Annotated in this window: 36 protein-coding genes and 1 pseudogene (1 of these 37 running past the window's edge); 19 read left to right on the top strand and 18 right to left on the bottom strand. The window is 71.8% G+C overall.

Annotated features, from left to right (window positions below):
* Positions 1–383: the 5' portion of a PAS domain S-box protein gene (locus AB0G04_RS31980; RefSeq protein ID WP_360990304.1), read on the bottom strand. Its footprint begins 2446 nt before the window's first position; only the first 383 of its 2829 coding nucleotides appear in the window; it begins with the start codon at positions 381–383; the stop codon falls past the left edge of the window.
* A 116-nt stretch (positions 384–499) separates the two neighbouring features.
* Between AB0G04_RS31980 and AB0G04_RS31975 the strand changes: the two genes are divergently transcribed.
* Genes AB0G04_RS31975 through AB0G04_RS31955 form a run of 5 tightly spaced genes read left to right on the top strand, consistent with a single transcriptional unit; the run spans position 500 to position 12684 of the window.
* Complete coding sequence (locus tag AB0G04_RS31975; protein ID WP_360990301.1) at positions 500–2530, top strand: response regulator; 2031 nt, start codon at positions 500–502, stop codon at positions 2528–2530.
* Between the two features lie 46 nt (positions 2531–2576).
* Positions 2577–4346, top strand: a complete 1770-nt coding sequence (locus tag AB0G04_RS31970) for a VanW family protein (protein WP_360990298.1) — start codon at positions 2577–2579, stop codon at positions 4344–4346.
* Positions 4347–4384: 38 nt separating this feature from the next.
* Positions 4385–5161, top strand: coding sequence for an MBL fold metallo-hydrolase (locus AB0G04_RS31965; RefSeq protein ID WP_360990295.1), 777 nt, complete (start codon positions 4385–4387; stop codon positions 5159–5161).
* 51 nt (positions 5162–5212) lie between these two features.
* A complete protein-coding gene (locus tag AB0G04_RS31960; protein WP_360990293.1) occupies positions 5213–7543 on the top strand; it encodes a bifunctional diguanylate cyclase/phosphodiesterase in 2331 nt (776 codons plus the stop codon).
* The gene (locus AB0G04_RS31955) at positions 7540–12684 is read left to right on the top strand and encodes a diguanylate cyclase (RefSeq protein ID WP_360990290.1); all 5145 of its coding nucleotides are present in this window, start codon (positions 7540–7542) and stop codon (positions 12682–12684) included. Before AB0G04_RS31960 ends, AB0G04_RS31955 begins: the two co-directional genes overlap by 4 nt.
* Positions 12685–12760: 76 nt before the next feature.
* On the opposite strand, the gene AB0G04_RS31950 is transcribed toward AB0G04_RS31955, so the two are convergent.
* Together AB0G04_RS31950 and AB0G04_RS31945 are read right to left on the bottom strand one after the other, a co-directional pair.
* On the bottom strand, positions 12761–13537 hold the full coding sequence (locus AB0G04_RS31950; RefSeq protein ID WP_360990287.1) for a M15 family metallopeptidase: 777 nt from the start codon (positions 13535–13537) through the stop codon (positions 12761–12763).
* A 58-nt stretch (positions 13538–13595) separates the two neighbouring features.
* Positions 13596–14411: a hypothetical protein gene (locus AB0G04_RS31945; RefSeq protein ID WP_360990284.1), complete on the bottom strand. Its 816-nt coding sequence runs from the start codon at positions 14409–14411 to the stop codon at positions 13596–13598.
* A gap of 89 nt (positions 14412–14500) precedes the next feature.
* Here AB0G04_RS31945 and AB0G04_RS31940 point away from each other — a divergent pair, with 89 nt between their 5' ends.
* The gene (locus tag AB0G04_RS31940) at positions 14501–14884 is read left to right on the top strand and encodes an HPF/RaiA family ribosome-associated protein (RefSeq protein WP_360990281.1); all 384 of its coding nucleotides are present in this window, start codon (positions 14501–14503) and stop codon (positions 14882–14884) included.
* Positions 14885–14951: 67 nt separating this feature from the next.
* On the opposite strand, the gene AB0G04_RS31935 is transcribed toward AB0G04_RS31940, so the two are convergent.
* From AB0G04_RS31935 to AB0G04_RS31920, 4 genes are all read right to left on the bottom strand, one after another.
* Entirely contained in the window at positions 14952–16094 is a 1143-nt protein-coding gene (locus AB0G04_RS31935; protein ID WP_360990278.1) for an AI-2E family transporter, read from the bottom strand.
* 61 nt (positions 16095–16155) lie between these two features.
* The gene (locus AB0G04_RS31930; protein WP_360990275.1) at positions 16156–17676 is read right to left on the bottom strand and encodes a heme peroxidase family protein; all 1521 of its coding nucleotides are present in this window, start codon (positions 17674–17676) and stop codon (positions 16156–16158) included.
* A 211-nt stretch (positions 17677–17887) separates the two neighbouring features.
* Positions 17888–19750 carry a hypothetical protein gene (locus AB0G04_RS31925; RefSeq protein WP_360990272.1) on the bottom strand — a complete coding sequence of 621 codons (1863 nt, stop codon included), beginning with the start codon at positions 19748–19750 and terminating at the stop codon, positions 17888–17890.
* A 143-nt stretch (positions 19751–19893) separates the two neighbouring features.
* Positions 19894–21012: a DUF3068 domain-containing protein gene (locus AB0G04_RS31920; protein WP_360990269.1), complete on the bottom strand. Its 1119-nt coding sequence runs from the start codon at positions 21010–21012 to the stop codon at positions 19894–19896.
* Positions 21013–21122: 110 nt separating this feature from the next.
* Between AB0G04_RS31920 and AB0G04_RS31915 the strand changes: the two genes are divergently transcribed.
* Entirely contained in the window at positions 21123–22322 is a 1200-nt protein-coding gene (locus AB0G04_RS31915; protein ID WP_360990267.1) for an acyltransferase, read from the top strand.
* Here the strand turns inward: AB0G04_RS31915 and AB0G04_RS31910 are convergent.
* On the bottom strand, positions 22232–26485 hold the full coding sequence (locus AB0G04_RS31910) for an alpha-(1->3)-arabinofuranosyltransferase (RefSeq protein ID WP_360990264.1): 4254 nt from the start codon (positions 26483–26485) through the stop codon (positions 22232–22234). The genes AB0G04_RS31915 and AB0G04_RS31910 overlap by 91 nt on opposite strands.
* A gap of 124 nt (positions 26486–26609) precedes the next feature.
* Here AB0G04_RS31910 and AB0G04_RS31905 point away from each other — a divergent pair, with 124 nt between their 5' ends.
* Positions 26610–27806, top strand: coding sequence for a glycosyltransferase family 4 protein (locus tag AB0G04_RS31905; RefSeq protein ID WP_360990475.1), 1197 nt, complete (start codon positions 26610–26612; stop codon positions 27804–27806).
* Here the strand turns inward: AB0G04_RS31905 and AB0G04_RS31900 are convergent.
* Together AB0G04_RS31900 and AB0G04_RS31895 are read right to left on the bottom strand one after the other, a co-directional pair.
* Positions 27791–27952 (bottom strand): hypothetical protein, encoded by a 162-nt coding sequence (locus AB0G04_RS31900; RefSeq protein ID WP_360990261.1) that lies wholly within the window; start codon positions 27950–27952, stop codon positions 27791–27793. The two genes, AB0G04_RS31905 and AB0G04_RS31900, sit on opposite strands and share 16 nt — an antisense overlap.
* Positions 27953–27996: 44 nt before the next feature.
* On the bottom strand, positions 27997–29499 hold the full coding sequence (locus tag AB0G04_RS31895) for a hypothetical protein (RefSeq protein ID WP_360990259.1): 1503 nt from the start codon (positions 29497–29499) through the stop codon (positions 27997–27999).
* 111 nt (positions 29500–29610) lie between these two features.
* Between AB0G04_RS31895 and AB0G04_RS31890 the strand changes: the two genes are divergently transcribed.
* From AB0G04_RS31890 to AB0G04_RS31880, 3 genes are all read left to right on the top strand, one after another.
* Positions 29611–30831: a polysaccharide biosynthesis protein gene (locus AB0G04_RS31890; protein WP_360990256.1), complete on the top strand. Its 1221-nt coding sequence runs from the start codon at positions 29611–29613 to the stop codon at positions 30829–30831.
* A gap of 30 nt (positions 30832–30861) precedes the next feature.
* Positions 30862–33330 carry a fibronectin type III domain-containing protein gene (locus AB0G04_RS31885; protein WP_360990254.1) on the top strand — a complete coding sequence of 823 codons (2469 nt, stop codon included), beginning with the start codon at positions 30862–30864 and terminating at the stop codon, positions 33328–33330.
* Positions 33331–33457: 127 nt separating this feature from the next.
* Positions 33458–37690: a bifunctional nitrate reductase/sulfite reductase flavoprotein subunit alpha gene (locus AB0G04_RS31880; protein ID WP_360990251.1), complete on the top strand. Its 4233-nt coding sequence runs from the start codon at positions 33458–33460 to the stop codon at positions 37688–37690.
* Positions 37691–37753: 63 nt separating this feature from the next.
* On the opposite strand, the gene AB0G04_RS31875 is transcribed toward AB0G04_RS31880, so the two are convergent.
* Positions 37754–41689 (bottom strand): hypothetical protein, encoded by a 3936-nt coding sequence (locus AB0G04_RS31875; protein ID WP_360990249.1) that lies wholly within the window; start codon positions 41687–41689, stop codon positions 37754–37756.
* 155 nt (positions 41690–41844) lie between these two features.
* On the opposite strand from AB0G04_RS31875, the gene AB0G04_RS31870 reads away from it, so the two are divergent.
* Complete coding sequence (locus AB0G04_RS31870; protein WP_360990246.1) at positions 41845–43446, top strand: amidohydrolase family protein; 1602 nt, start codon at positions 41845–41847, stop codon at positions 43444–43446.
* Here the strand turns inward: AB0G04_RS31870 and AB0G04_RS31865 are convergent.
* Entirely contained in the window at positions 43396–43953 is a 558-nt protein-coding gene (locus AB0G04_RS31865; RefSeq protein ID WP_360990244.1) for a MarR family transcriptional regulator, read from the bottom strand. The genes AB0G04_RS31870 and AB0G04_RS31865 overlap by 51 nt on opposite strands.
* Positions 43954–44003: 50 nt before the next feature.
* On the opposite strand from AB0G04_RS31865, the gene AB0G04_RS31860 reads away from it, so the two are divergent.
* From AB0G04_RS31860 to AB0G04_RS31840, 5 genes are all read left to right on the top strand, one after another.
* The gene (locus tag AB0G04_RS31860) at positions 44004–44474 is read left to right on the top strand and encodes a nitroreductase/quinone reductase family protein (protein WP_360990241.1); all 471 of its coding nucleotides are present in this window, start codon (positions 44004–44006) and stop codon (positions 44472–44474) included.
* Positions 44475–44567: 93 nt separating this feature from the next.
* Positions 44568–45353 (top strand): hypothetical protein, encoded by a 786-nt coding sequence (locus AB0G04_RS31855; protein ID WP_360990239.1) that lies wholly within the window; start codon positions 44568–44570, stop codon positions 45351–45353.
* Between the two features lie 398 nt (positions 45354–45751).
* Positions 45752–46603 carry a hypothetical protein gene (locus AB0G04_RS31850; protein ID WP_360990236.1) on the top strand — a complete coding sequence of 284 codons (852 nt, stop codon included), beginning with the start codon at positions 45752–45754 and terminating at the stop codon, positions 46601–46603.
* A gap of 255 nt (positions 46604–46858) precedes the next feature.
* Positions 46859–47500, top strand: a complete 642-nt coding sequence (locus tag AB0G04_RS31845) for a GntR family transcriptional regulator (protein WP_360990233.1) — start codon at positions 46859–46861, stop codon at positions 47498–47500.
* Positions 47497–48504: a 1-aminocyclopropane-1-carboxylate deaminase gene (locus AB0G04_RS31840; RefSeq protein ID WP_360990230.1), complete on the top strand. Its 1008-nt coding sequence runs from the start codon at positions 47497–47499 to the stop codon at positions 48502–48504. Before AB0G04_RS31845 ends, AB0G04_RS31840 begins: the two co-directional genes overlap by 4 nt.
* Positions 48505–48547: 43 nt before the next feature.
* On the opposite strand, the gene AB0G04_RS31835 is transcribed toward AB0G04_RS31840, so the two are convergent.
* From AB0G04_RS31835 to AB0G04_RS31815, 5 genes are all read right to left on the bottom strand, one after another.
* On the bottom strand, positions 48548–49198 hold the full coding sequence (locus AB0G04_RS31835; protein WP_360990228.1) for an SAM-dependent methyltransferase: 651 nt from the start codon (positions 49196–49198) through the stop codon (positions 48548–48550).
* Positions 49199–49493: 295 nt separating this feature from the next.
* A complete protein-coding gene (locus tag AB0G04_RS31830; protein WP_360990225.1) occupies positions 49494–50078 on the bottom strand; it encodes a DUF2867 domain-containing protein in 585 nt (194 codons plus the stop codon).
* Positions 50075–50494 (bottom strand): DUF6463 family protein, encoded by a 420-nt coding sequence (locus AB0G04_RS31825; protein ID WP_360990222.1) that lies wholly within the window; start codon positions 50492–50494, stop codon positions 50075–50077. Before AB0G04_RS31825 ends, AB0G04_RS31830 begins: the two co-directional genes overlap by 4 nt.
* 109 nt (positions 50495–50603) lie before the next feature.
* The gene (locus AB0G04_RS31820; RefSeq protein ID WP_360990220.1) at positions 50604–51269 is read right to left on the bottom strand and encodes a response regulator transcription factor; all 666 of its coding nucleotides are present in this window, start codon (positions 51267–51269) and stop codon (positions 50604–50606) included.
* Positions 51266–52543: a sensor histidine kinase gene (locus tag AB0G04_RS31815; RefSeq protein WP_360990217.1), complete on the bottom strand. Its 1278-nt coding sequence runs from the start codon at positions 52541–52543 to the stop codon at positions 51266–51268. The genes AB0G04_RS31820 and AB0G04_RS31815 overlap by 4 nt, the downstream gene beginning before the upstream one ends.
* A 207-nt stretch (positions 52544–52750) precedes the next feature.
* Between AB0G04_RS31815 and AB0G04_RS31810 the strand changes: the two genes are divergently transcribed.
* Positions 52751–53626 (top strand): 3,4-dioxygenase subunit beta, encoded by an 876-nt coding sequence (locus tag AB0G04_RS31810; protein ID WP_360990214.1) that lies wholly within the window; start codon positions 52751–52753, stop codon positions 53624–53626.
* On the opposite strand, the gene AB0G04_RS31805 is transcribed toward AB0G04_RS31810, so the two are convergent.
* Positions 53627–54544 carry an alpha/beta hydrolase gene (locus AB0G04_RS31805; protein WP_360990211.1) on the bottom strand — a complete coding sequence of 306 codons (918 nt, stop codon included), beginning with the start codon at positions 54542–54544 and terminating at the stop codon, positions 53627–53629.
* Between the two features lie 247 nt (positions 54545–54791).
* On the opposite strand from AB0G04_RS31805, the pseudogene AB0G04_RS31800 reads away from it, so the two are divergent.
* A pseudogene (locus AB0G04_RS31800) lies at positions 54792–57548 on the top strand (AbfB domain-containing protein); the annotation flags it as partial.
* Positions 57549–57671 lie beyond the last annotated feature (123 nt).

The raw sequence follows: 57671 nt of genomic DNA, 5'->3' as shown, positions 1-57671 counted from the left end.
ACGGTGCCGTCCTTGCGCCGGCGGCGCGTCTCGTACCGGGTGAGTGCCTGTCCGCTGCGGACCCGGGCGAGCAGTTCCTTCTCCTCGCCGAGGCGGTCCGGCGGCAGCAGCCGGGTGACGTCGCCGCCGACCATCTCGTCGGCGCGGTAGCCGTAGAGGCGTTCGGCACCCGGGTTCCAGGTCTTGATGGTGCCGTCCGGCGTCTTGCTGACGATCGCGTCCTGGGACGCCTCGACGATCGCCGCGAGCCGGGCGTTCTCCAGCGCCTCCTTGCGCCATCCGGCTTCGGCCCAGGCCACCGCCTGCCGGGAGCGGCGCGTCAGCACCACCGCGGCGACCCCCGCGGCGACTCCTGCGAGCAGGAACAGCGCCCTTCGCGGCACCCCCGACCACCCTCCAAGATCCGAATCCGATTCAGCATCAACGTACATGTGACCTTTCTCTGCTTTAGCCTTATTGCGGACATAGCACCCACCGACTCGCCGCAAGGGAGCCGCCCGTGGCGACAGTGATGGTCGTCGACGACGTGGCCGCCAACCGTGACATCGTGCGCATACTGCTCGGGTTCCGGGGCCACGACGTCATCGAGGCGCACGACGGCGCGGACGCGCTCCGGCTGGCACACACCCACCATCCCGACGTGGTGGTCTCGGACGTCCTGATGCCCGGCATCGACGGCCTGGAACTGGTCCACCGGCTGCGCGCCGACCCCGACCGCGAGGCCGCACAGGCCCCGGTGATCTTCTACACCGCCAACTACCTGGAACCCGAGACCCGCCCGATCGCCGAGGCGTGCGGCGTCAGCCAGGTGGTGCTGCGCTCGCAGGACCCGGACGCGCTGCTCGACGCGATCGACGTCGCCCTGGCGAGCGGCCCGGTCAACGTCGACCTGACCCCGGCCGAGGACTTCGCGCAGGCACACCTGCAGGCCGTCAACGCCAAGCTGATCGAGAAGGTCCGCGCCCTGCACGACACCGAGCGCCGGTTCGAGGCGATGGCCGTCGCCTCGCCGGTCGGTATCGGCATCATCGACCGGCACGGCAACGCCGAGTACGTCAACGAGCGGCTCGCCGAGATCCTCCAGATGCCGATGGACCACATCGTCGGGCGCGGCTGGCTGTCCTGCCTCGACGAACCGGCCCGGGACACCGCGCTCGCGCTGCTGCACGGCGCCGGCGACGACACCGAGATGCGGTTCACCCACCGGCTGACCCGGCCGGACGGCAGCCCCCGGTCGCTGCGCATCCACGTGCGGCAGACCCATGACGAGGACGACGGGCTGACCGGCGGGGTGCTGATGGTCGACGACGTCACCGACCTGGTCCTGGCCGAGGAGCGGCTGCGCGAGGAGACCGAGCGCCGCCAGGACGAGGCCCGGCACCGCGACGCGGAACGCCTGGACAGCCTGCGCCGGATGGCCGGCGGGACCGCGCACGACTTCAACAACATCCTGGGCGCGATCCTCGGCTACACCAACCTGGCCATCGAGACGATCAACGACGGCCGGGCCGACGGAACCCTCCCCGAGGAGACCGTGGAGGCCCTGCTCGGCGACCTGGCCCAGGTGATCAAGGGCGGCGAACGGGCCAAGACGCTGACCCAGCACATGCTCGCCTTCGGCCGCCGTGAGGTGAACCAGCCCGCCGCGGTCGATCTCAACAACCTGCTGAGCGAGTGCGCCGAGGCGCTGGGCGCATCCGCCGGCACGGGCTGCCGCCTCGAGCTCGATCTGCACCCCGGCCTGCCGGAGGTGAAGGCCGACCCGGTCCAGCTCGACCGGGCCCTGCACAACCTGGTCCGCAACAGCGGTGAGGCGATGCCGGACGGCGGCGTCGTCACGATCACCACCTCGATGACCTCCGACGGTGTGGCGATAGAGGTCCGCGACACCGGCACCGGCATGCCTCCGGACGTGCTCGACCGGGCCTGCGAACCGTTCTTCAGCACCAAATCCACCACCGGCACCGTCGGACTGGGCCTGTCCACCGTCCACGGCATCGTCAGCCAGGCCGGCGGGCGGCTCACCCTGGACTCCGAACCCGGTCACGGCGCCGCCGTCACCATCACGCTCCCGCCGGTCGCCGGAACCGTCCCGCCGCCACCGCCGCCGCCGCCGCCGCAGGAGGCCGCCGCCGACGAGCGGGGCGGCGGGGAGACTGTGCTGCTCGTCGACGACGAGGACGCCGTGCTGCAGGTGACCGCCCGGATGCTGTCCGGCGCCGGGTACCGCGTACTCACCGCGCCCGACGCGGCCGAGGCGCTGCGCCTGCTGGAACGGCACGGTGGTGAGATCGCGGCGCTGGTCACCGACGTGGTGATGCCCGGCATGGACGGCCGTCAGCTGGCCCGTATCGCCGCCGGTCGCCGGCCGGACCTGTGCATCGTGTTCGTCTCCGGGTTCGCCGAGTCGCTTTTCGACGAGCACGGCAACAACCTCGAACCGGGGTCCACCATCCTGCCCAAACCGTTCGACCGGGACAGGCTGGTCAGCACTGTACGAACGGCTCTTCTCGCGACTCAGCGCCGCTGATCGACTAGCATCCTCAGCTCGCCGCCCCTACCCCCGAGGAGGCCGGGTGACAACCGCCAGCGATCGTCAGCCGACCGTACGGCTCCCGCATCAGGCCTTGCCGACGCACGACCAGGTCGCCCTGGCGCCCCCGGCGGTCCCGGCCCCGCGCCGGCGCGGCCGTCGTGCCCTGATCGCCGGCGGCACCGTGCTGGCCCTCGCGGCCGGGGCCGGTGCCGGGGCGCGCCACGTCTTCAAGGGTGACGTCCCGCGCGGTGTCACCGTGCTCGGCGTGGATCTCGGCGGCCTGACCCGGGACCAGGCCGGCGCCGTGCTCCGCGCCCGGCTCGCCGCCGACCCGAGGACGTCCGCCGCCGTGCGGGTGCGGGTGGAGAACCGCGACGCCACCGTGAGCCCGGCCGCGATCGGCCTGGTCGTCGACGTGGACGCGACCGTGAACGCCGCGGCCGCCGGCCGCCCCGCACTCTTCGGCGGCCGGGCCGTCGCCCCGGTGATCGCCATCGACGCCGACCTGCTCGACACGGCCCTGCAGAAGGCGGCCGGCAAGGTCGGCACCCCGATGAAGGCACCGGCCGTCACCTTCGCCGGCCTCACGCCGAAGGCCGTCCACCCCCGGCCCGGCCGTGGACTGGATCCGCAGCGCTCCGCCGAGGCGGTCCGGGCCGGCTGGCTCTCCGGCGAACCGGTGACCGTCCCGATCGTCGAACTGCACGCCGTCACCACCGCCGAGGAGGTGGACCGGCTGGTCGAGACGGTCGCCCGGCCGGCGGTCGCGGCCCCGCTGAAGGTCACCTCCGAACGCGGCACACTCACCGTCCCACCGGCCGCGATCGCGAAGAGCCTGGTGATGACCGCCGACCGGACCGGCCGCATCGAGCCGCGGATCGATCCGGAGAGGTTGCGGACCGCGGTCGCGTCCCGGCTCGCCCGCATCGAGGCGCCGGCCAAGGACGCGTCGTTCACGTTCGCCGGCGGGAAGCCGAAGATCGTCGCGGGGGCCGAAGGCAGGGGACTCGACCTGGCCGCGCTCGCCCCACAGCTGCTCACCGCCGCACAGAGCCGCGACGCGCGTACCGTCGAGGCGTCCCTGACCACCACCGCGCCCGCCACCTCTGCCGCCGACCTGGAGAAGCTCGGGGTGAAGGAGAAGGTCTCGACCTTCACCACGAAGTTCACCGGTGGCCTGTCGTCGCCGCGCAGCCAGAACATCGTGACCGCCGCCAAGCAGGTCCGCGGCGCGCTCGTGCTGCCCGGGAAGACGTTCTCGCTGAACGGGCACACCGGCGAGCGGAGCTACGCGCAGGGCTACAAGGACGCGCCGGTGATCGTCGGCGGCGACCTGCAGCCCGGGGTCGGCGGCGGGGTCTCGCAGTTCACCACGACGCTGTTCAACGCCACGTACTACGCCGGGCTCGAGGACGTCGAGCACAAGCCGCACTCCTACTACTTCGACCGGTATCCCGCGGTCATCGAGTCCACGATCTTCTGGCCGGACCTGGACTTCAGGTTCCGCAACGACAGCCCGTACGGGGTACTGATCCACACCGCCCACACCAGCGACTCGATCACCGTGTCGGTGTGGAGCACCAGGGTGTGGGACAAGGTGACCACCGAGTGGAGTCCGCGCCGCAACGTCACCTTGCCGCGGACGATCACCAAGCCGGACGGGCCGGACTGCATCGCGACCAGCGGACTGATCGGTTTCACCCAGGACGCCTGGCGGCTCTTCCACTCCGGCGGCAAGGTCGTCAAGCGGGAGAAGTTCACGTGGAGGTACGACCCCGAACCACGCTTCATCTGCGGCGCCCCCGCCTGAGGGCAACGAAACCGGCCGCGATGCGCTAAGCAGGGTGGATGAGTGACCTCAGGCTCAACCGCAGACTGCTCCTCACCGCCGGCTCCGGTGTGCTCGGCGTGACCGTTCTCAACACGCTGACCGGCTGCACCGACGGCGGGGCGAGCCCACCGGCCGGCTCCGCCCCATCCGCCGTACCCCCGAGTGCCGCGCCGCAGAGCGCCGCCGCGCCCGCTGCGAGCGGGAACGTGACCGGCGACTGGCGCCGGGTGGACCTCGAATACGTCTCCGTTTACCTGCTGATCCGTGGAAAGGAGGTCGCGGTGGTCGACACCGGCAACCCCGGCTCGGGCGCGTCCGTCGAGCAGGGCCTCGCCGCGGCCGGCCTGAAGTGGGACGCGGTCAAGCACGTCATCCTCACCCACCAGCACCAGGATCATGCCGGTGGCCTCGCCGAGATCGTGCCGCGCATCCCGGCCACCCTCTACGCCGGGACCGAGGACGTCTCGTCGATCAACGCGGGCGGTAAGACCCTGAAACCGGTCAAGGACGGCGACGAGGTCTTCGGCCTGCAGATCATCGGAACGCCGGGACACACCCTCGGCCACGTGTCGATCTTCGAGCCGGGCACCGGCGTGCTGGTCGCCGGCGACGCGCTGCGCAACCTCAACGTCCTGGAGGGGGCCGCACCGCTCTACACCGCCGACCAGACCCAGGCGGACGCCTCGGTCAAGAAGCTCGCCGGCCTCGACGTACGCGCCATCCTGCCCGGCCACGGCAAGCCCCTCACGGTCGGCGCCCGGGAGGCCCTGCAGCAGCTCGCGGCGCGACTCTAGTACTCCCCGTCCGGCAACCGGATCGCACTCCACGGCGGCGATCGTGGTGGGATGGACACCTCGGAGGAACGAAATCGCGGCCGGTGGCTGCTGCTCGCCGGTGTGCTCCTGACGCTGGCGGCCCCGCTGCTCGGCGACACGGAACGGCAGTTCGTCTACGTGGTGGTCGCCGGGACAGCGCTCCTCGCCGTCCGCAACGGGGTGCGCCGCAACCACCTGACGCGCCGGCAGGCCTGGTGGCCGGTGGCCGGCGCGATGCTGTGCTGCGCGCTGGCGAACGGGGTGTGGGGCGCCGCAATGGCCGCCGGACTGCCCGCGCCGGACGGGCTGACCGTCGTCGACCTCATCTACGTGGGGATGTACCCGCTGCTGGCGGCCGGTCTGCTGGGCATGTCGGACAATCGTGGCGGCTCGGCGTGGGCCGGGCTCACCGAGGCCGGCATCATGCTGTGCACCGGGGCCGTGCTGATGTGGGTGCTGCTCTACGACCCGTTCGTGATCGAGCGCGGGTACTGGCCCGGAGCGGCGTGCGCGCTCGCGTACCCCGCCCTCGATCTTCTCGTGCTGGCCGCCGCCACCCGCATGATCGTCGCCCACGGCAGGCTCACCCGGACGGACCGGCTGCTGCTGGCCGCCGTCTCGGTGCTGACGGTCGCCGACGTGCTCTACTTCCTCGCCGCCGCGTCCGGCGGTTCGTGGGCCGGGCCGGGCTGGAGCGCTTCCGGCTGGGTGCTCGCCTTCCTGCTGATCGGGGCCGCCGCCTGGCGTCCGCAGGCGACCGGCGCCGTCCCGGAGCGCCGCGTGCACCGGTTCGCACCGGCCGGCAACGTCGTGCTCGTCATGGTCGGCCCGGCCGGTACCGGATATCTGCTGATTGCCGAGCGTGATCTGGCCGCCCTGTCGGTCCCGCTGGCCGCCACGGCACTCACCGCCCTGCTGCTGGTGCTGCGCCTGACCCACACCACGGGCCTGGCCGACCGGCGCGCCGCCAGCCTCCGCGACGCCCTGCACGAGCAGGCCGAACTGCAGCGCACGCTGTGTCATCAGGCCCGCCACGACGCACTCACCGGGCTGCTCAACCGCGTCGAGCTGGAGGACCGGCTCGCCGGCCCGGACGGCGGCGCGCTGATCCTGATGGACCTGGACGGATTCAAGGACGTCAACGAACGCTTCGGGCACCCCACCGGGGACGACCTGCTCGTGTCGGTCGCCGCCCGGATCCGCGGACTCACCACCGGCTCGCCCGGGGACGGTTCGATCACCGTACGGCTGGGCGGCGACGAGTTCGCCGTGCTGCTGCCGGATGCCGGGCCGGCCGCGGCTACCGCCGTGGCCGAGCAGGTGCTGGCCGCGATGCGCGCGCCGGTGACCGCCGGCGGGCAGCCGCTGCACGTGACGGCGAGCGTCGGGATCCGCGTCTTCGGCCCGGCCGCCGGCCCGGTGGAGGTGCTCAGCGACGCCGACCTGGCCCTCTACGCGGCGAAGGCGGCCGGCAAGGACCAGGCCGTGGTCTTCGACGTGGCCATGCGCCAGGAGCAGGCCGACCGCATCCGCCTGCTGGAACGGCTGCGTGCGGCCGTCGACGCGGCCGAGTTCGCGGTGTACTACCAGCCCATCGTCACGCTCGACGACGCCCGCCCGGTCGCGGTTGAGGCGCTGGCCCGCTGGCTGCCGCCGGGACGCTCCCCGATCGGGCCGGACCTGTTCATCCCGGCCGCCGAGGACAGCGGCCTGATCGTCGCCCTCGGCGAATGGGTGCTGCGCCGCGCCTGCGCCGACGCGGCCGTCTGGCACCGGCAGTGGGGCACCACCGTCACCGTCAACGTGTCCCCGCGTCAGCTCGCCGACCCGCACTTCACCGTCAAGACGCTTGCCGCGCTGCGGGCGAGCGGCCTGCCGGCCACCGCCCTCACCCTGGAGATCACCGAAGGCGTGCTGGTGCGTTCCGGTGCGCACGCGGCGCAGGCCCTGCTGCACCTCTCGGCACTTCGGGCGGAGGGCGTACGGGTGGCGATCGACGACTTCGGCACCGGTTACTCGTCGCTGGCCTACCTGCGTGATCTGCCGATCGACGTGCTGAAGATCGACCGTTCGTTCATGCCGGCCGACGACGCCGACACCCAGCAGGCCACCCTGGTCCGGGCGATCGTCGACCTGGCCGCCGGGCTCGGACTGATCACCGTCGCCGAGGGGGTGGAGACCCGTTACCACGCCGACCTGCTGCGCGCCCTCGGCTGCCAGCGGGCCCAGGGGTACCACTTCGCCCGCCCGATCCCGGCGCCGGAGCTGACCGATCTGCTGGCCGAGGCCGCGAACGTTCAGCTTCGCCCGATGCCGGCCGATGAACATGGTGACGCCGGACTCGGAGTGAGTGTCAAGTGACGGATGCGGGGCTGACTGGCCTGGAAGTGGCCGATGAACTCGGCCGTGGCGCGTTCACGATGGTGCACCGGGCTCGTCGCGGCGACCGCTGGTACGCGTTGAAGCGCCCGCTCGCCGACGCCAGCGCCTACCCGGAGATCCGGACCGAGTTCAGCCGTGAGGCCGCCCTGCTGGCCTGCATCGACGACCCCGGTGTGGTCCGGGTGCACGCGGTCGGCGAACTCGACGGGGTGCCCGCCCTCATCCTGGACCACCTGGCCGGCGGCTCGCTCGCCGATCAGCTCGGCGGAGGGATGCTCTCCGAGGAGTGGGTGGTCGCGATGGCCGCCCGGCTGGCCCGGGGCCTGGCCGCCGCACACCGTCTCGGGCTGGTGCACCGCGACATCAAACCGGGCAACATCATGGTCGGCCCGGACCAGCCGGCCACCCTGATCGACTTCGGCCTGGCCCAGGTCGGCGCCGAACGCGGCGACACCGACGAGGCGGTCGGCACCTTCCTGTACAGCTCGCCGGAACAGTCCGGCATGCTCAAACGGCCGGTCGACGGCCGGTCCGACCTCTACTCACTCGGCGTCGTCCTCTACGAATGCCTGGCCGGCCGGCTGCCGTTCGAGGCCGACGACGTCGGCGAACTGCTCCGTCTGCACCTTGCCGCGCCGGTGCCGGACCTCGCCGCACTGCGCCCCGGCATCGACCCGGCCCTGTTGGCCGTGGTGTCCCGGCTGCTCGCCAAGGACCCCGACGACCGCTACCCGGACGCCGCGACGCTCCTCGCCGACCTGCGTGGCTGCCCCGGAGGCGAGGCCGCCGACCAGGCGGCGGTCTCCGGCTGGCCGCTGCGCGGACGCGACGAGGAGGCCGGCCGGCTCAGCCGCCGATGGGAACTGGCGCGGGCCGGACAGGGCGGATTCGCGGTCATCCGCGGCGCTGCGGGTTCCGGCCGTACCCGCCTCGCCGCGGAGGTCGCCGCCGAGGCGTCCGCCGCCGGGCTGCCGGTGTTCTGGGCGACCTGCCGCCCCGACGAGGCCTCGCCGCTGGCCGCCGTCCGCGAGGCGGCCGCCGCCTGGCGGGCCGGGGTACGCCGGCTGACGCCCGACCAGCGCGCGGCCGTCGATCAGCACGTCGCCGAGGCGTCGGCCGCAGCCGGGCCGGGTCTGCTCGCCCGGCTCTTCGGCGACCTTCTCCCGGCCGTCTCCGGGGAGCCCGTGAGCGGCGGCGACGAGCACGTGCTCGGTGCCGGCGCGGTGTTCCTCGGCGACCTCGCCACCCGCTCCGGTGGCCTGCTTCTGGTCGTCGACGACGCCCAGCATCTCGACTCCGGAACCCGTCAGCTCATCGAGAAACTCGCCGCCGAACTGGCCGGTCTGCCGGTGCTGATCCTGTTGACCGCCCCGGACGGTGCCGCCGACCCGGCCGCCGGCCTGGACACCGCCGGCATCCTGGAGGTCACCTGCGCGCCCCTGCCGGCGCCGGCCGTCGCCGACGTGATCGCCTCCCGCCTGCCCGGCGCCGAGGTTCCCGTCGATCTGGTACGGCACGTGACCGCCCGTACCGACGGAACCCCGCTCGCGGTCGTCAGCTACCTGCTGCGGTTGCTCGACGCCGGCCTGGTCAGCCCGTTCTGGGGTGCCTGGCGGCTGGACGAGCGCGGCGCCGACGCACTGCCCCCGGCCTCCGACATACGGGACCTCATCGCGGCCCGCCTCACCGGCATCCCCGACGAGACCCTGGACTGCCTGACCGTGGCCGCCGCGGCCGGTATCCGGTTCCGGCCGGAAACCCTGTTCGTGCTCGGCGAACCGGACCGGGTCCTCAGCGCGCTCGCCGCCGCCACCGACCGGCACGTACTGGAGTCCCGGCCCGGCGGCTGGTACGCGTTCGTCCACCCGCAGCTGCGAGACGTCCTCCTCGAACGGCTCACCGAGAACGACCTGCACAAGATGCACGCCGACCTGGCCCGGGCACTGGAGCAACTGCCCGAGGACCTGCGGGACGACGGCCACGCGTACGCCGTGGCCCGCCACCATCGGCAGGCCGGTGACGCCGTCTCGCCCGAGGACCGCCGCCGCAGTGCCGCCACCGCCGGCCGCCGGGCGCTCGCCGACCAGGCCCCGGCCGAGGCGATCGACTACCTCACCGACGCCGTCGACGGCGACCCGGCACCCGACAGCCGGCTGCTGCACGTGCTGGCCCGGGCGTACCTGGCCGGTGGCCGGCTCGACGAGGCCGGCGCGGTGCTCGACCGGGCCCTCGCCGCCGAACCCGACCGGCTCCAGCGGGCGCGGCTGCTCACCACCCGCATCGAGCTATACCACACCGTGTGGGACGACAGCCGCGCCCTGGAAACGACCCGTACCGCGCTCGCCGAACTACGCCGGCCGGTGCCCGGTGCGGGACTGTTCGCCCTGATCCAGACACTGTTGATCGCGATGGCGGGCGCGTTCGTCCGGCGTACCGGACTCGGTTATGGAACCGCCCGCGGCGCGGACCGGGAGATGCAGGCCACGCTTGCCGCCGTCCTCGACGGTGGCGGCTATGCCGCTGCGATCGGCCTGCGGCTCAAGGAAGCCGGGATCTTCGCGCTGCGGGCCATGTACGCGGTGAACCGGCTCGGTCCCTGTCCGGAGTACGTGCGCGTCTACGGCGTGATCGGTTACGTGACCGCGGTGATCAAGTTGCGCGGTACCAGCGACCGGTGCCTGCGCCGGGCCGCCGGGGTCGCCGCGGAGCTCGGTGATCCCGCGCTCGGCGCCTACGTGGAGTGGTTGCAGGGTGCGGCCCAGCTGTTCAGCGGCGCCGACGACGGCACCGCCTGGGAACGGACGACGACCAGGAACGCTCGCTGGTACGTGCCCGCCCAGCTCATCCCCGGCTATGCCACCCTCGGGCTGCGCTACCTCCTGCGCGGCTATGTCGAGGAGGCCGCCCGGGAGTACGAGCGCGGCATGCAGCGCCTCAACGACCAGCAGGGTCTCCTCGGCACCTCGTTCGGCATGCTCAGCGTCATGGTCCCGGCCGGGCAGAGCCGGTTCGGGGATGCGGCCGCCGCCCTCAAACGGCTCCGCGAGGCGTTCCCGCCCGGCACCGGCACCCGGGTGCAGCGGGCCAACATGCTCACCGCCGCCGCATGCTTCCTGATCGAACAGGGCGAGGTCGGCGAACAGCTGCTCGGTGTGTTCGACGAGTTCCACGAGCTCAAGCTGCGCAAGAGCGAACTCATGCCGCAGCACCGGTGGATCTACGTCTACCAGGCGCACGCCCGGCTCATCCAGTTCCGCTACGCCTCCGACGCCGACCGGCCGGCCCGGCTCGCCGCGGCCGCCACAGCGATCAAGGCCCTGGGGCGGGTCGGCGGCACCCCGCTGCTGCGCTGCGTCCACCTCACCACCAAGGCCTCGCTGCACCTCGCGTCCGGCGACCCGCAGCGCTGCATCAAGATCGCCGACGAGGCCGAACGGCGGCTGCGCAAGGTGGACGCCCCGTTCGTCCAGTACGAGGTGTTCCGCATCCGGGCCCGTGCCCTGCGTGCCATGGGGCTGGCCAACGAGGCCGACCGGCAGGCCCGGTTCGCGCTCGGGATGGCCGCCTTCCACGGCTGGGAACAGCGGCGCCGGCAGACCCGTACCGAATTCGGTGTCGACGAAGGCGCCGGCACGCACCGCCGGACCGTCGCCGAACGCCGCCCGGCCAGCGGCCGCAACCGCCACCTCGAAGCGTTGCAGCAGGTCGGCACCGCCGCCGCCACCATCCTGGACCCGCAGCAGCTCGCCAGCGTCGCCCTCGACGAGATGCTGCGCATCCTCGGCGCCGAACGGGCCATCTTCTTCCTGCTCGACGAGAGCGGCGAACCGGTCCGCTACGCCGCCCGCGACGGCTCCGGCGACCTCGCCGACACCGGCGAGTACGGCACCAGCCTCGTCCGGCGGGTCGCCGAGACCGGCGAACCCGTCGTCATCACCGGCACCGAACAGGGCGCCGCGCTCGGCTCCCGCAGCGCCGTCGTGCACGGCCTGCGCAGCATTCTCATCGCCCCCGTCCAGTTCAAGGGCCGGATGGTCGCCGTCGTCTACCTCGACAGCCGCCTCGCCCGCGGCATCTTCACCGACGACGACGTCGCCGTCCTCACCGCCGTCAGCAGCCATGTCGCCGTGTCGCTGGAAACCGCTCGCGCCGCCCAGCTGCACTCCGCCGTCCAGGCCGCGCGCCAGCAGCAGGCACTCGCCGAGATGCTGCGGGCCAGCCTCGCCGAACTCACCGCCATCCTGGAACCCGATGTCCTGCTGCGCCACCTGTGCGGGACCCTCCGGACCCAGCTCGGCGGGACCGCGGCCTGCCTGATCAACCCCTCCGGCGACGTGCTCGAGGTGACCGGGCCGGTGCCGTCCGACGTGGTCGGCACGCAGGTGCCGTACTTCGAGGCCGACGCCCCCGAACTCCTCGACCCGGCAACCACGGCCGGCGTACGGGAAAGGCTGCTCGGCGGAACGCCGGCCGCCCTCGTCGTACCCCTGACCGGCCGCGACGGCCCGGTCGGTGTCGTCCTCGTCGGTGGCAGTGGACTCGACGACACCAGCCGGCAGGTCGCGGCGGCACTGGCCACCCAGGGCATGGCCGCCTACGAGAACGCCCGGCTCTTCAGCCGCGTCCAGGAGCTGGCCACCACCGACGAACTGACCGGCCAGCACAACCGGCGGCACTTCTACGCCATCGCCGGCGCGCTGGTGCTCGCCGCCGCCCGCAACGGCCGCCAGCTGGCGGCCCTCATGCTCGACATCGACAAGTTCAAGGCCATCAACGACACGTACGGGCACGGGGTGGGTGACGAGGTGATCCGTACCGTGGCCGCCCGTATCCGCGGTTGCCTGCGCCACTCCGACGTCCTGGGCCGATACGGTGGCGAGGAGTTCGCCGCGGTCCTGCCCGACCATGAGGGCCACGCCGCCGAACTGGCCGAACGCGTCCGGCTGGCGGTGTCGTCCGATCCGGTCCCGACCCAGGCCGGCCCGTTGCCGGTGACCATCAGCGTCGGTCTGACCAGCCTGGTTCCCGGCGACGCCACCCTGGACGAGCTGCTGGCCCGAGCCGACCACGCCCTGTACCGGGCCAAGGAGTCCGGCCGGAACCGCGTAATGATCGACTGACCAACCCGCTCCCAGCTGCCAGCCGGGTTTGGCCTTGGGGTGCATCGAGCCGGTTGTGGTCGTCCGGCGGCGGGGGTCAGAGGTCTGTGGTGCTGAAGTGCATGTAGTCCTTCAGGGTGATCCAGCGGCCACCCCAGAAGAAGCCGCGGGTCGTGAAGGCCGGGACGACCCCGTTCTCGTGCATCATCCCGGGCCAGTGCTTGTGGCGGGCCAGCCAGGTGCGGCTGTTCGGCGGGTCGAGATAGTCGCCGCGGATCATCGGGTTCTGGCGGGGGTTGATGTCGATGGCCCGGCCGTAGGAGTGCTGCGACCATCTGGTGGTTCCGGCCACGAAGCGGCACTCGTACCCCAGGGTCAGCACGGTCTTGTCGGGAACGACGGCCGGCGGCATCGCCATGATCGGGAAGCGCCAGCGGTAGAGGTCGGCGAAAGCGTCCCGGGTGGCGGTCGCCAGGGTCTGATGCATGATCACCCAGCCGTCGTGGGCGTTGCCGTCGAAGCCGAGGTACCGGACGTGGATGCGGCGCAGTTCGGTGGCCGGGACCGGGCATTTCTTCGCCGGGTCACCGTTCGCCTCGGCCGGGGTCACCGTCTCGATGCGGCTCTGCCAGGCGGGCTGCGGTGCGGTGGGTGCGGTCAGCCGCAGCATGCCGTCGATCCGTAGCGGTGTCCCGGCTTTGAGCCCGTTCCACGCGCGCAGCTCGGACACTTGTACGCCGTACCGCTGGGAGATGGAGGTCAGGGTGTCGCCGGGCCGGATGATGTAGTTCGAGTCCGGTGGCGCGGCCGAGGCCGGTGCCGGCGCGGCAGCCACGAGAACCGCGCAGATGAATGCCGAAAAGGATCTTCCCACAGCGGTACAGCGTGGCCGGAAAGTCCGCGCGGCGCCGGGGAACCGGCCATTCCTCAGCTCAAAGCCTGATGTTCTGACTGTAGTAGCCGTCCCCGACGTCGTTGCCCCACAGCACGCCCCGGCCGGCCGCGGCAGCCGCGGTGGCCACCATGCGTACACGGGAGAGGCTCACCTCCCGCCAGTCGTGGTACTCGCCGGGCGGTGGGGCGGGCAGCTCCGGGAACAGTGGTTCGCCGGGCGGCAGGTCGAGACGGCCGAGACCCTCGACGAGCTGCGTGGTCTCCGGCCCGTCGAGCCAGCCGTGGATGCCCTCGGTGACGCCGAACTGGTAGCCGAGCGCGGCGCCACGGGTGGCCAGCGCCGCGAGCAGCCCTCGCAGCGGATCGCCGGCGGGTACGCCGTGGCGCTCCAGCACCGGCCGGTAGAAGTCCGGGGTGACGGAGCGGCCGACGAACGTGGACTCGCCGAGGCAGCACACCTCGATGAGCGCCTCGTGCAGAGCGTTGAGACCTTCGACGCCGTGCCGGTCCTGGTCGCGCTGCATCGGGCACCACGTGGCGGCCGGGCAGGTCAGCGAGTGGCATCGGAGCATCGCGCCGCGGGTGCGGTCCACCGGCGCGTCGCCGAGGTAGCGCAGGTCGGTGCCGAGCCAGTCGCACCAGGCCGCGAGGTCGACGGGCTGTTCGTGGAGTCGTCGCGCCATGTGCGGCCAGGACATCGGGTCGCCGGGATCGTCGATCGGCGTCGCGGTGCGGATCACCTCGATGAGCCAGTCCGGGGGAGTGCCATGCAGCAGCCCGGCCAGCGCCGGGACGATCTCGTCCCGGTATCGGTCGTAGTCGAACACATGCAGCTCCGCGTCGGCTCCCACCATGTGATCATCCGTACGTGGTCAATCGGGATTCGATCCCGTCGAGCCGGGTACGGAAGATTCGACCGTTTCGCCGGACAGAGGAGGAACAGATGACTGCCGTCGCCAACCCGGCCACCGTTGCCGAGTGCCTGCGTGTCGGGGCCGGATTCTCGCAGGGCGACCGGAACTGGCTGGTCGAGCTGTTCGGCACCCTGGACGCCAGGCTCGCGTCCTACCATGCCGATTCCACCGAGCTGGAGATCTCGGTGAAGGATCGGGAGGCCCGTGGCCAGAAGGTGACGCTGGAGTGCTGGCTCAGCGGCGGCGAGAAGATCGTCACGACCTCGTCGGAGGACGATCTGCACGCGGCCGTGATGGACGCCCGCGACGATCTGCGCCGGCGGATCGACGATGTCCGGACCCGCCGGGAGCCGCGGCACAACCGGCACCTGCGTGAGGTGCCCCAGCCCGCGCCCGTGGATCTGGAAAGCTGACACGACGAACAGCAGTGGCCCAGCCATCGCATCGGGAAACCGGCGACGGCTGGGCCACTGTCGTTCGTCAGGCCGGTGCGGCCGGTGCGTCGGCGGTGGCCGGCACGGGGTCCGCCGGAGGTGGTGGCGGTTCCGTGGCGGCAGGGGGTGTTTCGGTGAGTTGTTCGCGCAGGTAGTTCCAGAGGACGGCCATCATCGCGGCCACCGGTACGGCCAGCAGCGCTCCGACGATGCCGTAGAGGCTGCTGCCGAGGGTCACCGCCAGGAGCACGACGCCGGCGTGCAGGCCCAGCCCGCGGCTCTGCAGCATCGGCTGGAAGACGTTCCCCTCCAGTTGCTGCACCACGATGATGATGGCCAGCACGATCAGCGCGTCGGTCCACCCGTTGGTGACGAAGGTGATGATGACCGCCACGAAGCCGGCGAAGAGCGCACCCACGATCGGGATGAACGCGGTGACGAAGGTCAGCACCGCGAGCGGCAGGGCGAGGTCGACGCCGAGGATCACCAGGCCGAGGCCGATGAGGAGGGCGTCGAGAAGACCGACCAGAGCCTGGGAGCGGACGAACGCGCCGAGCGTTTCCCAGCAGCGGCCGGCGACGGTGGGGATGTCGGCGGAGAGCCGGCCGGGCAGCTGACGGCCGAGCCAGGGCAGGAACCGCGGCCCGTCCTTGAGGAAGAAGAACATCAGGAACAGCGCGAGCACCGTGTTGACCAGCCCGTTCACCACAGAGCTGACACCGCTGAGGGTGGCCGTGGCGATGCCGCCGACGCTTGCCTGCAGCTTGTCGGTGGCAGTGTCGAGATACCCGCTGACCTGCTCGTCGGTGATCTTCAGTGGTGGTTCGGCGGCCCACTGACGCAGCTCGTTGATACCGGCGACGACCTGGTCGGCCAGTTCGCCGGACTTCGCGCCGACCGGTACCGCGATCCCGACGATGGTGCCGACGGCGACCAGCAGGAAGAGCAGTGTCACCAGTGTGGCGGCGAGGGCGGGGTGCCACCCGTGCCTGCGCAGGAACCGGGCCGGCGGCCAGGTCAGGGTGGTGAGCAGCAGCGCGATGACCACCGGCCAGATGATTGACCACGCGCTGCCGAGGATCCGCAGCGCCACCCACATCGCCAGTAGTACCAGCAGCAGCTGGAGCGAGATGCTCGCCGACTGGCGCAGCGCTCCTCGCGTCTTTCTCGAATTCAAGCCGGTGCCCATGCGATCACCCTAAGGACCCCGGCGCCGGGCCGCGCGCTGGGACGCGCGGCCCGTCCGAGGATCAGAGATTCAGGGCGAATTTCAAGAAGTCTCCGGTACGGAACTGCCCGGTGGCCGGGGCGATCGGCGCGACCGGCCGGAACCCGGGGTTGACCCTGAGGTACCCGTTCTTGTCGGCATCCAGGATGCTGAGGATCACCTCGGTGACGATCCGTCCGCCGACCGGGCCGAGACGCTCCCCGGCGTAGGTGAGCTCGGCCTCCTTGAGGATGTAGAACCACAGCGGTGCCTTGCCCTGCCAGCCGGCGGCGGCCGGGTCGGGGAGTCCGAGCTGCTCGTTGGTGAGCGGGGTGATGCCCATCCGGGCAGCGACGTCCTGGCCGGCGGGCAGGCCGAGCCGCACGCCGCGCAGCAGGTTGCGTTCGGCGAGCGACGGGGTGCCGTCGTCGACCACGGTGGCGGGCATGTTGAACAGCGGCAGGGACAGCTTGCCGTCGATGCGGCGGGCCGCGTTGCGGGGAGTCGCGGGCTTCCCGGGTACGTCGAAGAAGTGCCACCAGTCGATCTCGAGGCGGGCCGGCAGCGGCCGGTTGCCGCGCAGGTCCCCGCCGGCCTGGCCGAAGATCGCGGCGGCCGAGGTCTGGTTGTTGCGCTGGTTGAGCAGGTATCCGGCGCGGACCATGCTGTGCCCGAAGCGGTACGCGGCGACCGAGTACTCGATCGGCATCATCGGACGGTGCGGGTTCTTCGGCTTGTAAAACTCGCGCTTGACCTTGCCCTTGTTGTCGAGGAAGCGCCCGACCACCTCGGGACCGGCGATCTTGTCGAGGAAGTCGTGGATGATGATCCACTGGAAGTGCCAGCGGGTGAGCCGCTGTGCCTCGGCCAGGTTGGTGGCCAGCCCGGTCGACAGGGTCCGGTTGTGGAACTTGGCGAAGGCCAGGTGCAGCTGGGTGACGATCAGGTTCTCGTCGTTGCGGGCGTCGCCGATGATGGCGCTGCCGTCGTCGCGGCGGGGCAGGTCGTCGACGCCGTTGGCGTTGCGGACGATCTTCATCCGGGTGCGGTCAGGCTCGTACAGGTCCGGGTCGGTGGCCGGGCCACGGCCGTAGAGCGAACCGAGGTCGAACAGCGGGGTGTCGAAGTTGGTGAGCGCCAGCGGATCGGCCCGGGCGTCGGCCAGCGGCGTCCGGTCCAGCGTCATGTCGTGGTCGATGAACTGACCGAGGAACGTGATGCCGGCGGGGATCCGGGAGTTGTCCAGGTCGGTCGGGTTCGGCGTGTTGGGTTCGCCCATCTGCGCGGCCAGGGACTTGAGCAGATCCTCCGGCGGCGCGTACGCCTCGGTGTTCTTGAACATGATGCCGAAGCGGCCCTCTTTGTCACGGCCGGCCTTGACCGCGATCTCGCTGCCCCGGTTGCCGGCGACGGCGTGCTTCCAGTCGGCGGGCGCGCCGGCCGGGGCGCCCGCCGCGGCGTGTGCCGGGGTGGCCAGGGCGGCGGCGCCGGTGGTGCCCACGGTCGCCGCGACCGCGGCGGTTCCGGCGAGCAGCCTGCGCCGGTCGATGTTCGTGTCAGCCATGGCCAGGAAGGTAGCCAGGTATAGGGGCTTTTGCGACATGGCGGGACACCTTCGGACGAATACCAGCTGGACGGCTTAATCCGACAAGGCAGGCTTCGTTCCGGACGGGGGAGCGACCCGAATCCAGCGATGACCCCCCGCGTTGAGAACGGCGGTGGCCGCCGGAATCAGCGCGGCACCGGGCCGGGCCGCGGTCATGGGTGCGGCCCGTTCACGACGACTGGGGGATCAGCTTCCCGACGGTGATGTCCCGGGTGCACAGCCGTACCGCGGGGTCGTGAACGCTGAGCTGCGCCGCGTCGCCCGCGCCCTGCACCCGGAAGTAGATGTGGTTGAGCCCGCGCTTCGCCTCGAAGTCGTGCGAGCCCTCACCCAGGCGGAACGTCACGGTCGCGTCACCAGAGCTGAGGTATCCGATGTACACCCACCACGGCCAGTCCGGGGCGGGCGCCTCCAGCGGGATCCGGGTGGGTACACCGAAGCCGGCCTGGTGGCCGCAGTTGTCGGTGGGTCCGGGCAGGATGTCGATGCCCTCCACCGTCGCCGGACGGATGCGCCCGGCCTCGTCGAACATCGACGGCGTCACGGCCTCGGTCACGAAGTTCGGCCGCAGCGGTGCCGCGCGGAAGAAGTGCGACTGCATGTTGTACGGGTAGAAGTAGCCGGCGACGACCTGGTACGGCACGGTGCCCTCGGCCAGTTCCGTGCCGGGCACCATCGAGGCGAGTTCGGCCTGCGACGTCTGCAGGTACGCCTTCGCGTGTTTCGTCTGCCAGTTGTCGTTGAACCGGGCGATGCTCGTCAGCGTGCCCATCGACACCGTCACCATGGCGATGACCGCGGCGACCAGCCCGACCGCGTAGGCGCCCGGTTCCCGCAGCACCGGCGGCACCGGCAGCGCCGTCCCGCCCGGCTCCGCCCGGTCGCGGAGGCCCAGCAGAGCGACGCCGACACACAGCGCCGCGACCACCACCGCCTCCGCCACGTACCGCGGGACCAGGGCGCCGAGGGTGCCGAGCGCGCCGCCGAGCCGGGTGACCACGAACAGGGTCGTGACCATGGCGACGTAGGTGAACAGCAGCAGCCAGGCCCGCCCGGCCGAGGCGCGGGTCCGCACGGTCACCACGATCAGGGTCAGCAGTGCCGCCCAGGCCAGCCAGACACCGACGTCGGGCGGGTCGACCAGGGGCGGGCCGTCGCCGGCGTACTCCCACACCCAGGGGCCACCGAACAGGCCGGGCACGAGGGTGGTTCCGATCAGGTCCACCACGAAGGTGACCACGCCGCTCGGCGAGCCGGGCTGCTGCAGCTGCGGCCGGGGCAGCGACATGTAGTACGGAACGTAGGCGGCGGTCACCGCGGTCAGCGCCAGCCAGCCGGGCCAGAACCGGCGGGTCGCCGACCAGATGCTCGCCCACGTGCGCCCGGTGCTCAACAGGAAGACGGTCAGCAGGAACACCAGCGGGATGATCAGCAGCGCCTTGGTGTCGAACGCCAGGCCGAACAGCACCGCCAGCGTCAGGCTGATCGCATGCCGGTGACGACCGGTGCGCGCGTAGCGCACCTGCGCCCCCAGAGCGAGGACCATGGCCAGCTGTACCGGCAGCATCAGCAGGCCGACCATCCACAGCGAGCTGACCTCCAGGGTCAGCGGGCTGAACAGGAACATGCACAGCGGCACCAGGAGCGCCCATCCCGGGCGCAGGAGGGAACGCAGCAGCCGGTAGAACGCCACACTCACCGCCGCCTGCCCGGCGACGAGCATCAGCAGCCAGGGCCACCCCTCGAACCCGTCGACCCGGATGAGCAGCCAGGCCATCAGGAGACCACCCGGCATCAGGTGGTCGTTGAAGACGCCGAGCAGGAAGTCCGGGGTCAGCCCGGTGTCGATGGCCCGGTTCGCGATCACGAACTCGTCCTGCGAGAACCAGCCCCGGTCGGCGATGGCTGCCCGCCATGCCACGGACGCCACGATCAGCGCGACAGCCACAGCCCGGACCGGATCTGCCTTGACCCAGCGGGCGAGACGGCCGGGTTCCTCCGATACCGGTTCCTCGGTGGAACGCTCAGCCACTCGGGGCTCTGGCTTCGACATGATCGATAGAGTGCCACACGGCGGTTACCAGTGGTAACCCGATCCGGCGGACGTGCGGATGATGCAGTGAAAGGCCCACATTCCCATCGAGGAATGCGGGCCTTTCAGTGGTACCGGAACGGTCAGCTGGTGGACTTGTTGGTGCCGTCCGCACTGACCGGGGTGACCGGCTCGGTGATCTCTTCGTGCTTGGCACCCGCCGCGTGCTTGGCCGGCGCGGCCCGGCGCGCGGTGGTCACCATCCACAGACCGACGATCAGCAGGAGCGCACCGAGCACGGCGGCGCCGATCGGCAGGTAACGGCTGATCAGCAGAACCTGCGACTTGTTGGCGCCCGCCGACTCGACGCTGTTGCTCACCGTCTCGTCGGTGTACGCGAACACGCCGTCGAGCAGATCGGTGGGCTGCCCGACGTTCGGGACCAGCTTCTTGCTCTGCTGCTCCTGGACCTTGACGAAGGTGCCGCTGACCGGCTCCACCCAGATGGTGCGGGTGTTCGCATAGGTGACCTGGCCGCTGGTGGCGTCCGGGGTCGCGAAAGCGGTGAGCAGCGACTTGATCCGGTCCTCCGAGAACACCAGCGGCGTCTCGGGGATGACCTGCTCGAACTTGTAGGTCTCGAGGCCCTGGATGTCCTCGGCGCCCTTGAACTCGATCGGGAGCGCCTTCTTCAGGTCCCGGTCGAAGTACTGGTACGTCTTCTGCTCGGTCCCGAAGGGGAACTTGTAGAGCTGGCCGGTGAACGACACCTCGGCGGGAGCCGGAGGAGTGGAGCCCTCGACCTTGGCCACGTCGTCGAGTTCCTGACCGGGCCAGTCGACCGCGCCCGCGGACTTCCGGTCGAGGGCCAGACGCGCCTCGTAGGCACTGACGACCTTGTCCTGCTCGGCCCAGAGCACCGTGCCGTATGCCTGCCAGATGACCGTGGAGTCGTCGATCGTCCCGCCGTCGATCTCCAGGTCGGTGGTGTCCGCCAGTGGCTTGATCTCCGTGGTCGACCGGAGCGTACCCGTCTCGATCTTGACGACCGGGTTCGCGCCACCCTCGGTGTAGAGGAACCGCGCGTTCTTCGCTTCGGCCACGCTTGCCTTCAGGCAGTCCTCGGTGATCTCCGGCGTGCAAGGCCGGAGGTCGTAGGGCAGCTGTGCGGCCGACGGCGCCACGTAGAACGCCACGCCCGCGGCAAGCACCACGGCGAAGAATCCGATGCCGAACAGCACGGCACCCAGACGAGCTTTCACTGATCCTCCCATTCAGACGGCCGACTGCTATCCCTCAAGAGTGAGCTCGTCGCCGATAATGACCGGAGGTTACTCGTCGGTTACATGGTTACGGAACCCTTGGACGGCACATGTCTGCACCGATTTCAACGCCCACCCTGCACCGTGTCCCGGCACTCGACGCCGTCCGCGTGATCGGCTCGGTGGCCGTCGTCGGACATCATGTCGGGTTCGCCACCGGCATCAACACCTCCGGGGGCGAATGGAGCGGCTGGCTGTCCCGCCTCGACGCCGGCGTGGCGGTGTTCTTCGTGCTCTCCGGGTTCCTGCTGTTCCGTCCGTGGGTCCATGCCGAGGCGACCGGCAGGCCCGCTCCGGACCCTCTGCGGTACCTCTGGCGCCGGGCCATGCGCATCCTCCCCGCCTACTGGGTGACCGTGGTGCTCTGCCTGCTCCTGCTGCCGCGCAACGCGGACGTCACCAACGCCGACTGGATCCGGCACCTCACGCTCACCCAGATCTACGAGGCCGGGAATCTCAGACACGGCCTCAGCCAGACCTGGAGCCTCGCCACCGAGGTGGTCTTCTACCTGCTGCTCCCGGTGTTCGCAGTGTTCCTGACCGCCGGCCGCGGGCGGTCCGGCCGTCCGTGGACGATCATCGGCGTCTCGGTGCTGGTCACGGCGGCGTGGGTCGGGCTGATCGGCGGCGGGGTGCTCACCCCGACGCCGTACACGATGTGGCTGCCCGCCTATGCCCTGTGGTTCGGCGCCGGCATGCTGCTCGCCGCCGTGCACGTCGGTCTGCGCGACGGCCGGATGGCCCGCTGGGGCTTCCTGGACGCCGTGGCCACGGCTCCGCTGGCCTGCTGGGTGGCGGCGCTGGCGATCTTCGCCATCGCCACCACCCCGGTCGGTGGCCCGCACGGCCTGACCGAGCCGACCGGCGGTGAGCTCGCCGCGAAGCTCGTGCTCTACGCGCTGCTCGCCGTCCTGATCGTGGTGCCGCTCGCCTTCGGCCCGGAGACCCGGGCCAAGCAGGCGCTCAGCGGTGGCACGGTCAAGTGGCTCGGCGCGGTCTCCTACGGCCTGTTCCTGTGGCACCCGTTCGTCATCGAGTCGATCTACTGGGTCACCGGCCGGCCCGAGTTCAGCGGCTCATTCGGCTGGACCTTCGCCATCACCCTGGCCGGCGGGCTGGTGCTCGCCACCCTCTGCTACCACCTGATCGAAAGCCCCTGTCAGCGTTTCAGCCAGCGCTGGCCGCGGACGCCCCGGCCGAGCAGCACCGAGAGCCAGAGCAGTACCACGCAGGCCAGCGAGGTCAGCTGAGGCAGCGCCGCGGTGTGGCCGCCGACGACCACGGCGAACCAGCCCGCGATCGCGAACAGGCCCACCGGCAGCAGCCAGTCGACGAGCAGGCTCAGCCGGCTGAGCCGCCGGCGGTCGTACGTCCCGAAGTACGGCCGCAGCACCCGCAGGACCAGGACGGCGGCCGCCGCGATCAGGGCCAGGCCGGCCGCGGCGGTGCCGCCGGCCAGCAGCAGCGCCACCCCGCCGAACAGGGCGGGCACGAGCAGCCGGCGCCGGCCGCGCACACCGGCCGGCACGGTCCCGGCCGGCCGGGCTGACCCGGTCAGCGCGGCCACCACCGCGACCCCGATGAGCAGCACCGCTCCGCCGATCATCGTGGCGGTGTAGATCCGGTCCGGCCCGAACCGGAGCACCACCTCACCGGAGATGCCGGCCGGTACCAGCCATGCCTGCTGCCAGCCGTCGACCTTGACGACGGGCAGCTTCTCGCCGCCGAGGCTGGCGGACCAGCCGGCGTTGGCGTTCTCCCGCAGTGCCAGGACCCGCTGCCCGGCGTACGTGTCCAGGTGCAGCCGCCGCACGGTGGGGCCCCAGGCGTCGACCCGGACCGGCACCTTGACCGACGTCGTGGCGGCCGGATACCGGACCGGCGCGATCCCCGGCTTCGCCCCGGTCGTGGCCGGTGCGGCGCCGCGCGGGGTGAGGGTCACCTGCACCGGCACGGCCACGGCCGACGCGGTCGCCAGCAGACGGGTCTCGCCCGCGTCGACCGGAAGCGCCTTCTTCGCCTCGGGGCCGCAGACGAGCGCGTCCACCTCGCGCAACTGGAGCAGGTCACGCCGGCTGGCGATCAAGGAGGTCTGCCGGACCGACCCGGCGACGGTGACCCGAGGCCCGCTGCCGCAGCCCAGGTCGACCTTGGCGGTGGCCGAGTTCAGGGCCGGCGCCTTGTCGGGCAGGACGGTGAGCTCGCTGACGCCGACCGCCAGATTGCGGTGGGAGTTCCGGTACGGGTCGTAGCTCGCCGCCGGTATCGAGTCCGAGATCAGCACGGTGAGCTCGTTGGTGCTCATCGGTGCCGTGAACGTGAGGAGGCCGGTGGAGTCGAGCGAGCCGGTACGGATGCCGCCGTCACCGATCACGGTCACCTTCCAGGGCTGGGCCGCGGCCGTGCCCGGGGTGAGGGTCAGACGGACACCGGAGACCTGGCGCCGGGCCGGCCAGACCAGTCGCAGCCAAGGCTCCGGGTCGTCGTCGGCGGCGTACCAGGCGGTGCCGGGATCGCCGTCGGCCGCCGCTCCGGGCCGGGCCGCCGGTTCCGGTACGCCGACGCTGGACGCCGTGACAGCCGTCCGGATCCCGCGGGTGACCGCGGCCCTGCCACCCGTGTCGAGCAGCGCGTTGAGCGCCGTGCCCGGACGGGGCCGGGCCCGGACGGTCAGGTCGTAGTCCGCCGCGACCGGCAGGGCGGTGACCCGGTTGATCTCGGTGCCGTCCTCGGAGACGCGAGCCAGGTCGGTGTTGCAGACGGCCTGGCCGCTGTCGGTGAAGTAGCACGCGGGTACGGCCGGCGCGGCGCTGAACACCATGCTCGGCGCCGTGCCGGCGACCGGTGATCCGGGCGTCCGCAGGGTCCGCTCCGCGGTCACGCCGGGGAACGCGAGCTCGGTGATGCCGACGCCGCCGAAGCCGATCCGCCGGTCGAGCACCTCGTCGAACGTGATCCGGATCCGGTCGGTGGGCGCGGTCGCGCCGAGCACCACCGTGGTGGCGGCCTTCGTGTCGACGGCCTTCGTGTCGACGGTCTTGCTGACCGGCTGCCGGTCGCCGGTGGTCACGGTGATCCGGGTCGGCAGCGAGTCGGTGCCCTCGTCGAAGCCGAGGCTCACCGAGCTGATCACCCGGGCGGTGTCGAACCGCACCTCGAACCACTGCTCGGTGGCGACGGTGCCGGGCGCCGACCGCCAGGAGGTGGCGGTGTCGCCGTCCATCGCCGCGTACGGCTGGTGGCCGGGACGTGCCCCGCTCAGCGGCTGGGCGTCGGAGAAGGCACTGGAGGCGGTGATCGACGTGACGCCCCGGTACTCGGCGACGGTCTCGTTGCCCTCGGCCCAGTCCGGCAGGTAGTCACGTGCCGGAGCGTCCAGCCGGGCCTGATCCGTCGCCCGCATGGTGGCCGAGGCGCTGTCGTGGGAGCGGCCGAAGGCGACCTCCCGGCGGCGCAGGCCGTCGGTCACGATGACCGGGCCGTCCGGGGTCGCCTCGGTACGGTCCCCGGCGAGCACCGTCGGCCCCTCCGGCAGCACCCCGGCGGTGGCGGCGGCGAGCACCGACTCCGGCCCGCCGACGACGGTGGTCAGGGCGGTCGCGTCGTACGACACGACCGGCTCGGTCTCGTCCTCGACGGCCCAGATCTCGAGGGTGCGTACCTTGACGTCGAAGCCGTTGTCGATGTGGATGCCCGGCAGCCGGCCGCCGCCCACGTCGGGGCCGAAGGCCGTCACCTGCCGCAGGCCCGGGGACCGGGACAGCGCCTGCTTGACGACGATCGGCTGGGTGGCGCCGGACCGGCCGTACGCCAGGTCCGACCGCAGAAGCAGGTAACGCACGCCGGACCGGCGCAGGTACTCGGCCAGCCCGGCCGAGCCGGAACCGGTGCTGAGGGTCTGCTCGATGGTGTCGAGCACCCGGATGGTCTCCGGCGGGGTCAGCGGGATCGAACTGCGCACGCCCCACCGCTTGTCGAGCAGCGGCTGGGTGATCTCGTCGCTCGGGCTGCCCCACAGGTAGCGGGGGAAACGGGAGCCGGGCACCACGAGCACGTGTTCCTGGTCGAGGTTCTGGTTGAGCCAGGCGGACGCCTCGCGCCAGTATCCGGGGACCTCCTGGAAGCTGCCCTGCGCGGCCAGCCCACCGCCGAGCGCCGGTGCGGCGACACCGGCCACCGCGATCAGGGCGATGCCGCCGACCCCGGCGGCGCGCAGCTGGGCGAGCCGGAGCCGCGGGCGGGGGGCGATGGCGGCGGCCCGGCTGAACAGGGTCAGCAGGTGAGTCATGCCGAGGATCAGCGGCAGACGGACCACCACGTCGAACTTGTGCACGTTGCGCAGCGGGGCGCCGGCCCCGTCCAGAAATGCCTGCTGCGATTCCGGAAAGAGCCCGGAGACGCTGCCGATGTGTCCAAGGCCGACGAGGGCGAGCCCGCACAGCAGGCCGGTGATCAGGAACCAGCGGTGCGGCATGCCCCGGCGGGCCAGGCCGGCGACACCCAGGCCGGCGACGACCAGGGTGGCCAGGATCAGGCCCTGTTCCGTGGCGATCCGCCAGGCGGCCGTCCACGGCGGGCCGAACGAGCTGGAGAGGTAGGCGTGCCAGTGCGACGCTCCCCGCAGCACCGAGACCATGTCGGTCGGCGCCGTGGTCACGTTCGCGGTTTCGATGTAGTCCAGGAACGGCGGGCTGTAGCGGCCCAGCACGAGCAGCGGGCCCAGCCACCAGGCGGTGGCGCAGGCAACCGCCGCACCCCAGGCCAGCAGCGCTTTGACGCGCAGGCTGAGGGGACGCAGCCCGAGCAGCCACAGGCCGGCGAGCGGCACGACGGCCAGTACGGCGGTCGCGTTGACGCCACCGGCGCAGGCCACCGCGATCGCCGAGCGGGCGACCGCGGGGGCCAGCGGCTTGCCGTGCGCGAGGCCGACCAGCGGGATCAGCACCCAGGGTGCGATGGCGCTGGGCCACGCCTCGACCGAGATCGGGCCGAGCTCGGTGATCATCCGCGGGGAGAGGGCGAAGGCCGCACCGGCGACGAGCCGGGTCCACGGCGAGCCGATGCCGAGACGCTCGGCCAGCTTCACCACGCCGGTGCAGGCGACCGTCATGACGAGCGACCACCAGAGCCGCTGGATCACCCAGGCGGGCAGCGCGATCGACTTGCCCGCCAGGAAGAACGCGCCCATCGGCCACAGGTAGCCGTACGCCTGGTTCTGCAGTTGCCCGAAGGTCCCGTTGGGATCCCAGACGTTCAGGGCGCGGCTGAGCCATCCCGCCGGATCGACCACCAGGTCGACCTTGGTATCGATGACGATCTGGCCCGGCTCCTGCAGGAACGCCAGCGCGGTCAGGCCGAGACAGACCGTGATCAGGCGCATCCGCCAGACGGCGGTCGATGCGACACCGCCCACCGGAGCTGGCCCGGACTCTGCCCGTGGGTGGCGCATTTTTCTCCCTGTTCCGCCATTGCGGAGTTACTTGGCAACCCCATAGTGTGACGCGACCCGCGAATGCTACTCGCTAGTAGAGGTGACTGTGGACGTACCGGCGGCCGGAAACCGGCAAGTCTTGTTCCTCAACTGGCGGGACACTCGTAACCCTCACGGTGGCGGATCAGAAGTCTACGTGGAGAAGATCGCCGCGGAATTGATCCGCCGGGGGCACCGGGCCACGCTCTTCTGCGCAGCTCACAGCGATGGTCCCGCGGACGAGGTGACCGAGGCCGGGATTCGGGTGGTGCGCCGCGGTGGGCGTCACACGGTCTATCTCCAGGCGGCGCTGCTCTACCTGATCGGCGCTCTCGGCTTCGGCCCGCTGAGCCGGCGGCACGGCGGGCGCCCGGACGTGATCGTCGACGTCGGCAACGGGTTGCCCTTCCTTTCTCCGCTATGGGCCTTCTGCCCGGTGATCGCCCTTGTGCACCACGTGCACCGGGAGCAGTGGCCGGTTGTCCTGACCCCCCGCCTGGCCCGGATCGGCTGGTGGATCGAGTCGTGGCTGGCGCCCCGGGTGTACCGCCGATGCAGGTACGTGGCGGTCTCGGCGGCGACCCGGGAGGAACTCGCCGTGCTCGGTGTCGACCCGCACCGGGTCTCGATCATTCACAACGGGACGCCGGACATGCGGCCCGCGGTGCCGGTGGCGCGTACCCCCGAGCCGTCCCTGGTCGTGGTGGGCCGGCTGGTTCCGCACAAGCGGGTCGAGATGGCCTTGGACGCGGTGGCCTGCCTCGCCGGTGAGTTCCCCGGCCTGACCCTGTCCGTCGCCGGGCAGGGCTGGTGGGAGGCCGAGCTGCGGGAGTACGCCGTCAAGCTGGGCATTGCCGACCGGGTGCGGTTCGCCGGCTTCGTCAGCGACGAGGAGAAGCGGGTCCTGATGAGCGAGGCGTGGGTGGCGCTGACGCCGTCGCTCAAGGAGGGCTGGGGCCTGACCATCGTCGAGGCCGGCGCGGTCGGCACGCCGAACATCGCGTTCCGGGGTGCCGGTGGTGTGGAGGAGTCCCTGGTCGACGGGCAGACCGGGCTACTGGCCGACGATCCCGCCGACTTCACTGCCAAGGTGCGGTTGCTGCTCGCGGACGATGCTCTGCGCGCCGGGATGGGCAGCGCGGCACGGGCGCACGCGGATCACTTCACGTGGCCGTCGGCGGGGGAGAAGTTCGCCGCACTGGTGATGCAGCCGGTGATGGTCCCGGCGACAGCGCCGGGACCACGCACTCACCTGGTTCCGTAAACGCCCGTCGTCAGGCTGGCCTCGTCGACGCTGGCCGCGGCCTCGGTCGGCGAGCTGATGACGCTCGCCGCGAGAGCGGCCGTGCCGAGGATGCCGAGCGCCAGGGCCGCGACCCCGGCGACGACGAGCGGTAGGGTCTTGCGCATACTTGACTCCTCCTGTGGACCATGTGCTCTGCGTGCGCGGGACGCTACCACGTAGTAACTTCCCTGCGAAGGGTGTTCACGTACAGATCCAGGTCGGGTCCGTCGTGCACCATCCGTAAACCGGTCAGCGAGGTACTCGGGATCGCGGGAGTCCCCACGACACGTTGCACCACCACCCAGCGCACCCCCAGATCGGCCAGTGGGGCGCCGCTCGTGAGAGCTTGCCGGACAGCGGTGGCCCGGCGATCCTCGCCTCCCACCACAATCCTCCCCACCCTCAACCGGTCATCGGTCAGCACATCGGCGTCGAGATAGCGCGGCAACGGATCCAGCACGGTCCGGCCGTGGTTCCAGGGATAGCTGTGATAGGCGGCGAGCGGCAGTGACACCACCGGGCCGGGATCAGCGGCCACCAGGCGGTTCACCACCACGAAGTCCGCGGGGTAGGCGACCGGCCGCAACCGGTTCCCGGCACCGAGCGCCAGATCCGGCTGCAGCGCCACCGGGAGCAGCAGCACGGCGCCCAGCACCACCCGGCCGGTCGTGCGGTCCGTGATCCGGCCCGCGGCGCGTTCGGCCCCCAGCGCCACCAGGAGACAGAGCAGAAGGGTGTACGGCATGACGAACTTCTGCCCGTCCCGCACGAGACCGGCTCCGGGCATCGTCATGACCAGCCACTTCAGCAGGTCACGCACGCCGGGGACGACACCGAGCAGCGCGACCGCGAACCCGCCCGCGGCCAGTGCCGTCAGCCGCGCGGCCGCCCCGGCCGGCCACCGCCGCCACAGTTCGCGCAGGCCGAACCCGGCGAGGACCAGCAGCGCCAGCGTCCCCACCGGGGCCAGAACCGAGGTTCGGCTCGGCAGCACCGTCTGCGCGTTCCACGTACCGCCGGTGCCGAGCAGTGCGCCGAGGGCCCCGGTCCAGTCGTTCCCGCGGGCGGCGAACGCGGCCACCCCGTCCGGGTCGCTGCGCGCGTCCGCGTCGGTCAGCGCGGCCGCCAGCAACCACGGGGAGTCGAGCAGCAGCGTCACCCCGGCGGCGAGCCAGGACGACGTCAGTACCACGACCGTGGCCAGCGCGATCAGCCCGCCGGTCGGCGTGACCGCGGCGAGCGCGGCCCAGCCCGCCAGCGGCAGCAGCGCGCGACGATCCCCGGCGCGCACCCGCAGCGCGGCGCCGGCCAGCCAGGGCAGGGCGGCGTACGCCAGCAGCAGACCCCATTGCCCGAGCAGAAGCCGTTCGGCTAGGTACGGCGTCCATGCGTAGGCGACCGCCGCCACCAGCCGGGTACCGGTCCGCATCCCCGGGACCAGACGGCCCGCGCCGATCGCGGCGAGCAGCAGGATCGCGGCCAGTACCAGCCGTTGCAGCAGCCAGCCCGGCACGACGTGGGTGGACAGCGAGACCAGCGCGTCCAGAGGGACCGCCCGGGGCAGGGTCGCCGACGGCAGGACGAGCTCCCACCGCAGCGGCTGACGCGGCACGAACACCATGTCGTACGAGAGCACGTAGCCGGGCGCGGCAAGCGGAGCCAGCACGAGCACCGTGACGATCAGCGCCGTGACGGGTAGGGCGAACCGTCGCAGGACGAACCTCCTCCTCTGGGGTCGCTCCCCTAGTGTGATCCACCGATCTGGGCACGATGAAGCAGGGACATGAGCATGGCGAAGCTGGGCGGTATCGGTACAGCGGGACTGGCGGTCACCGTGGCCGGTGTGCTCGCCAACGGGCTGGCGTACATCGTGCCGGTGATCGGCGCGCGGCGGCTGACCGCGGCTGACCTCAGTGTGCTCGCCACGCTCCTGGCGATGACCGCGATCGTCGGGGTGGCGAGCACCGGCCTGCAGATCGCGGTGGCCGTGCACCGGGCCCGTACCGGGCCGTCCCCGTCCGGCCGCGCGGCACTGCTCACCGTGGTGGCGGCGGCCGGCGCGCTGCTCCTGGTCCTGCCGGTCGCGGTGGTCGTGCTGCGGCTGCCGGCGCCGGCGACGCTACTGGCCGCCGTCTCGACGATCGGGGTGGTCGCGGCCGGGCGCTGGCTCGGCGAGATGCAGGGCGACGAGCGCTTCCTGCAGCTCGCCGCCGGGTTGGCCGTGGTGGCCGCCGGCCGGTACGGCGGGGTGGTGCTGGGCCTGGCCGCCGGCGCGGGCCTGACCGTCTCCCTGCTGATCGGAGCGGCGACGGCGATCCTCGCCCTGCCGGCGTTGTACCTGCTGGCCCGGCGGCGGGGGACGCCCGTGCGCGGCGAACCGCTCGCGCTGCGCGCGGTGTTCACGGCGGGCGCCGCCACTCTCGCGACGCTCGTCGTCTCGTACGCCGATCTGCTCCTGTCCCGTCGTTTCCTCCCGCCGGACGCGTCGGGCGCCTACGCGGTCGGCACCGTCCTGACCAAGGGCGCGCTGTGGGCGCCGCAGGTGGTGACGGTGCTCGCTCTGCCCCGGCTGGCGCAGGGCGACCGGCGGACGCTGCGCCTCGGTCTTCTGCTCGTCGGCGCCTGCGGCGCGTTCCTGGTGACTGCCGCCGCCCTGGCCGGTGGGCTGGCGTTCCGGCTCGCCGGCGGGCCGGACTACGAGGGCCTGGGCCGGTACGCCCCGATCTTCGCGGCCACCGGTGCCTGCTACGGGCTGGTGTTCATGCTGATCAACGCTCAGGTCGCGGCGGGGGCCCGGTGGCCGTCGGCGCCACTGTGGGCGGTCACCGTACTGCTGGTCGCCGCGGTCTGGCTGGTCGTTCCGCACAGGGTGGTGGATATCGCCTGGAGTGCATTCGGAGCGTCGCTGGCCGCCCTCTTGGCGACGAGTGTGCTGGTAGCGGTACGACTCCGGACATCCGTTACCGAAAGGCAATCTAAGGATGCGACCCTCAGCGTCGAGTAACAGCGGACGGGGGTCTGGGCATTGCGTACGGTGACACGTCGCGTCCTCATCGGCGGCGTCGCTGCCGCATTGGCAGCCGGAGCGCTGGTGACGGCCGTGGCCCGATCCGCTGACGTCGGCGACGAGGAGGGCAAGTTCTCAGCGGCCGACCTGAACACGATGTTCGAGCAGTACGGCGACACGTCCGGCACCTGGCTGGGCGCTGACCGCACCGCCTCGGTGGCACTGTCCGGCGGCCGGACCCTCTGGCTGTTCTCGGACACCTTTCTCGGCCGTCCCGGCGCCGACGGCTCCCGGCCGCGCAACTCCGGGCTGATCAGCAACTCGGCGATCGTCCAGGAGGACGGCCGGCTGGGCCGGTTCCACTTCGGAGGGCGTGCGTCCGCCCCCACCGCGCTGGTGCCGGCGCCGACCGAGGGCGAGTTCAACTGGATCGGCGACGCGGCGGTGACCGGTGGCCGCGTGCAGGTGCTCGCCAACTCGTACCGCCGCTCCGGTGCCGGCCCGCTCGACCACAAGCTCACCGGGACGATGCTTGCCGACTTCAGCGAGGCGGGCCTGGTCCCCGGCCCGGTCCGGGAGCTGCCGGTCGGTGACCGGATCTCCTGGGGCTCCGAGGTGATGGCCGAGGGCGGGCGCTTCTACGTCTACGGCACCGAGGGGGCCGGGGCGATGAAGTTCGCGCACGTGGCCCGCACGGCCGGCCCGGACCTGGGCGGCGCCTGGGAATTCTGGAACGGCAGCGGCTGGTCCACCAGCGAGGGCGCCTCGGCGCGCCTGCTCAGCGGTGTGGGCACGAACTACGGTGTGCGCCGGGTCGGCGACCGTTACGTGCTGGTCACCCACGAGAACAACCTGATCTTCAGCGCGGACTTCGTGGCGTACACCGCGGACTCACCGACCGGGCCGTTCAGCGGTCCCCACCATCTGTTCCGCGCGCCCGAGGTCGGCGCGGGACACATCGTGTACGACGCCGACGTGCACCTCGAGCTGTCGCGCAAAGGGCGGCTGCTGGTGTCGTACAACGTGAACAACCTGGACGAGGCGGTCACCTACGCCGACGCCGGTGTCTACCGCCCCCGGTTCGTCGAGGTCAAGTGGCCGCCGGCCGGCCCGGCGCGGGGCCCGGCCGTGCCCGAGGGACTCACCGCCGCCGCCGACGGTGCCGGCACCGCGAGCCTGGCGTGGCGGCCGGTCGGCGGCGAGGGCATCTCCTACCGGGTGTACCGGCGGGACGTCACGGCCGGGCAGACCCATTTCGTACGCCTCCCCGATGACGTCCCCGGCTCGAACACCACCTATCGTTCCGACTTCCTGACCAACGGCCACGACTACGAGTTCGCGGTCACCGCCGTCACGGCGCGTGGCGAGAGCACGCTCTCGCCGGCTGCCGGGATGCGGGCGACCGTGCCGCCGCCGGACGCTCCGGGCACGGTCGAGGTCCAGGCGCTCTCCGACGGGCGGGTCACGGTGCGCTGGGGAGAGATCCCGTTCGTCCAGCTCGTGAAGGTGTTCCACCGGGACCTCACCGAGAAGCAGAGGAAACCTGCGGAGGCCGGCACCTTCCCCGGGGTGAGCGCCACCATCGGGCCGCTGCGGCACGGCCACGAGTACGAGATCACCGTGGTCGCTGTGGGCGGAGGCGGCGACAGCCCGCCGTCACGGGGTGTGCGCGTCACGCCGCGGGTGGCGCCACCGGCGGCACCGGGGCAACCCAGCGCCGAGACCCGAGCCGACGGTTCCGTCCACCTGGAGTGGCCGGCCGTGGCACCGGGGCTGTCCTACCAGGTGTTCACCCGGGAGGCCGGCACCGGGGACTGGGGGCTGCCCGGCCTCACCACCCGGCCCAGCTTCGACACCGCGCCGCTGCGGCACGGCCGGGAGTACGAGCTCGCTGTCGCCGCCGTCAACTCCGGCGGTTTGGGCGAGAAGTCGCCGCCGGTGCGGATCCGGGCGGTCGTGGCCGTCCCCACCAAGGCCCCGACCGGCCTCAAGGTCGAAGTGGAGCCGGGCACCGCCGAGCTGAGGTGGCGATCCGGCGGCGCCAGGTGGTTCCAGGTCTTCCGCCGCGACCTCACCGCCGGGGAGAAGGAGTTCGTCCAGGACGGGATCAACGTCGAGGGCACCAAGGCAGCGATCGGCAACCTGACCGGCGGCCACGAGTACGAGTTCGCGGTCGCCGAGGTCAACGAGGCCGGTACCGGCCCGCGATCCGAGCCGCACCGGATCCGGATGCCCTCCGCCGCACCCACCAGCATCAGCGCCCGCAGTGACGGGCCCGGCACGGTGACCGTCGTCTGGACCGAGATCCGGCGCGGACTGACATACCGGGTGCAGTTGCGCGACGCCACCACGGGCGAGTCCTGGCGGACCGATCCGTACCCGGTCACCGGCAGCCGCTACCAGACGGCCCTGCTGGTCGGCGGCCATCGGTACGAGTTCCGGCTCCAGCTGCCCGACGGCACGATGTCGGCGACGGCCACCACGACCGTACGGTGACGCCCGTCGCTCACAACGCCCCGGCGCGGGAGGTGACCTTCGGGTAATCGGTGACGCACTTTCAAGTGATGACGTCGAAACCAGCGCTTTCTAGGTTGGGTCTGTTCCTAATCGTGAAGGGGTGCCAGTGGCTGCCGATGTCACCCGGGTGCGAACCGTCTGCGGGTACTGCGGCGTCGGTTGTGGGATGGTGCTCGACGTAGCGCGCCAGGACGACGGCCCGCTGAAGGTGATCAAGGTGAGCGGCGACCGGGACCACCCGGCCAACGCCGGCCGCCTCTGCACCAAGGGCGCGACCGGCGCCGAACTGCTCGCCGCGCCGGGCCGGCTGGACACCGCGCTGGTCCGGAGCGGCCGGGGCGCGGCACCCGCACCCGTGGGCGTGGGCGACGCGATCAGCGAGACCGCCCGGCGGCTGCGCGCGATCATCGACGAGCACGGCCCCGACTCGTTCGCCATGTACGTCTCCGGCCAGATGACCCTGGAGGCCCAGTACCTGGCCAACAAGCTGGTCAAGGGCTTCATCGGGACGAACAACATCGAGTCGAACTCGCGGTTGTGCATGGCCAGCGCGGGCACCGGATACAAGTTGTCGCTCGGCGCCGACGGGCCGCCCGGCTCCTACGACGATCTGGATCACGCGGACACGTACCTGGTGATCGGGTCCAACATGGCCGACTGCCACCCGATCCTCTTCCTGCGCATGATGGAGCGGGTCAAGGCCGGCGCCAGGCTGATCGTGGTGGACCCGCGGAGGACCGCCACCGCCGAGAAGGCCGGCCTGTTCCTGCAGATCCGGCCCGGCACCGACCTGGCGCTGCTCAACGGCCTGCTGCACCTGCTGATCGAGAACGGGCACATCGACCACGAGTTCATCGCGGTGAACACCGAGGGCTGGGCGGCGATGCCCGCGTTCCTGGCCGACTATCCGCCGGACCGGGTCGCCGAGCTCACCGGCATCCCGGAAGCGGACATCCGGACCGCGGCCGAGTGGATCGGCAGCGCCGGGAACTGGGTCAGCCTGTGGACCATGGGGCTCAACCAGAGCACCCACGGCACCTGGAACACCAACGCCCTGATCAACCTGCACCTGGCGACCGGCGCGATCTGCCGGACCGGCAGCGGCCCGTTCTCGCTCACCGGCCAGCCCAACGCGATGGGTGGCCGCGAGATGGGCTACATGGGTCCGGGCCTGCCCGGCCAGCGATCGGTGCTGGTCCCGGCCGACCGCGAGTTCACCGAGAAGGCGTGGGGCGTACCGTCCGGCACCCTGCGTACCGAGGTCGGCAAGGGCACCGTCGACATGTTCGAGCAGATGGCGGCGGGAAAGATCCGAGCCTGCTGGATCGTCTGCACCAACCCGGTCGCGTCGGTCGGCAACCGCCGGACGGTCATCGCCGGCCTCGAGTCCGCCGAGCTGGTGATCACGCAGGACGCGTTCGCCGAGACCGAGACCAACGCCTACGCCGACATCGCACTGCCCGCCGCCATGTGGGCCGAGGCGGACGGCATCATGATCAATTCGGAGCGCAACCTCACGCTGGTCCACCCGGTGGTCCCGGCGCCGGGCGAGGCGCTCCCCGACTGGCAGATCATCGCCCGCGTCGCGGCCGGGATGGGTTACGGCGAGGCCTTCACCTACGCCTCGGCGGAGGAGATCTTCGAGGAGATCAAGACCTTCGCAAACCCGCTGACCGGGTACGACCTGCGCGGCGTCACCTACGAGATGTTGTCGGACGGTCCCGTGCAGTGGCCGGCCCCGCCCGGCAGCGGCCGCCGCAACCCGATCCGCTACGTCGACGGCACCACGCCCGGGCCCGCCGCTCCCGCTTCCCCCCGGTCCGCTCCGCCGGTGCCGCTGCGTTTCGCCACGCCCAGCGGCAAGGCCGTCTTCCACGCCCGCCCGCACACCGGCCCCGCCGAGATGCCGGACGACGACTATCCGTTCGTCCTCAACACCGGCCGCCTCCAGCACCAGTGGCACACCATGACCAAGACCGGCAAGATCGCCAAGCTGAACCGGCTCAACCCCGGCCCGTTCATCGAGATCAACGCGATCGATGCCGAATGGTTCGAGATCGCGGCCGGTGACCTCGTCGAGATCGCCTCGCGGCGCGGCCGGGCCGTACTGCCCGCCGTCGTCACCGACCGGGTCCTGCCCGGCAGCTGCTTCGCACCGATGCACTGGAACGACCTGTTCGGCGAGTACGTCAGCGTCAACGCGGTCACCAGCGACGCCGTCGACCCGCTGTCCTTCCAGCCGGAACTGAAGGTGTGCGCGGTGTCCCTCACCCGCATCGCCGCCGCGCCGGCCGCTCTCGCCGCCGCGCCCGCCGCGCCCGCCGCCGCGCCGGCCGCTTTCCCCGGCACGCCCGCCGCCGCACGTGTCCTCGACGGTTCGGCGCTCACCGCGGGAGCAGATCCGCTGCTGGCGCGGCTCAGGCTCGACCCGGCGCCGCCCGCGCTCGACGAGGACCAGCGGCGATACCTGGCCGGGTTCCTCGCCGGGGCCGCCCTGCGGCCCGGCCCGCCGATGCTGCCGGAGGGCGCGCCGTTCGACCGCGGCACGGCCATGTGGGTCAACGGATTGCTCGCCGGCGTGCTCCCGGCCGTACCGTCACCGGGGTCTGCTTCCGCCGCGAAGCCGGAGGCCGGACGCCTGCAGGTGCTCTGGGCCTCGCAGACCGGCAACGCCGAGGACTTCGCCCGTGTCGTCGCCGGGCGGCTGTCCGAGACCGGGCGGCAGGTGAGCGTGCTCGGCATGGACGGCCCAGCCGCCGACCTGCTCGACCCGGGCGCCGATCTGCTCGTCGTGACCAGCACGTTCGGTGACGGCGACGCGCCCGACAACGGCACGACGTTCTGGGACTCGCTCACCGGCGACGGCGCGCCCCGCCTCGACGGCCAGCGGTACGCCGTTCTCGCCTTCGGCGACTCCAGCTACGACGATTTCTGCGGGCACGGCCGCCGCATCGACGAACGGCTCGCCGAACTCGGTGCGATCCGGCTCGCGCCCCGAGCCGACTGCGAACCCGACTTCGAGGAGACCGCCGACGGCTGGCTGTCCGCGGTCCTCGGCGCCCTGACCGGAGGCTCACCGGCCACTCCCGGTCCCGCCCCGTCCGCGGCCGCGGCCGTCTCCACCGCCCCGTCCGCGGCCGTCGCCGTCTCCACCGCCCAGGAACTGTCCGCGGCGGTGGCCGCGTCAGCGGTGCCGTCGTCCGTGACCGTCGCCACCGGCACGCCGGTCAAGGCCGCTCCGCTGAACGCCGCCCTGGTCGGCAACCGGCTGCTCAGCCTGCCCGGCTCGGCCAAGGAGGTGCGGCGGTTCACCTTCGACACCGCCGGCCTGCTCGACTACCAGGCGGGCGACGCGCTCGGTGTGTGGCCGGTCAACTGCCCGGAACTCGTCGACGAATGGCTCGCCATCACCGCCCTGCCCGCCGACGCGACCGTCCAGCTCGACCGGCTCGGCGCCGTGACCGTCGCCGAGGCCCTCACCCGGCACCTCGACATCACCCGGGTCACCACCGGCCTGCTGCGCTTCGTCGCGGAACGCAGCGGCTCCGCGCAGATCAGGACCCTGCTGCGCGCCGACAACAAGGGCGAGCTCGCCAAGTGGACGTGGGGCCGCCAGGCCGTCGACGTGCTCGCCGAACACCCGGTCGGCGCCACCGCCCAGGAGTGGGCCGGTGTCCTGAAACGACTCCAGCCCCGCTACTACTCGATCAGTTCCACCCCGGTCGTCGACCCCGCACTGGTCAGCCTCACCGTCTCGGTGGTCCGGTTCGACAACCACCGTGGCCGTACCCGCAAGGGCGTCTGCTCCACCCACCTCGCCGACGCTCCCGCCGGTGCCGAGGTGGCCGTCTTCGTGCAGGGGGCGCCGCACTTCCGCCCGCCCAGCGACCCCAACACGCCGATGATCATGGTGGGTCCGGGTACCGGTGTCGCCCCGTTCCTCGGCTTCCTCCAGGAACGACAGATCACCGGAGCGCCCGGCGGCAACTGGCTGTTCTTCGGTGAACAGCGCAGTACCACCGACTTCTACTACGCCGACGAGCTGGAGGCCCTCCGCGCCGACGGCATCCTCAGCCGCCTCGACGTGGCGTTCTCCCGGGACCAGCGCACCAAGGTCTACGTCCAGGACCGGATGCGGGAGAAGGGCGCCCAGCTCTGGGCCTGGCTGCAGGCCGGCGCCCACTTCTACGTCTGCGGCGACGCCAGCCGGATGGCCCGCGACGTCGACCAGGCCCTGCACGACATCGTCATCAACCACGGCAGCCTGACTCCCGAGGACGCCACCGCCTACATCAAGCAGCTGGCCACCGACAAGCGCTACGTCCGGGACGTCTACTGACCCACCCGCCAACCCGCGTGGTGACCTGTGGTTCGTATCGCGGCGCGGGTCACCACGCGGTGGTCACGCCATGCGGGTGATGGCGGCTCGCAGGCGGGCCAGATCCCGGCGGCGCTGCTCCATGGTGGTGGCGATGCCGACCAGCAGCAGGCCGCCCACCGCGAGCGGCACCCAGCGCGGCAGCAGATCCCAGAACTGGATCAGCTCGTGCAACGCGACCAGCAGCAACGTCCCTCCGCCGGTGACGACCGGGGCCTGCAGCCGGGCACGCGCACCGGCGAGCAGCACCAGCAGCGCCCCCACACCGAGGAGCAGCCGGCGCAGATAGTGCGGTTCCTCGGCGGTGCTGTTCGCGATGACGGCGAGAGTCGGCAGGAACGCCGCCGCCAGCGCCGGTCCGTAGGCGGTCCAGGACGGCAGTTCCGGCCGGCCCCGGCGGGCGAACCAGCCGGCAACCACGGCCAGGACCGCCGCCGGCAGTGTGTAGATCTCCGTGGTCCCGACATCCCGCGACGACAACAACAGCCACCAGCCGGCCAGAGCCGTAGAGCCGGCCGCGATCGCGTACCGGAACCGGGTACGCCGCGTCTCGCCCGGCCGCATCGCACGGACCGTCAGGACGAGCGCCCACAGTTTGCAGACCAGCGCGGCCCATCCCAGCCCGTCCGTGATCAGCAGCGCGACCAGCGCGGACGCGTGCCCGGCGACGAACGGCGCACGGGCTTCGACCGGCCGCCGCCCGCTGAGCACCCACTCCAGGCCGATGACGACGGCCGCCGCGGCGAGTATGAACAGCGGCGGTCCGGCCGGCCCGGCATCGACAAGATCCGCGATGGTGTACGAGAGCGCGACCACCGAGACGCTCCCGGCCGTCCACCCCGCGATCCGGTCGGACTCGAGCCGCCCGAGCAGCCCGGCGGTCCCGGACGCGGCCACCACGAGCCCCAGCGCGGCGATCGTGGCGCCGTGACCGGCTGCCGACCCCGCGAACCCGGCGGCTACGAGTGCACCGAACAGCACGGCGAGCAGGTTGCCCCCCGTGTGCCGGGCCGGCGCGAGCGCCAGCGCCAGCAAGCCGGCCAGTCCGGTCACCAGCCCGGCGATCGGCACCGCCGGCCAGCCGGCCCCGGCCGCCGCGAAGACCAGCGGAACGATGACCGCCACGAACGGTGCCACCGCCCACCCGGCCACCACCGCCGGCCGCACAACGACAGCCGGCGTGCCGTTGGAACCGGTGGGCGGCGTGCCGCCGGAACCAGCAGTCGGCGTGCCGTTGGAACCGGTGGGCGGTTCGTCCGGGATTGCGGCGGCTCGTGGTGAACGTGCGATCTGCAGGCCCGCGGCGGCGGCCGCGACGGCGGCTCCGGCCAGGGCGACGATGCCGGACCAGGTGACCGGGGACTGTACCGGCGGAAGGCCGGACCAGATGTCGTCCAGGGCCGCCCACGGTTCCAGCAGGACGACCGCCACGTCGGTGGCGGTCAGCGCGAGCAGGGCCACCGCGGGCGGCAACGCGGCGACCAGCGCGCCCCCGCCACGGGCGCCCGGCAGCGGCAGCAGCGCCACGATCAGCAGCAGCCCGGCCGCGGCGTACAGTGCCGCCGGATCGTCGGCGGGCAGTGCCCAGATCGGTACGGTCGACGCGGCGAGCAGGGCAACCCCGAGCGCGTACCGTCCGTATCCCGGAATCCGCCGGCCGATCAGGTGAGCCGTCGCGCAGAGCACCGCCGCGACGGCGAGCGAGACCCGTACCCGCCCGGTGACCGGCACGCCGGCCGCGAACAGGGCCAGCCAGACGGCCGGCGGTGCCACGAGCAGGCCCGCCGTGAGTGACCCGGCGCCGACGTCCGCACCGCGCCGTGCGTTCCGCAGGGCCATGGCGGTGCCGGTACCGAGCAGCATGAACGCGGCGAGCACCGCGGCCACGACCTCGGGCTGCCCACAGCCGACGATCACCGCGTGGGTGGCCGTGGTGAGGCACACCGCGATCCGGTACAGGGCATCCGTCAGCGTTCGCGACCGGGCCGCGGCGATCAGCGCCACGGAACCGACGGCGGCACCGGCCACCGATGCGGTCCACCACGGCAGTCCGAAAGCCGCGGGCACCAGGAACCCCACCGCGGCCAAGGCGGTCAGGCCCAGGTCGGCGTGGGTCCGGCGGGGCAGCAGGAGTGCGTACGCGCCCGCGGTGAGCAGGGTGGCGACGAGCATGTCGGGTTGCGGCCCGCTGACGGTCGCGCCCATTGGCGTACCGAAGACCTGACCGGCCGTCTCCGCACTACGGATCGCCCCGGCCACCGCCGCGAGCAGCACGGTGATCGCGGGTGCCGCACCGACGAGGAGCGCCCCTACCCAGGCCCCGTTCCCCACCGCCACCGGCACCCGCCGCCGCGAAGACGGACCCGCACCAACGCGCGCCGCAGCACCCGGACCTGCGGAGGGCGAACCCGAGCCGGCCGGACCCGCAGCACGCGGACCTGCGGCTGCCGGACCGGTCCCCGCCGTGTCCCCGGCCGAGGAGGCGCCGGGAGAGGTGGGTTCTGCGGAGGGCGAGGGGGAGCCGTGAGTCGCGGAGGCGCCGGGAGAGGCGGGTTCTGCGGAGGGCGAGGGGGAGCCGTGAGTCGCGGAGGCACCGGAGGAGGTGGATTCTGCGGAGGGGGCGGCGTCAGTCGCGGAGGCAACGGATGAGGCGGGTTCTGCGGAGGGCGAGGGTGTCGCGGAGGTACCGGGAGCGGTGGATGCGGGAGCCGGCCCCGGCGAAGAGCCGCCACCCGGGGGCGCACTACCGGCGAGAACCTGCGGGAGGCGGCGGGGGAGCAGCGCGACGGCCGCCGCGATCAGAAGCGCGAGCAGCGCGAGCCGGCTGGCCTGCCACGACGAGTCCCGGATGTCGATGTGGAGGGTCCAGGCCCAGCGCGCCCCGGCGACACCGGTGGCCACCACGAGCAGCGCGGCGGCGATGGACTGGGCGACGGGCAACCGGGCGAGGAGCGCCCAGACGAGGACGACAGCCGGTGGCAGCAGCAGGGCCAGCCCGGCGACGGCGGTAGCCCGCGGTCCGGTGGCGAAGGCCAGGTCGCCGAGGGCGAGGACGCCGGCGACGGCCACGGCGAAAAGGCCGCAGACGTACGTGACCACGCCCGGCCCGTCGGCGGCGAACCGGGCGGGCCGGAACCGCAGGACGGCGACGTCGAGGGCCGCGGTGGCGGTGCACGCCAGGGACCAGCCGGTCAGGTCGGCCTCGGCCGCGGCGGCCAGCAGAGGGAACACCGGCTGGGCCATGAGCAGCGCGGCGATCCGCGGACCACGGAGCCGGGTCGGGACCGAGTAGCCGAGAGCGATGGCCGCGGTCACCGCGAGGACCGCCGCGGCGTACCCGCTGGGTTCGAGCTCCCGGATCCCGAGGAGGCCGACGGCCCACGCCGCGTAGCCGTCCAGAAGGATCATGAGCAGGCCGACGGCCGCGAGGGTCTCCGCGGCGGCCGTCAGGCCCCGCCGCACGGCGAACGGCGGCACCGCGAGGACGGCGGCGGTGGCTCCGGCGAGCAGCAGCGCCCGTCCGGTGACGCCGACCTGCGCCCAGGCGACGGCGGTGAACACCGCGGCCGCCACGACGAGCAGCAAGCCGCCGAGGGTGAAGAGGACGTTCTGCACGGTGAGCGTGCTGAGCTTCGGTTCGACCGGCTCGGCGAACGCACCCGTCGCGGTGGGCACCGGGACCGGGGGAGCGGGCGACGGCTGAGGTGCGGGCACCGGCTGCCGGCGGGCGACGACGCGGGCGGCGACCTGATTGCGGCGGGCGCGGGTGTCGTGCAGGCGCCGGTCCAGTTCGGTGACCAGGGCGCGGGCGTCCTGCCACTCCCGGGTCAGGCCGGCTATCTCCTCGTCGAGGCGGATCACCTCGGCGGCCTCGGGGTCGGGTCCGGCACCGCAGGCGGGGCAGCCGTCCGGCAGCGCGGCGGCGGCGCCGCATCGCGGGCAGGGATAGGACGTGGTCAAGGCCGTTCCCAGGGTCAGGTGGATGTGGAAGGACAGCTTCGCGCATCGGCGCAACCCGTGGAACTGGCGATCCGGCCGGGAAGGCGGGCGCTGAACCCGGTGCCGCCCGCGCCGGTAGTAGAGGGGGAGACCGCCGCAGTACCGAGGGGGCCAGCGTGAGCGTCGCCGACCTGATCCTGATGGCCGACCGGATCCACACGATGTCGCACGGCCCGGCACCGACCGCGATCGCCGTGGCCGGCGGCGTGATCACCGCGACCGGCGAGCGGGCGGACGCGCGTGACTGGCGCGGCCCCCGTACCGAGGTCATCGAGCTGGGCTCGGCCACGATCACCCCGGGGCTGGTGGACGGGCACTTCCACCCGGTGACCGGGATCGGGCTCACCCGGGGTGTGGATCTGTCGTCCGTACGTACCGCCGAGGGGTTGAAAGCGGCCTTGCGGGATGCGGACGTGGCGCCCGGCGCATGGCTTTCGGGGTGGGGCCTGGATCCGAACGTCTTCGAGGGCGCGCCGGTCACGTATGCGCCCCTGGTGGAGGCGGCCGGTCCGGACGTCCCGGTGTTCCTGCTGATGTTCGACGGGCATTCGGCGCTGGTCAGCCCGCGCGCTCTGGAGATGGCCGGGGTGGACGGCCCGCGCGTGTTCACATCCGGCGCGAGTGTCGTCTGCGACGCCGACCGGAAGCCCACCGGGCACCTGCTCGAGTGGGAGGCCCTCGACCTGGTCCGTGCCCTGATGCCGGAGGACTCCCCGGCCGACCGGCGCGCCCGGCTGACCGATCTGATGCGACGGATGGCGGCCTGCGGCCTGACGGCGGCGGACGCCATGGATTTCGAGGGCGATTCGCTGGAGCTGTTCCTCGCCATGGAAGCGGACGGGGACCTGCCGGTACGGTGGCGGTTCGCACCGTTCGTGATGCCCGGTTCCGGACGTGACGGCCTGGACGCGGTGATCGCGCAGCAGCGGCTGGCGGGCCGTCGCTGGCGGGTCCAGGGCGCCAAGTTCATGATCGACGGCACGATCGACGGCGGTACCGCCTGGCTGGACGAGCCGGACACACACGGCGAGTCGACCGCCTGCTTCTGGCCCGACCCGTCGGCGTACACCGAAGCGGCCGGAATCCTGGCCCGGCACGGCATCCCGATCGTCACGCACGCGATCGGCGACGCCGGAATCCGCCATGTGCTCGACACCTACGCGGGGCTGCCCCGGGCCTCGGCGGCGCCGCACCGGATCGAACACCTGGAGACCATGCCGACCGAGCTGATCGGACGGTTCGCGCGCCAGGACGTGACCGCGAGCATGCAGCCGACCCACTGCACCGCATACACCCGCGCCGACCACAGTGACAACTGGTCCTCCCGCCTCGGCAAACGACGGGCCGACCGGGCGTTCCGGGCCCGGGACCTGCGCGATCGGGAAGCCCGTCTGGTGCTGGGTTCGGATTGGCCGATCGCGCCGTTCGATCCGCGCGCGATTCTGGCGGCGGCCCGGCTGCGCCGTCCAGCGGGCCGTCCGGACGTCGAACCGGTACTGCCGGAGCAGGGGCTGACCGCCCGGATGGCGCTGGAGGGGTACACCTGCGAGGCGGCCGCGGCGGCGGGGCTGTCCGGCAGGTCGGGACGGCTGCTGCCCGGTCACCGGGCGGATCTCACCGTCTTCGGGCTCGACCCGCTGACCGCGGACCCGGACGAGTTCGCCGGTTCACCGGTGCCGCTGACCGTGGTCGGTGGCCGGGTCGCGCACCGGGGGTGACAGTTCCCGGATGCGGGCGGCCTGCTCGAGCTGCATCGTGCGGCCCTCCTGGAGAAATCCGATGATCAGGCGCAACTCCTCGGCGGTGTAACCGATCAGCACCCGGCGACCGGCTTCGGCGATCGGGCGGTAGAGCCGGTCGATCGCCTCGGCGGTGGCCGTGGTGACGGTGACGACGGCCCGTCGGCGGTCCGCCGGGTCGGTGTCCCGGCGCAGGTGACCGGTCGCGACGAGACGCTGGATGGCGGCCGTGGTGGCGGCCGGGCTGAGCCGCGCGGCTTCGGCGAGGGCACCGGCCGTCATCGCTCCGGCGGTGCTGACCAGGCCGAGGATCCGCAGGTCGGTGCGATTGACACGGAGAGCATCGGCGGCTGCCTCGTCGATCTCGTCGGTGGCCGTGCCGAGGGCCGCGGCGGCGCCGGCTGCGGCGTCCAGCAGGTCGTCCGGGGCCTCGGGACGGAGCGGGTGACCTTGCCGGCGACCGGAGACCGGCGATTGCTTCGACACTCGAAGGAATATACCGTGGGCAAAAAGCTTCGACTATCGAAAGGGTTCCGATGACCACCACATTGCGGCTGCCCCGCTGGCTGCCACTGGCCAACCGGGTGGTGCGGGTGCTCAACCGACTCGGCCTGCGACTCGGCACTGTCCACGTGCTCACCGTCCCGGGGCGCCGTACCGGGCGGCCGCGGTCCACACCGGTCTCGCCGCTGACCCTGGACGGGCACCGATATCTGGTCGCCGGGGTGCCGGACGGGGACTGGGCGCGCAACGTCCGGGCCGCCGGTCGCGGCGAGCTCTCCTCGGGGCGCCACAGCGAGCCGGTGACCCTGACCGAAATCAATGACGCCGGGCAGCGGCGTGCCGTGATGCGCGCGTTTCCGGCCGAGGTGCCGAACGGCGTGCCGTTCTTCGTCCGGCTCGGCCTCGTGACCAGCGGGGATCCGGACGAGTTCGAGGCCGCGGCAGCACGTGTGGCTATTTTCGAAATCATCACTTTCCCGACTGAAAGCGAATTGGATCACTAGCCTGAAAATATGCGTATATCACGTCAAAAGGCAATTAGGTTTCCTGCCGTATTCGCGGTTTCCCTCGGACTGGGACTCGGCCCCGCGGCCGCCTTGCCGACCGCGGCAAGCGCCGCGCCCGGTGTGCCCGCGGCCGCCGTGACCGCCCCGGCCGAGCCACCCGACCGGACGGCCATGCTGAAGAAGGCACTGCTCACGAAGGCGGACATGCCGCCCGGATACGAAATGCTCGACACGGATTTCTACGAACCGCTGATGCGCGAGATGTTCGGCCAGGCCGGGACGACCGGTGATCCCTGTGCCATGGCTGACGCCCTGTCGGACGTGTCCGCGAGTCCCATGGCCATGCCGATCCAGTCGGGTGAGCTGATCAAGACGATCGAACCCGCCAAGACGATCGAGCCCGTCAAGACGGTGGATCCGGTCAAGACCGGACCGGCCCCCCAGGATGAGCCCGAGGCTCCGGCCGGCCCGCCGACCGCGATGGCGATCTTCGACCACGCCGACGAGGGCTCGATGGCGATGGAGGTGCTGTCCGCGATCGGGGAGAAGCCGGCCGCTGCCGCCATTGCGCAGCTCCGGACGATGCTGAAGGACTGTCCCGAGATCGACATGGACGGTGCCGAGCTCACCGTCCGGGCCCTGGACTGGCAGCAGCGTCTCGGCGACGAGGCGATCGCCGTCGAGATCGTGGTGCGGGCGAAGTTCGCGGGAATCGACGTCACCATGCGGGCGAAGGCGGTCCAGGTCGCCTACCGGGACGTCGCGCTGACCGTGGGTCTGATGGGTGCGGAGGACCCGGCGGACAAGCGGCTCAAGAGGATCGCACGGACCGCGGTCCGCAAGTTGGTCACCTCAGAAGGCGTCTCCACCAAGTAGGGCGGTAGGCGATGGCGTCTCTGGCGATGGGTACTCGCGCGCCGTGTGATCCTTCCCCGGCCCGGGTGCCCGTCGCTGCCCGCCAACGCCTGCGCGGCGGGCACGTCGACCCGCTTCCGCCCCGGCGCAGAGAACGATCGGCCAGACCGTATCACTATGCGTAGTCGACTGTGGAAGGTCGTCCCGTCGTACCGTGTGTGACCGTGGACGGGTCACCCTTCGGCGGTGTCCCGGCAAAATTTTCCGCACCTTTCTCGTAGCCGCTCTGAGCTGCTATTTCGTGCTGTCCACCGATGCGTTTCGGGATGCTGCCGGTTGGATGCGTTGAACCCGTCGAGGGTCCCTGCCCGTATGGCCCCCCAACCGATGGCATCGACCTCCAACGACGAGGAGTGATTATGAGGGCGCGCTCGTACCGACGTAACCCGGACAGTCGGCGGAAGACGATCGGCGCGGTGGTGGTCGCGGGAGTGCTGGTGGCCACCGGTGTGACCGGCGTACAACTGGCTTCGGCCGGTACGGGGAAGACCAAGACCGCGGGTTCCGGCGTCGTCACGGTGGACGGCCAGCAGTTCGACGTCTCCCAGTGCACCGAGCTCCAAGTGAACGCCGGCAGCGTGGTCTGCGACGGTGAAGAGCTCGCCCCGATCCAGGAGCAGGCCCCCGAGGATGCCGCCGTCGACTCGGCCGTGGCACTCGAGGCGTCCTGCGACCAGTTCGCCGCCGACGCGGCCGCGGCCGCCGGTGAGGCCGGAGCCGAGGACGCGGCGCAGGAGGCCGAGGAGGCCGCCGAGAACCCGGCCAAGGCCAAGGCCGAGAACAAGGCTCTCGCCAAGAAGTACGCGAAGGCGGCCCGGAAGGCGGAGAGGGCCGCCGAGAAGGGCGCGGCCGGCAAGGGTGCCGCTGGTAAGGGCGCGGCCGGCAAGGGCGCCGAGGAGCAGGGCGCCGCTGAGGAAGGCGCCGCTGAGCAGGGTGCGGCCGATCAGGCCGCCGCAGCCGCCGCCGTCACCTCCGCGCAGGCCGCTCTGCTGCAGTCCTGCCTTGCTCTCGCCGACGCCAAGGCGGTAGCCGCGGCAGCCGGTGCCGACGACCAGGGCGCGGCCGAGGAAGGCGCCGCTGAGGAAGGTGCCGCCGAGGAAGGTGCCGCCGACCAGGGCGCTGCTGAGGAGGGTGCTGCTGAGGAAGGCGCCGCCGAGGGTGCCGCCGGTGAGAACGCCGAGCAGGCCACGACTAGCACCAAGCGCCGCTGACCCGAGAACCGTGACGGTGGTCCGGGCGTCGGGGCGGCGTCCGCGCCACCGTCACCGGGCCGGAGCCCGCGGGCTGTACCCAAGCCCTGTATTCCGCGTCGCGGAGGGTGCCTGGGTACGGCTGGCGGGCTCCGGCCGTGCCGCAAGCATTTTTCGGGTCGCGAAGGTCGCTGAGCTCCGGTCCGCGGGCTCGTCGAAGGTTTCATGGACGAGGGGACTGGCGCCCGGAGAACACTGGCATCTAACATTTCAGTTGTGGAGAGCATCGGGCGGCATCTGCTGCGGGACGCGGCCTACGGGCGGCTCAAGGGCGCGATCGTCGACGGCACCCTGCCACCCGGCAGCGCGTTACGGCCGGACGAGCTGGCCACCCGGCTCGGCCTGTCGAAAGCGCCGATCCGGGACGCGATCGCCCGCCTGACCAGCGAGGGCCTCGTCGAGACGAAACCGCAGAGCTACACCAGGGTCACCGAGGTGGTGGCCAAGGAGGTCGAGGACGCGGCGGCGGTGCTCGGAGCCATGCACGCTCTGGCCGTACGACATGTGGCAGAAACCCTGGCCACCGACCTGCTGGAAGCGATGCGCGTGGCCAATGCCCGGTTCGCCGAGGCGGTCGCCGCGGGCGATGTCGAGGCGGCGCTTGCCGCCGACGACGAGGTGCACGCGATCCCCCTGGCGGCCTACGGCAATGCCGCGGCCTCCGGCACGGTCGAGAGATACACCCCTCTGGTGCGCCGTGCCGAGCGCCTCCTGTTCACGTCTCCGCAGGCCGGCCGCTCCGTCCGGTTGCACGACGATCTGATCTCCGCCCTCGCCGCGCGTGACGTGTCCCGCGCGTCAGCGGTGAACGCGGAGATCTGGGGCCATCTTCATCCGCTGATCGAGGGGCGTTCATGAGCATCTCCGACTTTCCGCGCCACCCGCTGCTGTTCGGGCCCTCGCCGGTGCACCGGCTGGACCGGCTGACCCGTCACCTCGGCGGTGCCGAGATCTGGGCGAAGCGGGAGGATTGCAACTCCGGCATCGCGTACGGCGGGAACAAGACCCGCAAACTGGAGTATCTGGTCGCGGACGCACTCGCGCAGGGTGCCGACACGCTCGTGTCGATCGGCGGCGTGCAGTCGAACCACACCCGTCAGGTGGCCGCGGTCGCCGCCGCGACCGGGCTCAAGTGTGTGCTCGTGCAGGAGAGCTGGGTGGACTGGCCGGACAGCGTCTACGACAAGGTCGGCAACATCCTGATCAGCCGGCTGGCCGGTGCGGACGTACGGCTGGTGAGGGCCGGTTTCGGCATCGGGTTCAAGGAGAGCTGGGAGGCGGCCCTCGCGGAGGTCGTCGCTTCCGGCGGTACGCCCTACGCGATCCCGGCCGGCGCGTCCGATCACCGGCTCGGCGGCCTCGGTTTCGCGAACTGGGCGTACGAGGTGATCGAGCAGGAGCGGCAGCTCGGCGTCTTCTTCGACACGATCATCGTGTGTTCGGTGACCGGCAGCACGCAGGCCGGCATGGTCGCGGGGTTCGCGGCAGCGGGCGGCCGGGCCCGGCGGGTGATCGGTGTCGACGGCTCGGCGAAACCGGTCGAGACGCGCGCCCAGGTGGCCCGGATCGCCCGGTCGACGGCCGGGCTGATCGGCGCGCGCGAGCTGACCGACGACGAGATCATCCTGGACGAGCGCTACCACGCCGGCGTCTACGGCATCCCGGACGAGTCCACCCTGGACGCGATGCGGCTGGCGGCGAGGACCGAGGGCATGGTCACCGACCCGGTGTACGAGGGCAAGTCGATGGCCGGCCTGATCGACCTGGTCGGCCGCGGCGAGATCGACAGGGGCGCGAAGGTTCTGTACGCCCATCTCGGCGGCCAGCCGGCGCTCAACGCGTACGCCGGCCTGTTCTCCTGACCGTGACAGCCGTCCCGGCCGGGGTCGCGCTCGGCGGCGCGCCTCAGGGTTTGCGGCCGACGGCTCCGTAGAGGGCGACCGCGTCCGCGGGTGGCCGCTGGTGCGCCGGCACCTCCGGGAGCCATTCGGAGACCGCGACGATGCCGGGGCCGATCAGGCCGAGACCGGTGAAGTATTCGGCGAACTGGGCCCGGGTGCGGGGGTGCGTCTCCGGCCGGCTGTGCGGGTCCGCCGGGCGATGGTCCAGGGTGAAGCTGGTCGCGGCGAGGTAGCTGCCGGAGGGCAGGGCGGCGAGCAGTTCGCGGACGACGCCGACGGCCTGCCGGTGGTCGGGCAGGAGGTCCAGCACCGCCACGAGGATCAGCGCGACCGGCCGGTCCAGGTCGAGGGTCTCCTTGAGGCGCGGGTCGCCGAGCACGGTGCGGGGTTCGCGCAGGTCGCCGCGTAGGTAGCGGATCGCTCCCTCGGGGCTGCCGGTGAATCGGGCGTCGACCGCCGGGTCGCTGTCGACGTAGACGATCCGGGCGTGCGGAACCTTGCGCTGGGCGACCTCGTGGGTGCTTCCGGCGGTGAGCACTCCCGCGCCGATGTCGAGGAACTGGTCGACCCGCGCCTCCTCGGCCAGGAACCGCACCGCGCGTTGCAGGAACGAGCGACTTTCCCGGACCGGCAGCCGGGTCGTCTCCTCCGCCACAGTCCCCCCGATCCCAGTCGATGTCCCGCGACTTTAGCGCGATTCCACTGTGGAACGCCGCAATGTCCCGGAAACTTTCGGGTCGCATCCGGTCGGAATCGTCGACAGGGAGTCACGCTATCCAGGAGGAGGATTCGCGTGGCGCTACCGAGCCAAGAGGGCCTCCCAGTAGCTTCCAGCGAAAAAACAACTCCAGCGCTGGTCAGGATGGTCCTACGGATCTGTTGGCCTGCTCCGTGGTGGAGCTGTGGCCAGGGCTGACGTTGGTTCTTCGTGGTCCGCTACAGGGGCCGCCTCAAGGGCGCGGCTCGTCGCGCCAGCGTTGTGCGATGGCGTGCATCAGCGCCGGGTACACGACGAGGTGGCGAAACGGTGCGATCGCGGCCATGTAGGCCGTCCCGAACAGCCCGTTGGGCTTCACCAGCACGGCCATCTGGCCGCGGTAGCCGCCGGCGCCGTCCGGGACCCAACCCAGGTGCAGCACCGTGTGCACGGTCCGGTTGGCCAACTCTGCGGCCCACTCATCATCGGTGAGGTAGACCGGGGTGAAGGAAGGAGTTTCGAAATCCGGTCCGGCCTGGGCGTCGCGCAGGTCGGCCGGTAGCCGGTCGCGTAGCGTCGGCACCCGGGCGCCGACGCCGGAGTCCGGGTCGTCCAAGCCGAAGAGCGCCCCGAGCCGGTGCCGGATCGCGAACAGGGCGCGGGCGGACGGTGACCGCAGGGTCGACTCGTTGAGAGTGGCGGTCTGCCGTACCAGCCGCGCAAAGTCGTCGGGGCCACCCGGTGTCGGTAACGCCCATACATCCTCGACGCGGAAGTCGTGGGCGATCTCGTGGATCCGCCAGGACCTGCAGGTGTGCGCGGTCTCCGAGATCCTCATGACGTCGTCGCCAGCGCCACGGCCGCCCGGTCGTCGCGGCGGGCGGCGACGAGCGCCAGGATCCCGAGGGCTAGGACCAGCCAGAACGGCGAGCCGGGCAGCAGCACCAGCGACGGTACGGCGAAGCCGAGGGTCCACCAGCCCACCAGGGCGGGGATGCGGCCGGTCTGACGGATCACCCAGTGGGTGAGGTGCCCGACGATGAACAACATGATGCCGGTGGCGAGGAACCAGAAGGTCACCTCGCGGTCCACGTTGCCGCCGATGGCGTTGACGAAGCCGTCGGCGACGATCCCGGCGAGCGGGTTCGGATCCAGGGACGCGGGCAGCACGAAGAGCCCAAACAGGGTGTGCAGGCAGGCGAGCCCCATGATCAGTCGGGGGACCCAGCGGGTCAGGGTCGAGGTTCTGGTCATGCTTTGATCGTGCCTGCGCGGGGCAGAGCGGCGCGTGGCTCGAAGGTCGTCGGCGTCCGCTACCGGAGGCGGACTTTTGCGGGCCTTGGGTCATCCTTGAGGATGACGGCTATTGCGGTGAATGGCCGGGGCGGATCAGGTGCCGCTCGTACGCCCAGATCACCGCCTGGACCCGGTCGCGTAGCCCCAGCTTCGCCAGCACCCGCCCGACATGGGTCTTGACGGTGGCCTCGGACAGATACAGCCGGACGGCGATTTCCCCGTTGGACTCTCCGCGCGCCATCGCCAGCAGCACCTCTCGCTCTCGCCCGGTCAGCGCGGCGAGCGGGTCGGGACCGGGCTCGGGTACCGGCAGGTCGGCCAGCATGCGGTCGACCAGGCGCCGGGTGGTCGGCGGGGCGAGCACCGCGTCGCCGCGGTACACGGTGCGGATCGCCGCGCACAGCTCTGCGGCGAGGGCGTCCTTGAGCAGGAACCCACTCGCGCCGGCGCGGAGCGCGGCGAACGCGTACTCGTCCAGGTCGAACGTCGTCAGCACCAGCACCTTCGGTGCTGCCGGTCGCACGGTCAACCGCCGGGTGGTCTGCACCCCGTCCAGCACGGGCATCCGGACGTCCATCAGCACCACGTCCGCAGAGCTGCCGGCCAATCGGTCCAGGGCCTGCGCGCCGTCACCGGCCTCGCCGACAACGGCCATGTCCTCCTGCGACTCGACCACCATCGCCAGGCCCGCCCGGACCAGAGCCTGGTCGTCCACGATGAAAACCCGGATCATCGCCACTCCCCGTTCGCCCCGTCAACGGCAACGGTGTCCGCCGTGGGTAACACCGCGCGCACCTCAAAGCCGCCGCCGGGCTTCGGGCCGGCGGTGAGCGTACCGTCCAGCACCGCGACCCGTTCCCGCATACCAATCAGCCCGTGTCCGGCGGCGTCGCCGGGCGCCACCGCGCCGCACCCGTCATCACCAACGGTCACGATCAACTCACGCGCATTCCAGGTCAGGCACAGGTCGGCGCGGGCACCGGGCCCGGCGTGGCGCAGCGTGTTCGTCAGGCTCTCCTGCACCAGCCGATACGCCGTCAACTCGACAGCCGACCCCACCGGTCTGGCAATCCCGTCGTCGGCGCGGTGCACAGTCAAGCCCGCGGCGCGGACCCGGTCCAGCAACTGCGGCAGGTCGGCGAGGGTGGGCTGCGGACCCGAGCCGCTCGACTCCAAGCCCTCTGTCCGCAGCACGCCGAGCAGCCGCCGCATGTCGGCCAGCGCCAGCCGGCCGGTCGTGGCGATCGTGCCCAGTGCGGCGGCCGCGCGCTCCGGCGACTTCGCCGCGACCAGCTCCCCGCCCTGGGCCTGGGTCACGATCACGGCCAGTGAGTGGGCCACGATGTCGTGCATCTCCCGGGCGATGCGTGCGCGCTCCTGGACGACGGCGACCCGGGCCCGCCCTTCCCGGTCCGCCTCGGCCCGCCGCGCCCGCTCCTCCAGCAGGTCGAAGTACGCGAGCCGGATCTGCCGCAGCCGGGCCAAACCCCAGGAGGCGAGCACCACCACCAGGAGCACCCCCAGCAGGAACGCCCAGGCCGCCGGGCCGCCCGGCGTCGTGGCCGTGTCGGACGGGAAGACCCGGACCGCCCGCACCGTCAGCAGCACCGACCCCGCGACGCCCACGGCCACCCCGAAGCTGCGGCACCAGGGCGGACCGTACGCGCACAGCGCGTACAGCGCGACCGGGAACGCGGCGGCCGAGGCCAGAAAGGCGGAATCGAACCGGTACGCCGCCAGCGGCGCCAGTGCCTGGACCGCCAGCGCGGCGCTGACCACGATGAACGAGGCGACCGGACGGACCCTGCGCGCGAACAGCGCGGCGTGCACCGCCACCAGGCCGGCGCACAGCATCACCCACCAGCCGGGCGGGACCGACGGCGCGATCATCATCACCGACATCGGCAGCAGGAACGCCGAGAGGACCGCAGCGAGCAGCGCGTCCGCCACCCACGGATGCTCCCGGGCCCAGGTGTACACCCGCTCAGGCGACGTCCAGCTCACCACGGCGCGAGCCTAACCGGCCACAGCATCAGGGCGCCCGGCCCGCCGGAGTAGGCGCCACCCGTAGCAGGCGACGAAGAAGGCTGCGGGCCTCACGCCTTCAGGTCGTAGACGACAGTGGGCGGCGATCCTCGCACAGTACGTGTTTGGAAAAGCCTTCGGTGCTGGCATGGTCGGGTGAGCCCCACCGCGCGGCATATCGGAGGAATCGTGAAGGACCACCCGACCTATCAGGGACGTCCGCTGGCCAGGCCCGGCGAGGAGGTGTTCGACCAGGGCCTCGGGTTCGACCTGGGCACCTTGATGGGACGGCGGCAGATTCTGCGGGCGTTCGGCGCCGGGGTGGCCACCCTCGGGCTCGCCGCCTGCACCTCCGGGCCCACCGGCGCCACCGGCGCCACCGGCTCGTCCGCGACGACCGCCGCCGCGAACCCGGAGGAGATCCCGGAGGAGACGGCCGGGCCGTATCCGGGTGACGGCTCCAACGGTCCGGACGTGCTGGAGCAGAGCGGGATCGTCCGCAGCGACATCCGGTCCAGTTTCGGCGACGGCAGCGGTACGGCCGACGGCGTACCGATGACCCTGGAACTGACGATCAAGGACCTGGCCAAGGGCGGTGCCGCGTTCGCCGGGGCGGCCGTCTACGTGTGGCACTGCGACCGGGCCGGGCAGTACTCGATGTACTCCGAGGGCGTCACCGGCGAGAACTTCCTGCGCGGCGTGCAGATCGCGGACACGTCCGGGAAGGTGAGCTTCACCAGCATCTTCCCGGCCTGCTACCCCGGGCGGTGGCCACACGTCCACTTCGAGGTCTATCCGGACCGGGCGAGCATCACGGACTCCACCAAGGCCATCGCCGTCTCCCAGGTCGCGATTCCGAAGGAGCACTGCGACACCGTCTACGCGCAGCCGGGGTACGAGTCGTCGGTCGCCAGTCTGGCCCGGCTCACCCTGGAGACCGACAACGTGTTCAGCGACGACTCCGCCGCGAAGCAGCTGGCCGCCGTCACCGGCGACGTGAGCGGCGGATACACCGTGGCGCTGACCGTCGGGGTGGACACCACCACGAACCGGAGAAGGGCCTGATCAGCCCGCGAAGTCCGCCAGCCACTCCCGGCCCGCGCCGACGAAGTCCCGGCTGATCGCGGTGCCCGGGGCCCACGCCTCGAAGCCGTGCGGCGCGCCGGGGACGACGTGGAAGGTGACCGGGACGCCGGCGGCGCGCAGCCGCTCGGCGTACTCCTGATCCTCGTCGTGGAAGAGATCCACGTCGCCGACACCGATCCAGGCCGGTGGCAGACCGGCCAGATCCCCGCGGCGGGCCGGTACCGCATAGCCCGGTACCGTTCGGCCGCCCGGCTCGGCTCGCAAGTAGGCGCTCCAGCCGTACCGGTTGCTGCGGTTGTTCCAGACCCGGTGGCCGATCTCGTCGAGTTCGCGGCGTGCCGCCGTACGGTCGTCGAGCATCGGGCAGTAGAGCCACTGCGCGACCGGCCGGACGCCGTCCTCGTCGTGCAGCCGCTGGACCAGTGCCGCCGCGAGCCCGCCGCCCGCGCTCTGCCCGCCGACGATCACCCGGCCGGGGTCGACACCGAGCCGGGCGGCGTTGCGCAGCAGCCAGGTCCAGGCGGTGTGGCAGTCGTCGAGCGGTGTCGGGTACGGGTGTTCCGGCGCCAGCCGATAGCCTGCCGCCACCACGACGATGCCCAACTCGGCAGCGGTGCCCCCGCACATCCGGTCGTCCTGCTTGGCGCCGCCGAGGACCAGGCCGCCGCCGTGGATCCAGAGCAGTGCGGCCCGGGACCGGGGTTGTCCGGGCCGGTGCACGCGGACACCGGGAAGCCCGGGGATGGCCTGCTCGACCGTCACGCCGGGCACCCCGCCGGATGGCATGAACGGCATCGCGGCCCGGCTCAGCCGCCGGAACCAGCGGGCATGCACCGGCATCGCCGGCAGCCGGCGCACCGGTTTGCGCAGTTCGGGCGCGATCCGCGACAGCTCCATCCACAGAACCTTAGAGCCGTGCCTCTCGCCCGGCGGAGTGGTGCCGCAGAGTTCCGGTTCCGGAAATGGTTCGGAACCTTGACAGAGGATCGGCGTCGGTGGATGAATGTGTTCGAACCTGTGTAAGGCCGTTCAGTCTTGCGAGGTTCGGTTGAAGTCCGTCCTTGCCTCCGTAGTCCGGCATGCCCCGCCGTGACCAGGCGGTCCGTGTCGGACCTCGGTGGGCTCCGCCCCCGCGAGGAGTCCGATGCGCCAACTTCTAGCTCGTGCCTGTGCGGTTCTGATCGTGGCTTCCACCGGCCTGATCGGAGTCGCCACGTCCGCGTCCGCGGCCGTCGTCCCGAAGGCGCCGCCCCTGTCCACGCCCTGGACCAGCCAGGTTTCCACCACCAACCCGCTGCCCGAGTACCCGCGACCGCAGATGACCCGCCCCGACTGGCAGTCACTGAACGGGGAGTGGGAGTTCCTGAACCCGGCCACCGACGGCGCCGGGAACGTCAACCGCAACGCCGCGCCACCGATCGGGCAGACGCTGCCGGAGCGCATCCTCGTGCCGTACCCGGTCGAGTCGGCGCTGTCCGGGATCATGCGCAACGACAACCGCGACCTGATGTTCTACCGCCGGACCTTCACGGTGCCGTCCGGCTGGAACGGCCGCCGGGTGCAGCTGCACTTCGGCGCGGTCGACTACGAGGCCACCGTGTGGGTCAACGGTCAGCAGGTGACCACGCACAAGGGCGGCTACGACCGGTTCGAGGTCGACATCACCCCGCAGCTCAACGGCGGCACCAACGAGATCGTCGTACGCGTCTACGACCCCACCAACGGCCGCGGCGAGGAACAGCCGGCGGGTAAGCAGGTCAACAGCCCGGGCGGCATCTTCTACACCCCAGCCTCGGGCATCTGGCAGACCGTCTGGCTCGAGCCGACGCCGGTCTCGTCGATCTACTCGGTCGACATCTACCCGAACATCACCGCGAACAACGTCCGGGTCCGCGTCTTCACCCGTGGCAACACCGGCGGGCACAGCGTGTTCGCCGAGGCACTCAGCGGCTCGGCCGTCGTCGGTTCGGCGAGCGGCGGGTTCACCGAGTTCACCGTCCCCGTGCCGAACGCCCGCCGCTGGTCGCCCGACGACCCGTTCCTGCACAACCTGCGGGTCTCGCTGCGCAACTCCAGCGGCGCGACCGTCGACCAGGTGACCAGCTACTTCGGCATGCGGGAGGTCGGCACCAAGCTGGTCAACGGCGTGCTGCGGCCGACCCTCAACGGTGAGTTCGTCTTCCACGCCGGCACCCTCGACCAGGGCTACTGGCCGGACGGCGTCTACACCGCGCCCACCGACGCGGCGCTCGCCTTCGACCTGCAGAAGCACAAGGACCTGGGCTTCAACATGGTCCGTAAACACATCAAGGTGGAACCGGCCCGCTGGTACTACCACGCCGACCGCCTCGGCCTGCTCGTCTGGCAGGACATCCCGTCCGGCGGCGACGACACCAAGTCGGCCGCGCAGATCGCCCAGTTCGAGACCGAGGCGCGGGAGATCATCGACGAGCACCGGTTCTCACCCGCGGTGGTCACCTACGTGCCGTTCAACGAGGGCTGGGGCGAGTGGAACCTCGCCGAGACGCAGCGGGTGACGCGCAGCCTGGAGGCGTACGATCCGACCCGGTTGATGAATCCGCACAGCGGCTTCAACTGTTGCGCCTCCAAGGGCGACCCCGGCACCGGCGACATCATCGACTGGCACGCGTACACCGGGCCGGACGCGCCCCTGCCGTCGTCGACGCGGGTGTCGATGCTCGGGGAGTTCGGCGGACTCGGCCTGCGTACGCCCGGCCACGAGTACAGCCCGAACGGGCAGTTCTTCGCCTACGAGCAGATGTCGGGCAACGCGCACCTCAACGACCGGTTCACCGGCATGATCCGGGACTCCGAGCGGCTGATGACCAGCAAGGGGCTCTCCGGGTTCGTCTACACCGAGATCACCGACGTGGAGGGCGAGTACAACGGCCTCTACACCTATGACCGGCGGATTCAGAAGGTCGACACCGGGCAGGTACGTGCCGCGATGACGAACCTGCTCCGCGCGGCGAGGAACCAGAACGCCGCGGTGCCGCTGTCGCTGGGGCACGTCCGGTCGTTCCAGGTGGCCACGCCCGGATACACCGACCGTCATCTGCGGCATGCGGACTCGCTGGCGCGTACCGACGTGATCAGTGGGGATGGGCCGCGGCAGGACGCGTCCTTCCGTACCGTCGCCGGTCTGTCCGATCCTCGCTGCTACTCGTTCGAGTCGGTCAACAACCCGGGCCGCTTCCTGCGGCACGCCGGCAGCGTGGTCCGGATCGACGCCGACACCGGCGGCAGCTTTGCGGCCGACGCGACGTGGTGCTCCCGGCCGGGCCTGGCGGCCGGCGGGGTGTCGTTCGAGGCGGCCAACCAGCCCGGCCAGTACCTGCGGCACGCGAACGAGCAGGTCCGCATCGACGCGAACACCGGTGGTTCGTTCGCGGCCGACGCCACCTGGAACGTGTCGGCGCCGGCTCTGTGGCGCAGCTCGGTGATCCTGCCCTTCGACGTGCGGCGCTCGCTGCAGGTCACCACATGGGGTTACACCGACCGGTACCTGCGGCACGCCGACAGCCTGGGCTGGACCGAGCCGGTCAGCGCCGGCAGCGGTGCGGGGCTCAAGGCCGACGCCACGTTCACGCTGCGGCGGGGCCTGGCCGACTCGTCCTGCTACTCGTTCGAGCCGGTCGGCTTCCCCGGTCAGTTCCTGCGGCACGCCGCGAGCCGTATCCGGATGGCACCGAACGACGGGTCGGCGCTGTTCGCGGCCGACGCCACGTTCTGTGCCCGGCCCGGACTCGGCGGGACCGGGGTGACCTTCGAGTCGATCAACTTCCCGGGCAGCTTCCTGCGGCACTACGACTCCCAGGCCTGGATCGCCTCCGGGGCGGGCACCGGAGCGAATCGCCCGCTGACCCTGACCGCCGACAGCAGCTGGACCGTAGTCAACCCCTGGACCCCGCCGACGCCGACCGTACGCGCCATGAAGATGTCGTTGCGCCGGATCACGTTGTCGAGGTCCGGCATCCGCCGGCGGACCGCGGCGACCGCCTGC

The organism is Actinoplanes sp. NPDC023801 (assembly GCF_040639655.1).
Taxonomy (GTDB): domain Bacteria; phylum Actinomycetota; class Actinomycetes; order Mycobacteriales; family Micromonosporaceae; genus Actinoplanes.
This window is presented reverse-complemented; position numbering and strand designations above follow the sequence as displayed.

Coding starts and splice junctions, on each gene's coding strand:
- AB0G04_RS31965 (WP_360990295.1), top strand. CDS start 4,385: ATGAGTGACCTCAGGCTCAACCGCAGACTGCTCCTCACCGCCGGCTCC.
- AB0G04_RS31960 (WP_360990293.1), top strand. CDS start 5,213: ATGGACACCTCGGAGGAACGAAATCGCGGCCGGTGGCTGCTGCTCGCC.
- AB0G04_RS31945 (WP_360990284.1), bottom strand. CDS start 14,411: ATGGTGGGAGCCGACGCGGAGCTGCATGTGTTCGACTACGACCGATAC.
- AB0G04_RS31940 (WP_360990281.1), top strand. CDS start 14,501: ATGACTGCCGTCGCCAACCCGGCCACCGTTGCCGAGTGCCTGCGTGTC.
- AB0G04_RS31935 (WP_360990278.1), bottom strand. CDS start 16,094: ATGGGCACCGGCTTGAATTCGAGAAAGACGCGAGGAGCGCTGCGCCAG.
- AB0G04_RS31930 (WP_360990275.1), bottom strand. CDS start 17,676: ATGGCTGACACGAACATCGACCGGCGCAGGCTGCTCGCCGGAACCGCC.
- AB0G04_RS31915 (WP_360990267.1), top strand. CDS start 21,123: ATGTCTGCACCGATTTCAACGCCCACCCTGCACCGTGTCCCGGCACTC.
- AB0G04_RS31900 (WP_360990261.1), bottom strand. CDS start 27,952: ATGCGCAAGACCCTACCGCTCGTCGTCGCCGGGGTCGCGGCCCTGGCG.
- AB0G04_RS31890 (WP_360990256.1), top strand. CDS start 29,611: ATGAGCATGGCGAAGCTGGGCGGTATCGGTACAGCGGGACTGGCGGTC.
- AB0G04_RS31860 (WP_360990241.1), top strand. CDS start 44,004: ATGACCACCACATTGCGGCTGCCCCGCTGGCTGCCACTGGCCAACCGG.
- AB0G04_RS31850 (WP_360990236.1), top strand. CDS start 45,752: ATGAGGGCGCGCTCGTACCGACGTAACCCGGACAGTCGGCGGAAGACG.
- AB0G04_RS31840 (WP_360990230.1), top strand. CDS start 47,497: ATGAGCATCTCCGACTTTCCGCGCCACCCGCTGCTGTTCGGGCCCTCG.
- AB0G04_RS31830 (WP_360990225.1), bottom strand. CDS start 50,078: ATGAGGATCTCGGAGACCGCGCACACCTGCAGGTCCTGGCGGATCCAC.
- AB0G04_RS31825 (WP_360990222.1), bottom strand. CDS start 50,494: ATGACCAGAACCTCGACCCTGACCCGCTGGGTCCCCCGACTGATCATG.
- AB0G04_RS31820 (WP_360990220.1), bottom strand. CDS start 51,269: ATGATCCGGGTTTTCATCGTGGACGACCAGGCTCTGGTCCGGGCGGGC.
- AB0G04_RS31805 (WP_360990211.1), bottom strand. CDS start 54,544: ATGGAGCTGTCGCGGATCGCGCCCGAACTGCGCAAACCGGTGCGCCGG.